A 57671-nucleotide genomic window follows, 5' to 3' on the forward strand; every position below is an offset into this window, starting at 1 on the left:
TGGCGGAATAATGCACAGCTAACACTCTACACTTACACCAATATCTTTCATTTCACTCAAGTGTTTACTGCTAAAGAGATACACACCCTCGTAAAGTACGTTTATTTAGCTACTATTATTAGAGTTAAAAAACACATAAAGTTAGAAGCTAAATAAACTCCCTTCAAATATCGCGAATTTTTGTGGCAGGATTACCAGCTACGACAGTATTATCCATTACATTTTTTGTAACCACAGCTCCTGCAGCAACAATACTGTTTTCTCCAATACTTACACCCGCTAAAATAATTGCACCAGCACCAATCCACACGTTATTACTTATGGCGATAGGTGCTGCAAAATTTTCTTTATTAAGCCTTTCAGTAGGATTAACTGCGTGTGATACCGCTAAAAGCTGAACGTTTGGACCTATTAAGCAGTCATCACCAATCATGATTGAGCAATTGGCTAACGGCGAGTCGAGGAGGGTGCAATTAATATTTATAAAAGTACGATCACCAATAACTATTTGATTGCCATAATCGCAATGAAAACCTGATTCTATAATTACACCATCACCTGACTTTAAAAATAACTCCTTGATACGTTTTAAGTTGCCTCTACTTGGACTCTTATTAAATAAACGGCAGGTTTCACCTGCTTGCTTTCGTTGTGCTAAATATTCTTTACTGATGCTATTAAATGACTGCATTGTATTTATCTTTATAACTTAATTGGTTATAGCTTACCGTACTTTTAGTTTTATTATTATTAGAATAAAACTGTGTTATTTTTGCTCGTTCACTTGCCATTTAGGTTGTTTCGTTTAAAATCTTATAACTTTCGAAACGAAACTTAATTCGCAATCTTTATGACAAAACGAAATACACAGCAGCGTCGCCATAACATCTTGGGTCAGGTTAATGAACTAGGTGAAGTAGTTGTTGAAAAATTAGCAGAACAGTTTCAAACATCTGAAGTAACCATTCGAAAAGATTTAACCTCGCTTGAAAAAAGTGGCTTATTACTTCGCCGCTACGGTGGTGCTATTGCACTACCTAAAGAAATTGTTAGCGATGAAATAGATTCAAAGCGCAAAGTGGCTATAGCAAAAGCTGCAGCAACGCTTATAAAAGATCATAACCGCATTATTATTGATAGCGGACGCACTACGGCAGCTATGATCCCTGAGCTTGCTGATAAGCGTGGGCTAGTTGTTATGACCAACGCAATTAAAGTAGCGAGTCGTTTATTAGCACTCGAGAACGAGCCGACACTTTTAATGACCGGCGGAACGTGGGATCCACATTCTGAGTCATTTCAGGGGCAAGTTGCTGAAAATGTATTATGCTCTTACGATTTTGATCAGCTATTTATTGGTGCGGATGGTATAGACGTAAAGCGCGGCACAACGACTTTTAATGAGTTAGTTGGTTTGAGCCAAGTAATGGCAAAAGCCGCTCGTGAAGTAATTGTAATGGTTGAATCAGATAAGATTGGCCGAAAAATACCAAATTTAGAATTACCGTGGAAAATAGTAACCACATTAATAACCGACAATGGCTTAGCAGACGAAAAACGCAAAGCAATTGAGGCGTGTGGTGTAAAACTAATTTGCGCAGAGATTATTGAATAGTAACTACAAAGTGAGTTACTAGAATTAAAAAATTAATGGAGACACTATGTGTGGAATAGTTGGGGCAGTTGCAGAACGTCCAGTAAACAAAATTTTAGTTGAAGGCCTTAAACGTCTTGAATACCGTGGTTATGACTCAGCAGGCGTAGCATTGCTTGATGGCAACACACTTAATACTGTTAAAGCAGTAGGTAAAGTAGTTAACGTAGAAGCAGCTCTAGAAAAAGCAGGCGTTAGCGGTCATACAGGTATTGCACATACGCGCTGGGCAACACATGGTAGCGTTACAGAAGCAAATGCACACCCACATGTATCAAACAACCAGTTAGCACTTGTGCACAACGGTATTATTGAAAACCACGCTAGCCTACGTACAGCACTTAAAGCAGATGGGTACGAATTCTTATCAGACACTGATACAGAAGTAATGGTGCATTTAATTCACCAACTTCGTAAACAACACACAACGTTACTTGCATCAGTACAAGCAGCTGTTAAACAGTTTGAAGGCGCTTTTGGTACTGTTGTATTTGATAAAGACAACGACAACGAAATCATTGTAGCGCGCTCAGGTAGTCCTCTTGTTATTGGTTTAGGCCTTGGCGAAAACTTTATTGCGTCTGATCAGTTAGCATTACTACCTGTTACTCGTAGCTTCATCTTCTTAGAAGAAGGCGACGTAGCACGTATTACACGTGACACAGTAGAAATTTTTGATGCAGACGGTAACGCAGTTGAGCGTGAAGTGATTGAATCAAATATTACGCAAGATGCATCAGGCAAAGGCGATTACCGTCACTACATGCTAAAAGAAATTTACGAGCAGCCACTTGCTGTACGTAATACTCTTGAAGGGCGTTTAAACGACGACCGTGTAGCAATTGATGCCTTTGGCGAAAGCGCTCAGCAAATATTTAAAGATGTAAAACATGTGCAAATTATTGCCTGTGGTACGTCTTACCATTCAGGTATGGTTGCACGTTACTGGCTTGAGCAGTTTGCGGGTGTTAGCTGTAATGTAGAAATAGCTTCTGAATTTAGATACCGTCAGTCGTTTGTTCATGAAAATAGCTTACTTGTTACTATTTCTCAATCTGGTGAAACTGCCGATACGCTAGCTGCATTACGCCTAGCTAAAGAGCAAGGTTACATGGCCTCAATGACTATTTGTAACGTACCTGGTTCATCGCTTGTACGCGAATCAGACCTTGCCTTTATGACTAAAGCAGGCGCTGAAATAGGCGTGGCATCTACTAAAGCATTTACTACGCAGTTAGTTGGTTTGTTAATGCTTACTGCGTCTATAGCGCAGGAAAAAGGCCTTGACCAAAGCGCAATTGTAAATGCAATTAAAGTACTTCCAGCTAAGTTAGAAGAAACATTATTACTCGCTGATGGTATTGCAGATCTTGCAGAAGAGTTTGCCGACAAACACCACTCATTGTTTTTAGGTCGTGGCTCGCAATACCCTATTGCAATGGAAGGCGCGCTTAAGCTTAAAGAGATTTCGTACATTCACGCAGAAGCCTACGCCGCTGGCGAGCTAAAACACGGCCCATTAGCACTTATTGATGCCGACATGCCAATTATTGTTGTAGCACCAAATAACGAATTGCTAGAAAAACTTAAATCAAACGTAGAAGAAGTACGCGCACGTGGCGGCATTATTTACGTATTCGCAGATAAAGATTCACACTTTGAGTCAGACGACACAATGCGTGTAATCAACGTAAACCACACTGACGATATTATTGCGCCAATTGTTTACACACTGCCATTGCAGCTACTGTCGTACTACGTAGCGGTAATTAAAGGCACTGACGTTGACCAACCACGTAACTTAGCTAAATCGGTTACGGTTGAGTAAAATCAAAAGGTTGGTAATTACCTGTTAAAGATAAAAAGGCGCTCAATGCGCCTTTTTTTGTACCTCAAAGCCTGTTAGATTAAATAACACACTACTTTCTAAAGGATTAGTCATGCGTTTATTAACCGCTGTTTTTATATATAGTTTATTTTCATTGTTTTCTAGTAGCACACTTGCAGAGCCTGATTTAAAACAGCAAACCATTGGCTATCCGCAACACACACATACATTTAAATCGGCTGTTTTAAACGAAGAACGCACAGTTGTCGTTCAGTTACCTAAGAGCTATCAATCTGAGCCAAACAAGGTATATCCTGTTATATATCGCTTAGATGGCGCGGGTAATATACCGCTTGCCAGTGCTGTAATGGATCGACTGCAAAATAATAATCGTGCGCCTGAGGTTATTATTGTCGCTATTGAAAACACTAATCGCTTAAGAGATTTATACCCCACAGTTAATAAAGAGCCACAAGGCCCGGTAGGTGAAGGCGGAGGCGCAGCAAAGTTTTTAGCATTTATTGAGCAAGAGCTTATGCCCTTGATTAATAAAAGCTATCGTACGCATAACTTTAATGTGATTGCTGGGGGCTCAGCAGCAGGCGTGTTTGCACTTTATACTATGCAAGCTAACCCTGAGCTTTTCCAAGCGCATATTGCTTACAGCCCTGCCGTTTGGTGGAACTATGGCGCACCGGTAAAAGCGACTAAGTCGTTTATTAATAAATCAAAAGACCTGAATAACTATGTTTATATAAATATTGGCGAAGAAGCTGGCTTAATGCGTGAGCGATATAATGAGCTGCAGCAAGCTTTACAATCTAATAGCTTGCCAAATTTACGCTTTTTCAGTGACGCATTTGAAAATGTATCGCATAACTTAACATCTGCCGCTGGGGCCTTTAATGCTTACCATCATTTATTTTTACCCAAACAAATGCCCATGAGTGCTTTAAGCGATGATATAGAATCTATTGATGTTTATTATAAAAAGTTATCTCAGCAATGGGGGGAGCAAATAACACCTCCAGAGGCGGCTGTTAGGCAACTTGGTTACAACCTAGTAAATATGCAGCAATATGAGCGGGCTGTGGCAGTATTTAAGCATAATGTTAAGCATCACTCACAATCTGTTGATGCACTATGGGGGTTAGGTTATGGCTATGAATTACAAGGTAATATACAACAGGCACTTATTAAAATAGAGGCCGCTTTAAATGTCGTAGATACCACATACCCCTATTTAGATACCTTAAAAGAGACTAAAAGTAGATTACAAGCACTGTTAAATAAAACCCAGTAATATAAAAGGACAATGCGCGGGGGTAGCCTGCGCTTACAGTTACCTTTACAACACGCCGCTGATATTTAAATCACTAATCTCTACTTAATAAGCGCTAAATACGCTAAAATTGCAGGCTAACTTTTTAGCAATGAGCCCGTAATATTCATGACCTCAGCCACAAGCCCTAGCACTTTTTCCGAACTTGGCCTTATTCCAGAGCTATTAGCTCGATTAACCGATTTGGAATATACCCAGCCTACGCCAATTCAAGCTAAGGCTATACCTAGTGTGCTTGCGGGCAGTGACCTAATTGCAGGGGCAAATACTGGCTCGGGTAAAACGGCAACGTTTGCATTACCTATTTTGCAAAAAGCTTTCCTTGAGCAGGGCGCTAAAAATACTGCCAGCAAAGGTAATTTTGTAACGGGGCTTATTTTAGTACCGACGCGTGAGCTTGCTACGCAAGTGGCCGATAGCGTTAAATCGTATTCTGCTAACTTTAATGGTGCAATCAAAACAGTTGCAGTGTTTGGTGGTGTGTCGGTTAATACACAAATGCAGGCTCTACGCGGCGGTGCTGATATTATAGTGGCAACACCAGGGCGCTTACTCGATTTAATCTCAAGCAATGCTATTAAGCTCGATAAACTAAATACGCTTGTACTTGATGAAGCCGACCGCATGCTAAGCCTTGGCTTTACTGAAGAGCTTGCTGAGTTATTAGCGCTTATGCCTGCTAAAAAACAAACTATGTTGTTTTCAGCAACCTTCCCTGAGCAAGTTAAGCTATTAACGCAAGAGCTTTTAAACGACCCAGTTGAAATACAAGTACAAAACAAAGATGAAAGCACCTTAGTACAGCGTGTTTTTACCGTAAACAAAGGTGAAAAAACCACAGTTTTAGCACATTTAATTAAAACGCATAAATGGCGCCAAGCGCTGATTTTTGTGAACGCTAAAAAAGACTGTGAGCACCTAGCGGCTAAGCTTGAAAAACGGGGTGTTAATGCACAAGTTTTCCATGGCGATAAAGGCCAAAGTGAGCGTACTCGTGTAATAGAAAAATTTAAAGCGGGCGAAATCGAAGTACTTATCGCAACCGATATTGCTGCACGTGGTTTGGATATTGAAAAGCTGCCAGTGGTAATAAACTTTAATCTACCACGCAGTCCTGCTGATTACATGCACCGTATTGGCCGAAGCGGCCGTGCTGGTGAAGTAGGCTTAGCGCTTTCATTGGTTGATTATGAAGATTTGCATCACTTTAAAATAATCGAGAAGAAAAACAAACTACGTCTTGAACGTGAGGAAATAGCTGGCTTTGCCGTTAACCAAGCTAATCTTGATGCTGCCGAGGCGCTTAAAAATGAAAAGCCAATGGCAAAACCAGAAGGCACAGGCAAGAAAAAGAAAAAAAATAAAGCCGATGATATAGATGATGTGTGGAGTGGCTGGCGCCGTAAGTAACAATAGAGCTAAATAAATAGCTGTAAAAACCCGTAATTAGTAAACCTAATTACGGGTTTTTTGTTTTGTGGCTTTAACTTAAAGCGTTAGTTTTAAATTAATGGTCGTGATCTTCATCTTCTGTTTCTTGTGCAATCCCTAACCAGGTAATGCTTGCAGGTGGAAAAGTTAACTCTAGCTCACTTTCAATTTCTAGATCTTCAAGGTGTACTTGCACTATGTGTTGAGCAATTGGATCGGCAATATAAGCAAACTGACCACTTTGCGCCACTATCATACTAAAGCTCATTCCTTCGGGCATTGTGGTTACGTCTGCTTGAGTAATATCTACTTGGCCTGCGAGTTCCCAGTGCATTTCACCGTCATGTTCATGCCCAGTAAGTACATTTAAAAAGCCTAGGCTGTCGAGTATTAAAAAGTGTTCACCACTGGCTGAAAAAGAATAAGAAACAGCACTTGCGCCATCAGCAAGTTGCCATTCTACTTCTTCCATTTCGGCATTTTCAGGATGAATGCTAAGCAATACTGAACCACTGCCATCATGCCCTGCGGCAATACCAAAAATTGTGTCATTGCTTTTATGGCCGTACAAAGCACCAATGCGCTGATCGCCTACGGCATCTATATTTACAACTTTTTGAGCGCTGTATACATCACCTTGCTGATGGGCAATCAATACACCATCACCACAACCAAATACAACATAATCGTGATTTTGTGCTGCGCCGTGTAAATCGGGGCAGGTTATTTCAAACGTTTGCTCTAGTTCGTAATTACCATCGTGAAGATGATAAACACCCACTTGATCGGGAAGTACTTTGGCATTAGATGTATTACTTGCATCGTCGCGGCGAATGGTTGAGAGTAAATGCTCGCCGCGAGGCTCAGCTACACCATGCATGTTAATGTCGTAGTTAATGCCCGTTAGTGTAGCTGTTGTATTGGTAATATCGTTATCGGTTAGCACTTCTACTGAGGCAGGCGTACCGGTTTCTGCATCGCCATCGTAAAATATTGCTAATTGCCCGTCGTGAGTTATTAAGTGTGTAGGGCGACTACCACTTGTTAGCTCGTAGCTGCTAAACGCAGGGCCTTGCTCATAATCATGCAAGTGCTCTGCGTGATCTTCGCGCCACATACCGCCGTCTATAAACCCTAGGTAATCTTGAGTACGATTAGCAATAACAGCATAACGAAAGCCTGGTGATGCAGATAACGTGTTTGAGTCATTGTTTAGTGTAAATGTATCAAGTAATTCGTTGTTATCTAAATCAAAAAAGCTAGCTTCGTTACTGTCACCTGCCAGAACGGCAAGTCTGCCAAGTGAGTCTATGGTATAGCCGTCGTCATGGTCGTGATCATCGTCATGATTGTGCTCGTCTTCTACAACAATAGGATCTTTTTCCACAATGTTGGTTTCTGCATCGCCACAGGCCGTAATAAATGTAGCGCTAATAGCGAGTGCAATAAGCTTTAATTGATATAGTTTTTTCATGTTTATTTCCTTTAATTATAATTTTTTAACGCTTAAAAATAACCGCGAATACCTAGCGCAAAACTACGTCCTGGACGTGGCGCTATATCCTTTACAAACGAGCTGTGCACGCGTGCTTCTGTATCTGTTAAGTTAGTGCCTCGTAGGTACACAGACATATCTTGGTTTAACATTGAAAGGTCGTAAGAGATGCTTGCATCAACCAATGTGTAGCCGTCTGTTGCTGTTTCTTGTGGGGCTGTGCGGTCTTGCTTTTGATAGCGAGTTACGTGAATATGCGCACTGAGTTTATCTGTTTGATAGCTTAGTTCGCTGCCAAAACGAAGCGGTGGTGTACGGGGTAAATTGCCGCCGTCTTTAAGGCGTGCACGAACGTAGTCAGAGAATACATCTAGCTTAAACTCGTTAGTTAGTTGCCACGCAATTTGCGCTTCAAAACCATGTAAAACTACATCATCTGTTTTAAATAAATAAACGGGTAGCTCTGATGAATGGTCGTGCTCGTCAACGCCTTCTTCTTCATCGCCATGGTCGTGTCCACTTTCGGCGAATAAACCGGTGTCTATTTGGTAATAGTAGTTATCTACTTGGTTGTAAAAGGCATTTAAAATAAAGCCAACATCGCCTTGAGTTTTACGTAGGGTTAAATCGATATTATTGGCTGTTTCCAGATCAATTGCTTGTTCAGATAAACCCAAATGGCCATCTTCATCTAAATCAAATAGTGCGCCTACTTCGTAAGTGCCAGTACCAATATGCGGCCCAAACGATAACAACTCAGAGGCAGAAGGTGCGCGTTCAGAGCGCGATATCGACAGCCCTAAGTTATAGTTAAATGTAAAATCCCATACTACCCCTGCCGATAAACTGACTGGCGTAAATTCATGCTCTACATCAAATACGCGGGTGGTTTCTGCGCTTTCTTCGTGGCCATGATCATGCTCGTCGGCTTCTTCTGCTTCATCGTGTGCGTGAGCGTCAATATTTGGCAGCAATACGTCGCCTGCTTCAATTGTTACACGCTCTATGCGCCCACCTAACTGCACTAAAAAATTCCCAAAGTGCCTTTCTTCCATTAACGCTACAGCAAAGCTTTCGGTCTCTGATGGAGGAGTAAAGGCCTCTTCACCTTGTGCTTCAACATCGCTTTGCTTGTAATGAAAGCTAATACCGCCATTCCATTCGTTAAATTGGTTATGCAGTAGGTCTATGCGTAATTCGTTGGTTTCGTTTTTAAAGGTAGTGCCAACAGCGCCGCTCTCAATTTCAGCGTGTTCGTAGTCGGTATGGCCAGCGCGGAGATTTATTTTGTTTAGCCATTTATTATCTAGGTTGTACTCACCTAATAATTGCACTTTAGTTTGCTCTAAATCAGCAAATACGCTTTCTTCTTCGTCGTTGTGTTCTTCCTCTTCTTCCTCGCCGTGCGTATGACCAGGAATACCGTATTGACGATTAAATTGCTCTACTGCTAAGCCAATAAAGCCGTTATCCATTAAATAGCTAGCGCCAACAGTAAAACCGTCAGACTCTTCATTACTGTTTTCAACTTTATAGTCACCACGATGCTCTTCACCGTCGCTATCTATATCGGCAGCTACAGGTACCCCGTAGTCATCGGCCTCACGCCAAAATGCATCGGCGTAAAAAGCCACCGAGTCTGTGCCTGTGGTGGCATTAAACGAGGCCACTTTTTGGTTATCTACCGAGTTATGTTCTAGGTTCCATTCACCACGCGTGGTGCTGTCGGTAGGTACGCGGTTATCTACTACATTAACCACACCACCAATTGCGCCACTGCCATAAAACAGCGTTGCAGGGCCGCGTAATACTTCAATTTGTTGTGCGGTAGACGCCTCCGATGCAACAGAGTGATCGGGGCCAACGCGCGAAACATCACTAACATCAAGGCCATTTTGAGTAATAAGTACGCGAGGGCCGCTTAAACCACGAATAATAGGTGTGCTGGCTACTTTACCGTGAAAATTTGTATTAACGCCTGGGAGTTTTTCAAGGCTGTCGCCAAGGGTTGCTGCTTGTTGTCGTCTTAGTTGTTCGCCAGATAAAACACTAACAGGCGATGCTGATTCCATTGCCGACATATGAATAGGGGTCGCTTCAATATCAATAACTTCAATAGGCGAGCGCTTTAAATTAAAAGTAACCGATTGGTTTTCATCATTAGTTATTGTTATATCGCGATGAAGATGCGCATAACCAGGGGCTACAACGTGAAGCTCTTTTAAGCCATTTTTTAGTTCTGTTATAACAAATTTACCGTTTTCATCGGTGGTTACTTTAAGATCTGAGCCTTCAACTTCTACCGTTGCATTGGTAACTACTTTACCTTTGTTGTTTAAAACAACGCCTTCTATTGTGGATGCAAGCACACTAGCCGGCAATAAAGCTGCTATGAGAACAGCTAATTGCGATCTACGTTTCATTTGACTACCTTGTTAGATGTTATATTATATCAATTATGCGAGTAATGTTATAATATATCAACAGTAATTAACTGATGTTATTAAAATGTCTCCTTAAAAGTAACGTTTTTGAGTGGAGACACTGATTTAGTAGAGGAAATAATGAAGTCGAGTCAAAGTGTTATGGATCGTATGGCAATAGGGTTATCGGTAATGTGCACAGTGCATTGTTTTGCAACCCCGGTTATTTTAGCGTTATTACCAAGCTTTGCTGTAATGCAAATAGATAGTGAGCAATTTCATTTATGGATTCTTGCGGCGGTAATGCCAACCAGTTTGTTGGCATTGAGTTTAGGCTGTAAAAAACATAAACGTACACGTTATATGGTGTCTGGTGTAACAGGCTTAGCTTTTATGATATTTGCCGTATTGCTAGGCCATGAAGTGCTCGAAAAAGCGCTAACCTTAATAGGCTCAGCGTTTATTGCTGTAGCCCATTGGTTTAATTATCAGCAATGTCTTAAACAGAATGACGACAACTGCCCATGTTCAGGCGGTGAGCCAGATCAAGTGATTTAATGCTATAAGTGCTGGTGGTTTAAACGAAAGCTACACTGGCACTTTATTTTTTATTTAAACTTTGTTTTTTTAGATAGCTTAAATATTCGCTAAAAGTACTTTAAAGTAGGTACTTAATTTATTTTTAGCTTAGGTTAACCAATACAGTGCCTCTTATTTTAAAATCTCTTTTGCTTTTAAGCGCCTTAATATGTTTTAAATTAAGCGCAAATACCCCTTATTCAATACCCCGAAGTAACGTGGTTGAGCTCATTGAGCCCGTTAGCGAGCGGGCGTATCCTGTGTATATTCAGCTTCCTAAATCATACCAAAAGCAGCCTAATAAAACGTATCCAGTTATTTATGTAATCGATGCACCGTATACCTTTCCCATCGTTGCTGGGGCTACACGATTCCCTATGAATAGTGGCAAAATGCAACAGGCTATTATTGTAGCAATTGGCTATGAAAAAGGGTCCGCTGGCTCTAACAGCCGAATTAGAGATTACACGCCTACCTTTGCAAAAGATTGGAAAAAGCAAACAGGTAATGCCAAAGGGCATATTCAGTTTTTACAAAGTACAGTTTTCCCTTTTATTGAAAAAAACTATCGGGCCAGTAACTTACAAAGAACCTACATGGGGCATTCGTTAGGCGGTTTATTTGGCGCGATTATTTTATTAACGACACCCGATTTATTTAGCAATTATATTATTGGCAGCCCATCGGTTTGGTTTGATAACAATGCACTATTAGCGTTAAAAGTGAATAAGCCAAAATTGCCTATAAGGGTATATATATCAGTTGGATCTATGGAAACGCCAGCTTTCGGCGAAGGGCAAAATATGGTTGAAGGTGCTAAGCAGCTAACGCAAAAAATTAATGCGCTTAAAAGTGACAATATAGAATTAAAAAGTGTTGTTATTGACGGCGCTAATCATGCAACCGCATTTCCAACAACAGCAATCCAAGGCTTAGATTGGGTGCTGGGTAAAGCGAAAATTAATATAATTAAATGATTTTTAACAAGCACAAAAAAAGCGACTACCCAATATGGTGTCGCTTTTTTAGTAAGTAGTATTAGCCTACTTATAAAAGGCTTCAACAGTGCCTTTTCTTGTAAGTAAAAGTGGTTGTCCGCGACGATCAAGGCCTTTTGGAGATGCAAACTTTATCCAACCTTCGCTGATGCAGTATTCTTCAACATCAAAACGCTCTTTGCCGTTGAACGTGATACCAATATCGTGTTCAAAAACTTCTTCCACATGATGTGGGCTACGTGGATTAATAGAAAGGCGATCTGGTAAAGCAGGTTTTGCGGTAGTGTCGTTCATGGTCATATTCTATATTGAATGAAGTATGCGCTATTGTAGGCAATACAACGCTTTCGCTCAAGAGAGATAGTAGTAAATGTGTTTAAAAATGTACTAATTAATGAGTTGTGTATACAAATGAGATTGCGCTTGGAAAATATTTACAGAGGAGGTTTTGAAGATATTCGACTAAATAATTATAAAGGTAAATATATTAATGGGTTATCTCTAACCCATTAAATTGTTTAGCAATTAGATGCTAACAATGTTCTCGGCTTGTGGACCTTTTTGACCTTGAGTAACAGTAAACTGTACACGTTGGCCTTCAGCTAAAGTTTTAAAACCGTCACCAGAGATTGCGCTAAAATGTGCGAACACGTCTGCGCCAGATTCTTGCTCGATAAAACCAAAACCTTTTGCTTCGTTAAACCATTTTACTGAACCAGTAGTTGTATTAGACATAATATGTATCCTAAAAAATTAATATAAGTGTGCCTGAAAAGAGGCGATTGAGCCGGAAAAAATAGTTAACTTGAGGATATCGCGTAGGATTATTACTAAAACAACGGGGTACTAACAAATAAAACAAAACTTCTTTCAAACTAGTATTCAAAATGGGTTATTGCTAACCCATTTTAACGAAAGCAATTAGATGCTAACGATGTTTTCAGCTTGTGGACCTTTTTGACCTTGAGTAACAGTAAACTGTACACGTTGGCCTTCAGCTAGAGTTTTGAAACCGTCGCCAGAGATTGCGCTGAAATGTGCGAAAACATCAGGACCAGATTCTTGCTCGATGAAACCAAAACCTTTTGCTTCGTTGAAAAATTTAACTGTACCAGTTGTAGTATTAGACATAATAGTATCCTAAGAATTAATAAAAGTGCGCCTTAAATTAGGCAATTTAACAGGAAGAAAACATACATTTAACTGAGGATAACGCGAAGGATTATTACTAAAACAACGTGGTACTTACAAATAAATAGGGTTTTCTGTCAACCCGATGCCAAGCAGGATAACAGTAAATTGAGCTATATACCAAGCCCTATTGTAAATTTATTTTAGAGTAAGTGCTTTATTAGTTTGTTTGTTTTTTAACTAACCAGTCATGATTTAGGTGATCTTTTTTGCGTCTGAATTTAAGTTAATTTTAATTTAATCAATGCTTTATGTTTGTATTAGCACGCGGTTCTAGAGTAGGCAAAATGCAAGTTTTAAGTGGTTAAAACATGACCTAATTACCTACTGATTTTTTTGATATATACCTTAAATAACTTGATTCATTAGCTCCAAATTACAAATCCAAGTATTAATAATGCAATCCAAAGTGTTTCAGCCACAATTAAAATAATGGGTTTCATACCTACTTCGGTAAGCTTTCTAAATTAGTTTTCATACCGTTTGTACACAATATTCTTACTCTAAGCTTAATAAATTGAACCCTACTGGAAGGAGGGTACTTAATTATTTCAATAGGCATTTATCTCGAAGACGCGTTATGTAATATGTGAATCATGCTGCGTTTACAGCAAAGCGGCAGATTAGTGAATGGAAAGCCAGCAGAAAGCCAGCAAGGTAAGGCTTGCTGTCTTTAAAAAATACGCGCTAAGATTGCTAATTAGTAGTTTAAGTACGTTTAACTAGTCGAGCTCAATTTGGTAATGATAGTGATCGCTACGGCATTTAGTTAGGCGGTATTCAATACGTTTACCTTCGATTGATTCGGTAATACGCGATACTAACAGCAATGGATCGCCTGCATTTATAGCAAGCATTTTTGCATCATCTATTGTAGCAAGTACGGCTTTAATACTGTCCTGGGTTTTGTGCACCGTTTGGTTAAATTTACTCTGATAGTAATGATATAAAGTGTGCGGTATATCACTACTTTTATGTATATCAGGAAAGTAGCTTTGCGGTAGGTATATAGTTTCGCTCATGCAAAACTCGTTATCGAGAATACGCCTACGAACTAGCTTAGTAACTTTGTCTTTTTTATTTAGCTGCAAAGCCTTTATAGCTTCAGCAGGCGCTACACAAAGCTCAACCGATAGCAGTTCCGCTTTTGGCGAGTTGTCACTTTCACCGTCGGCTTGTAACGGAAAAAACCTGAATAAGGCATCTTGCGAGGTATGCTCTGATACAAATGTACCAACGCCTTGGCGACGAGTTACTATTTTATTGTCGGTTAATAAATTAAGCGCTTTACGAACAGTACCTTGGCTTACGTTAAATTCTTCAGCAAGGCGAAATTCGCTAGGTAAAGCCTCGCCGGGCAACCAATGCCGTTTAACAATGAGTTGTTTTATACTATCAGCCACTTGTAAGTAGAGTGGTTGAAAATCCAAGCTTGGGCTACTTAATTTTTGATCAAACATAGAGTTACTCATTGTTATTTACCATTAAATTTAATCCACTTGTAGTTATATCATAGGTGAAGCCTTTTACGCATATTTGCGTTTCTTGATTAAACGTGAGCTACCGCAGTAATTTTTTATTGAGGCAAACTGCATATTATGTTTAAAAATCGTCCTTATTCATTTTAATCTCAGGTGGAGTAACCACATTACTTGATGGATTTTTTTCACTGGGTTTGCCACTCGTTTTTCAGTGTTATAAATACAATTACTCGATTAAATTTACCCGTAGTACCGGTGATACCACTTACACTAAAACTGAAGTTGACGAATTTAACTGTCCGGCAAAGGTAGTAGTGGTTTCATGTACAGGCGCTCTGGGTTAGATATAGCATTTTCGCCAGATTTTAAATAACTCCCTCAATAATTTCCCTTAAAAGCGCAACGTTTAACACGTTGCGCTTTTTTTGTGACTTATTTTTGTAATAGTTTAGTCATCTTACTTTCATCAAAATTACCTTTATCAGTCATATCTGTTTTCTATAGTGCAGCGGTTGATCTTTTTTGTGTTTACACATTTCAAAAAATAACCACTAAACAATGGGAATTACGGATGAAAATTAAAAAAGTCGCTGCGGCAATCGCGCTAACATTTGCGTTTAGCGCAGTTAGCCATGCTGATGTACTACCGCAAAGCCAAAAAGACAGCAGCTGGTATAGCGCTGCGCAAACTAAACTAACAACAAAAACAGCACAAGCGCAGGCTACACAAGCCACTAAAGCTAAAAACGTCATTTTATTTGTGGGCGATGGCATGGGTATTTCTACTCTTACCGCCGCGCGTATTTTACAAGGGCAGCGTAATAACCAATCTGGCGAAGAAGGTTATTTAAGCTTTGAAGAGTTCCCGTACTCTGCACAAGTTAAAACGTATAACGTAGATGCTCAAACTCCTGATTCAGCAGGCACGATGACGGCTATTATTTCGGGTGTAAAAACCGATGTGGGCGTTATTGGTGTAGACGAAGATATTGAACGCGGTGTGTGTTCAACAGTGGCAGGTAACGAGCTAATTACCGCGACCGAATTGGCTGAAATTAAAGGGCTATCTACCGGTATTATTTCTACAGCACGTATTACTCATGCAACCCCTGCTGCCACATATGCTAAATCGGCTGACCGTAACTGGGAAGACGTATCAGATATGCCAGAAGATGCCGTAACGGGTGGCTGTGAAGACATTGCATCGCAACTGGTTAACTTTGAAAAAAACCTAGAAGCACGATTTGTAGGGACCGACGTAGACGGTCTTGATTTTGTAATGGGTGGCGGTCGTCGTCACTTTTTACCAAAAGACGAAACGGCTAACTCAACAGATGCAGTAAGCGCTATAGAAGGCGACCGTACTGACGAGCGCAACTTAGTAACTGAGTGGCAAACACAATACCCAGATGCTACGTACGTAATGGATCAAACAGGCTTTGATGCAATAGCAGACGACGCCACTAAAGTATTTGGTTTATTTAACGAATCCCACATGCAGTACGAAGCTGACCGCGCAAACGATGTAGCGGGCGAGCCTTCACTTACCGATATGACCACTAAAGCAATTGAAGTGCTTGGTAAAAACGATAATGGATTTTTCTTAACGGTTGAGTCGGGTCGAATTGACCACGCGCACCACGCGGGTAATGCATACAACGCGCTTAACGACACCATTGAGTTTGCTAAAGCCGTGCAAGCAGCAGTAGATAACACCAACCCAGAAGAAACCCTTATTTTAGTAACCGCCGATCACAGCCATGTATTTACTATTGCAGGCTACCCTAAGCGTGGTAATCCAATTTTAGGTCAAGTAGTTGCAGTAGGTGCTACAACACCAAGCCTAGCCGCCGACGATATGCCGTACACCACAGTAGGTTACGCAAATGGCTTAGGTTTTAGAAATCTAGGCGACGAGACTGATGCTGATGCAAGTTACACAAGTGCTGCTGTAGCAGGGCGTGTTGAGCTAAATGGCGTAGATACAACAACCCCAGGTTTTCACCAAGAAGCAACTGTACCAATGGGCTCAGAAACACACGCAGGTGAAGACATATCTTTACATGCAAAAGGTCCTGGTGCTCAGCTAGCACAAGGCGTAATTGAACAAAACGTAGTGTTTCATCTAATTAATCAAGCTCTTGAACTAACTCAGCAATAATGGCGGCTAACATGAACAAATTAACGGTACTTTCTTTGGCAGTAATGGTTGCGCTTGCAGGTTGCTCGAGTGACGATAACAAAAATGAAAACAATATTATCGCAGTAGATAACGCTATTGCAGTGGGCTCTGAGCAGTGTATTAATGGCGGTGTAGAGACGCAAGTAGGCGCAGATACCAATAATAACGACGTGCTAGATAGCGACGAAGTTAACTCAACTAATTTAGTGTGTAATGCACCTGCAACGTCGTTAACAAGCGAGCAGTTAGCCTCGCTCACTAGCAATACTTGGTTTAGTGAAGCACAAACAAAATTAGGTGCTGCACAAACAGCCAGTAGCAACATTGTTACTGAATCAGGCAAAGCTAAAAACGTTATTTTATTTGTGGGCGATGGTATGGGTATTTCTACCATAACCGCAGCACGTATTTTAGCGGGTCAGTTAGAGGGCGAAATGGGTGAAGATCACCAGTTAAGCTTTGAAACTATGCCTTTTTCAGGCTTTGTAAAAACATACAACGTAGATGCGCAAACGCCAGATTCGGCAGGAACTATGACCGCAATGGCATCGGGTGTTAAAACCGATGCAGGCGTTATTGGTATTGATGAAGCAGTTGAACGTGGTAATTGTGCATCAGGCAAAGGGCACGAACTTGTTACCTCGTTAGAGCTTGCTGAAATTGCAGGTAAAGCAACAGGGATTATTTCTACAGCGCGTATTACTCACGCAACACCAGCTGCAACGTATGCTAAATCGGCAGAGCGTAACTGGGAAGATATCTCCGATATGCCAGAAAGTGCGGCAACATGTGAAGACATTGCATCGCAACTGGTTAACTTTGAAGCCAACCTAGAAGCACGCTTTAGTGGTGTTGATGTAGACGGTATTGACGTAGTAATGGGCGGCGGTCGTCGTCACTTTTTACCAAAAGATGCCGCGTTTAATTCAGCCGATGCAGTAAGTGCTGTTGAAGGGGATCGTACAGATAACCGCGACTTAACCGCAGAGTGGAAAACGCAATATCCAAATGGCACGTACGTAATGGATCAAACCGGTTTTGATGCAATAAGTGACGACGCCACTAAAGTGTTTGGGTTGTTTAACGAGTCCCACATGCAGTACGAAGCTGACCGCGCAAACGATGTTGCAGGCGAACCTTCGCTTTCGCAAATGACCGAAAAAGCAATAAACGTGCTTGATAACAACGAGCAAGGTTTTTTCTTAACGGTTGAGTCGGGTCGAATTGACCACGCGCATCATGCGGGTAATGCTTATAACGCGTTAAACGACACTATTGAGCTTGCCAAAGCCGTTAAAGTGGCGATGGAAAACACCAACCCAGAAGAAACATTAATAGTTGTAACCGCCGATCACAGCCATGTATTTACCATTGCTGGTTACCCTAAACGCGGTAACCCAATTTTAGGTAAAGTGGTTGCAGTAGGCGCAACTGAGCCAAGTTTAGCTGCCGACGATATGCCTTATACAACGGTTGGTTACACCAATGGTGGTGGCTTTAGAAACCTAGGAAGCGAGACCGATGCCGATGCAGGTTACGCGTTTGCACCAGTTACAGGGCGTGTTGATTTAACAGATGTTGATACAACCACACCTGGTTTTCATCAAGAAGCACTGGTACCAATGGGCTCTGAAACACATGCCGGTGAAGACGTAGGCGTTTATGCAATGGGACCAGGTGCACACTTGGTAACAGGCACAAACGAGCAAAGCTTTTTATTCCATGTAATGGACTTTGCCGCTGACTTTGTAAAAACAGCAGACGAAAAACTAGCGCAATAAATACCGGCTAGTTATAAATTTAGTTAAATATATCTAAATAAAAAACCCCGCATACTGTGCGGGGTTTTTGTCATTAAACTGACATTTATAATCGTTATGTTATTGCCATAAACTTGAAATATAAATAAGAGATAGCTAAATGAAAAAAGCGTTATTAATAATTGCCACGCTTGTAAGTACAAGTAGCTTTGCCTCGCAATGTGATATTGATGCCAAGCATTTAAAAGCCGATTATAAAATTACCAACAGCCATAAAGCGCAGCAAAGTAGCGAGTCACTTACCCTTTGGCGAAACAACCAGCAAGTAGCGCATCAAAGTGAAGTAATAACCGAGCTTTGGCAGCACTTAGCCAATAATCAAATACGACCAATACGTTACTTTAACGCCCAGCAACGCGGTATTGAATACCAACCATCTGAGGTACGCGGCGTACAAAGCTGGAGTGCTAAAAGTCAGCTGGTGGATAACCACCTAATCGAAAAAATGACCCTAGTAAGCACACAAGGCAAAGGCTGCGGTGAAGTAAAAAACTATACACTGAGCGAAAATGGCAACGACTTTAACCTCGCCTTTTTTACGCATTCAAAATTAGTTAAAACATTTAGTATTAGTAATAAAAAAAGCCAAACAACTACCTTGCTTAGCCTTAATAATGTAAGCACTGATGAGCCATTAATTACCGCTCAATTTGCACAATGGGATCGTTTTCAAACCACAGATTACGCCGACATTGGCGATAACGAAAGCGACCCATTTTTAGCTAAAATGATAAACCTAGGTTTTATTGAGCACGGCGCAACTGGCTTTTATAACCAGCAGGGCGAGGCTATTCAAGGCGGACATCACCACTAGGTTTTTAAATGTTGTAGTTCATAGTTGGCGGCTATGAGCTACAAGTAGGTATTCAACAAGTTAGTTAATGGAAGCTACAACCATCAAAGTCCTATCATCAAGCTACTTTTCTCTTATTTCCCAAGCAGATCATCGTTTGTATAACATTTATAGTTGGTAAAAATTTATACTATTTGTTATTAATAGAAGTTCACACTATCGGGACGTTTTAGTGAAAATAAGGAAATGTCCTTTGGTAGAGCGGTTATATGCACAAGGAGTATTAGCATTGTTTAATAAATTAATTCCAATTTCACTAATCGTTTTATTATCAGCATGTGGTGCAACTCACCCACCCTCATACCAAAAAGACAGAGCACCCGAAAATAGAGATCAATATAGCGGTGCGGAAGGTATGACTCAGTATCAAAAAGACCAAAGTCACCTTATGAGTAAAGAATTATCTGATAAATGCAAAAAAGCTAAAATTGATCTGGTTATCGCAAAAACTAATGAAGACTCTAAAGAAATTCATAAACAAAATTCATTAATTAAGAGTACATGCGTATAACGGTTTTATTCCGAGTAGGGCAAAGTCATTCAAGAAAACTAAGTCTAACAAATAATAGGCGGCTACCTTGTAGCCGCCTATTATTTGGATCTTACCACTAAGAATTCAAACTCAACCGCCTAACACTACTCAAAATGAGCATCATCAGGCTTTTTAGGTTTACTCGCTACTTCTGTTAAGCCGTCTTCGCAATCGCCGCTGTCGCAGGTATTTAAATCGCTTTGTGCTTGTTTATCTTGTTGCAGCACTTGTTTTAAATCTTCCATGCGTTGGCGCACGGCTACGCCGTAGCTGGCGTCGTCTCCCCATAATGCAGCAAGTTGCAGTACTGCAGCGCGGTCGTGGTCTCTAAATAGCTTACCGGCGCGTTCTGCATCTTGCTTAGTGTTACCTAGTAACTCGAGTGCTTCTACGGCAAGGTTAATAGCCGAGTCGACTGTTTCGCGGTTAAACGCATCTACTTTTAAATTAAGTAACTGATACGCATGGCGGCGGTCGATTGCGCGAGCAACAATTTTTAACTGTGGGTAGTTTTTATGCGCGAGCTTAATTATCTCAATAGTTTTATCGGGGTTATCAATTGCAATTACCAGCATTTGCGCGGTGTGCGCGCCTGCGGCTTCAAGGAGTTCTTGGCGTGCGGCATCGCCATAAAATACGGTATTGCCAAAACGGCGTAGTAATTCTATTTGGCTAGGGCTGTGATCAAGTACGGTAATTTCGTAGCCTTGCGCGTGCAGTAAACGCCCCATAATTTGACCAAAACGTCCGTAGCCCGCAATAATTACGTGCTTAGCGGTGCTAATTTGCTCTGGCTTATCAAACTCAGGTAAAGCACTGCTGCTGCGTTTTTGTATTTGCTCATAAACCATAAGTAGTAACGGCGCTATTAGCATTGATACCGCCACAACTAAGGTAACAAGGCTGGTTTGCTCGGGCGTTAAAATACTTAAGGTGGTGGTTACGCTTAGCAGTACAAATGCAAACTCACCCCCTTGGGCAAGCGCTAAGGCAAATAATAACTGCTGTTTACTGTTAATTTTAAAGGTAACGGCAAGGGCAAATAAAATGCAGGCTTTAACTACAATAAGTAAAACTACTAAGCCAATAACAGTACTAAACTCGTTAAATAGCAGCTCAAAGTTAATTGATGCGCCAACCGTTATAAAAAACAATCCTAAAAGTAAGCCTTTAAAGGGTTCTATATCGGCTTCTAATTCGTGTCTAAATTCGCTCTCGGCAAGTACAACGCCTGCTAAAAAAGTCCCCAAAGCAGGCGATAAACCAATACTTTGCATAACTAGCGCAATAGCGACCACTAAAAACAGTGCAAAAATAGTAAATATTTCACGCATGTGCGTTTGGGCAATGTATCTAAATAACGGGGCCGATACATATTTACCACCGGCAATAATAGCGGCAATAACCGCAACCGAAACACATACTTGTTGCCATACAGGCCAGCTTGCAATAATCGAATCGCTGATTTCTTTTGTACTAGTTTGCGGGGCAAATGCGAGCAGTGGTAATAGGGCTAAAATAGGAATAATTGCGATGTCTTGAAACAGCAATACCGAAAAAGCGTTTTGTCCGGCTTCTTGCTTTAGCCAGCCTTTTTCTTCAAGGCTTTGCAGCACAATAGCGGTAGAGGAGAGCGCCAGCATTAAACCAATGGCGAGTGCGGTTTGCCAATGCATGGCAAAAAACCAATAACAAAATGCAAAAATTGCCGCTGCCGTTAACACAACTTGCAAGCCGCCAAGCCCTAAAATAGAGTGGCGTAATGTCCATAAACGCGAAGGTTGTAGTTCAAGTCCTACTAAAAACAGCATCATTACTACGCCAAATTCAGCGAAGTGCATTACATCTGTTTGATCGCCCACAACACCCAGCGCATAAGGGCCAATGAGTATTCCGGCGATTAAATAACCTAATACTGAGCCAAGTCCGACTCGTTTTGCAATAGGGACAGCTACTATGGCTGCTGCTAAATAAATTAAAGCAATTTCTAACACGCGTTTATCCTAGGTCTATTTATGCTCAAGGTATTTGAGCATAAATAGAATGACTTAGGTTCTTATAAAATACAATAATTCATGTGGCTGAAAATACGTTATTTTTAGCTCATACTGTTAGGGCGTGTTGATCATTGGTGAGTGAATTTGCAGCAGTATGTTTGGTTTTTAGGCAAGGCGGAGCCTATGTAGTGTGGTTATTCCCCATGAATAGGCGATAACGCAGCATAAATACCAAACATGCGCTGCCCTTTGGGTTCTTTCTAGGGACGATTAACTCTTTGTTGCTCAGTTTTTACTTAGCCCACTAGGTTACAAACCTCGCGCCGCGATTTAATCGCCCCTAGATTGAACAAATTTCTATCCACAAAGATCAACAGGCCCTAGTCAGCTACTTTTACTGAACCGCTAATATTATCGATACTTACATCGCCCGAGCCCGACTCAGTAATAGTCAGCCCCTTTGCATGATTAACGCGAATATCACCCGAACCGTCTTCAATTGTTACGCTTGAACCAATATGCTCAATAAGCAGGTCGCCAGAGTTATCATCAACATTAACGGCACCGCTAATATGGCTTATTACTATCTCACCCGATCCATCCTCAACGTTTAGCAAACCGGTTATGTTGCTCACGTGCATTTCGCCAGAACCATCGTCAATAGTTGCATTGCCGCTTACGTTGTTTATATGAATACTGCCAGAGCCGTCGGTTAATTCTAAATTACCTGCGATGTTTTCAAAGTTTACTTCACCTGAGCCATCGTCAACAGTTAGGTTTTTAGCACCGCTTATAGTTAAGTCCCCCGAGCCGTCTTTTACATCAATATTGCTTTGCATAGCATTTATAAAAATGTCGCCAGAGCCATCATCAATATCTAAATTTAGATTACTTGGCACAGTAACCACTAAATTAATACTTGGAGATTGACCACTGTAGAAGCTAATACCATTACGGCTTTTATTTTGGGCAACAAGCTTTGCCTGTTTACCGTCTTGCTCGAGCGTTAGCTCGTATTCGTCTTCAATGTCGGCTGTGTAAATAGTGGCATCAACACTAATGCTGGTGGCCGTTTTTGAGCCTTTTATTTCAAGGCTACCTGCGCCGCTTAACACATTTAAATATTCAAGATTATTGCTTGGCAGTGATAGCTGTTGAGTTTGCTTTACTGAGGCAACGCTTGGCGATATGTGAAATACACAGCCACTTAATAATAAAATTCCGCCAATAAGTGAAAGTGGTTTTGCAATGCTTAATTGTGTTGATGAGCTCATGTTTAGTCCTTTGGTATTTATTGTTTGTATTTATATAAACAATATAGAGCAAAAATGAGGCCGAAATGTAAGCTGTTGTTTTATATAGCGTGGTGGTTTTTTATGAAAGTTGAAATACTAATAAGTGGTTAAATACACTAAAAAATAATTAAAAAAGGATGCACATGGCATCCTTTTTAGGTTACGGCTTTACAGTTAATTAAAAGCTGTAAGTAATATTACCGTATAAGAAACGTCCGTCTAATCCGTAAGGCGCATACGGTGTGTACGGGAATATTTGGCCAAAGTCAGAGTAACCAATGTTATCCACGGTGGCTTGTGGGTACTGATCGAACAAGTTGTTTGCACCAACGGCAAATTTCCAATATTCGTCTGGACGGTATGCCACTTCTAAGTCGGTGATCCATTTAGGGTCTAGGTATTCATCGCGATCAGCTGTAGTTGATATATCAGCGACTTCACCATAACGTGTGGCACGAAGCGTTGTTTGCCATTCGTTAAAGTTCCACACTGCTGATAGGTTCCATTTGCTATCTGGCGTGCCTTCTTCAAAGCGACCTACTTCACGACGTGCAAACACTACGTAGTCGTCACCTAGTGAGTTAAGCTGCGCTGGGTTGTCGTTTACGTGTGTTACTTCGGTATCGTTAAAGTTAGCTGCTACGTTTAAACGTAAATCACCTAAGTTGTCTAAATCTAGGTTATAAGTGGCAACTATATCTACACCTTGCGTGCGTGAGTCGATAGCGTTGGTAAAGTAACGTACGCTTTCGGTATTTAGCTCACCGGCATTTTGTAGTATTTCAACAACTGCATCGCCTTCTAAGTTTTCAGACAATACAATACGGTCATCAATATCAATACGGTACGCATCAACAGTTAAGCTAAAGCTGCCTTGAGTGTAAATAAAGCCCGCAGTAACGTTTACTGACTCTTCAGCATCTAACGGCTGTGCACCTAGCGCTTGCGCTGCTGCAGAATCGGTTGGGAATAAACCAACTTCAAATGGTTGGTTGTTTTCAAGTACGGTTGATATTTGGCGGTACGAGCTTTGCGCTAAAGATGGCGCACGGAAACCTGTGCTAATTGCACCGCGCAGCGATAGATTTTCAGTAATGCTGTAACGCGAGGCAAGTTTGGAGGTAAATGTGTCGCCAAAGTCGCTGTAATCTTCATAACGACCCGCTAAAACGACGTTCCACTTTTCTGTTAAGTAGGTATCAAACTCAACAAATAAAGCGATGTTATGACGGCTTTCGTCAGTCGCACTTTCTGGTCCAAAACCAGCAAGTACTTGCGCGCCACCGGCTGCAATTGGGTTACCATCGCTATCAAGTGCGGTGATGTAAGACGCTTCTTCGCCTTCTTCTATTTTGTAGCTTTCGTGGCGGTATTCAGTACCTACGGTAAAAAATACGTCATCAGGTAAGCCTAAATCGAGAGTGGTATTGGCAGTTGCGTTTACTAAAAACTGATCGTAAACCAGTGCACCGTTATCAAATTCAGTTGGGCTGTCGGCACCTAGTGATGTGTTAATACTATTTACAACACCTAAACCAAAGTCGTTACGGCCGTAGTTGGTACTTACATCCCATGTCCAGTCGTTAGTTTCGCCTTGTAAGCCCAGTGCAAATGAGTAGTCTTGTACGTCTGTTTCAATTTGCGGCAAAAAGCCATCTGGGTACACTTCTAAAACGTTACGGCTGTCTTTTGCTCGGCGGTAAAAACCACCTGAATTACCTTCACGCTTTGAGTAGCTACCAAATGAATAAAGGTTTAAGCCGTTATCTAAATCGTAACCCATGTTGTAAAACAACGCGTAATCTTCAAGGTCTGCTTTACCAAAGCGGTGGTTGTAACGATCGATAGTAAATTCGCGTGGGTCTAGGCTGCCATCATCAAGGCGGCTGTATTGTTCGCGAGGGTCAAAACCTGAGCGCTGAGTTGAGTCGTTATCACGGTACTCAATGGATACGTTTACAAAACCGTTATCAGATAACGCAAAACCAGAGTTTGCGCTAACAGTGCGTGTTGCACCGTCGTTTACTTCTCTGTCGCCACCGGTATTAAAGGCTAAGTCGCCGTTTGCATCTGCGTAGGTGCTTTCTAGCTGAGGTACGCCAGCCATTTGAGTATCGTATTTACCGTACGTTACGCTTACGCTACCGCCTTCTGAGGCATCTTTAAGTACAATGTTAATTACCCCAGCAATTGCATCAGAACCGTACTGTGCGGCTGCGCCATCACGTAGTACTTCAACACGTTTAATTGCAGAGGTTGGGATCATGTTCAAATCAACAGCGGTAGAGCCTCGACCAACAACACCTGCTAAGTTTAATAGCGCACCGGCATGGCGGCGTTTACCGTTTATAAGTACTAATGTGTGATCGGGTGCTAATCCACGTAAAACAGCTGGTTTTGCATGGTCAGTACCATCACCCATAGTGGCACTTGGGTAGTTAAAGCTAGGTACTTGGTTTGCTAGTATTTGGCTTATTTCTAGCTGACCCGTACTTTGCATATCACCGCTGGTAATAATGTCTACGGGTACCGTACTTTCGGCAATACTGCGTAAGCTTCTGCGAGTACCGGTAACCGAAATTACTTCGATATTCTTTTCTGCTTGATTATCTTGCTCTGCGGCAACGGCCATAGAGTAAGGTGTGCTAAGTGCAGTGGTAACGGCCAAGCTAAGTGCTAGTTTATTTGCAGATAAACGCTTAAAAGTCATTAATTGTTCCCCAAGAGCTGCTAGTCGAAAAGGAGCGCATCATATAGAAGCGACTACCCTAGTGCAAAGATAAAAACTATCTAAGATATTCTAAGTTGTTAACATATAAGGTCACTGTTTACGCGCGATATAGGCGTTTGGATCGTTGTAGTTGCAATCTTGTGTCGAATGGTTGCGAATTCAAGGGAATTTTAGATAAAAGTTAGTAAGACGTAAAAAGGCCAAGCAAATGCTTGGCCTTTCAATTTTTTAAATTTAGTGATTTAAATTATTCAGGGGCAACTTCAAGCGTTGTAAATAATGCATAACGTCCTGCATCTACGCCTTCTTCATTTACGGTAACCTTGTTAGAAGTTTCGATTAGGTATAGGCCTGGTTCTTTCCATGTAATTGTAAACATACCTTCTTTATCGGTCGTTACTTTTACTTCGCCACGGTCGTTACGGTAGCGTGTGTCGCCTTTTAAAATACTTACTTCAATGCCTTCACCAGCAGATTTACCATCTTGTAGTAATTGAAAACGTGCTTGCTCACCTACAAATAAATCGTTTGGATGCGTTGGACCGCTAAGCTCTAAGCCTAAACCTAACTGTGCAGGCTTTGAGGTGCCATTTCGGCTAACAAATGTATCTACTGTTGAAACAACCTTCGTTGTAGTTACATCTTTTGCATTGCTAGGTAACTCGGCTTCTGTTTTTTTACCAAATACGCGTTTGCGCTTACCTTCTTCGTTTTTATAGAAGGTCATGTACATTGGCTTTTGGGTCATTGCAATGTGGTAAGTACCTTGCTCTGTTAAGCTTACCGCAGCTGAGCTTTTACGTTTTAAGTAATAAGCACGAATGGTTTCAGATACTGGCTCACCATTAGGCGCAAGTGCCATTAATAATGTGTCGTCGTACTCTGCGCCTTTTTCTTTAGGTTTAAAGGCTTTGTCTGGTGCAAAAATTTCGTTTGAAATGCTCGCGTCAATCATTACGTAATGCGCTTTATCGCCTGATAAAGATGTATGCGAAGGTAGTAACCAACGTCCGTGTGCACTTGCTGAAGTTGACACTAAAGCAGATAAGCTCAATGCGCCGATTAATGCAGTTTTTAATAAATTAATTTTCATTATTTTTCCTTTGCTTAAATTCTAGTAATAAATAGGTGCTACTTAGTGCTTACAGTGACGAAACTTTGTGAAAACTCGTTTTTACCATCAATTGTAATTTTTCCCGACTTTGTTAAATCAAGCTCAACACGGGCGTAATCTCTACCGCCTTCTTCGCGTACAACTTCAATATTTAGTAAGTATTTACCTGGTTTTACTGGGTTACCGTCTAAATCGTTACCTTGCCAATTTATAGTGTAAGTACCCGCGCGTTTTGTTGCGCCGCTAATGCCGTCAAAGTTGGCATCGCTTTTACCGGCTTTACGCCACCATTGGCGTAAGTCTTTAAACCATTCTGCTTTTTGTACCCAAAGTGCAAGCGTTGTAACGTGTTTGCGCTCTGGTGTTTCAAGCCAAACTGCAACGTATGGACGGTGATACGGTTGTACTTCTAAGTCGGGAAGCGTTAATTCAACCTCTAGCTGTGGTGTTTGTGCATGCGCTGTTGTTTGAAAAAATGCAGCTACTAGCAGTAATGCGGCGCTTATAAATAATTTAAATTTAACCATTAAGACACTCCTTTTATTTGTGGAACCCAACATAAATAAATAACCAGTGGAGTTGCGACTCCTAGTAAGGTTATCCATATTCCTGCTAAGCGTTTTTTTCTATTTTGAAACAAAATAATCATGCCGGTGATGGCAAATAAAATCATTAGTACGGCAGATATATCAATTACCCAACTCCATACTTCACCGCTGTGGCGGCCTTTATGTAAGTCGCCAATGAGGCTTAAAAAACCACCTGTTTGGTAATCAAGATTTAGCTCGCCAGTTGTAAAATCAAGCTCTGCGTAGGCAAACCCTGCAGGCAGTGGGTAGTCGAGCATGACGAGCGCGTCTTCTTTTTCCCACTCAATGCTTTTTACTTTTGTAAGTGCATATTGCTCGGCTAAGTAAGCTTCTATTTCTGGGTAAAGCGTTGGCAACGTATTTAACTGCTCATTCGCTTTGGTAACTAGCTCAGCTGGAATTACCGCCGTTACTTGGCCGTTATTTTTATCGTTTTTAAGCCAATCAATATGGTTGAGCACAATGCCGCTAACGCAAAATAAAATAAGCAAAAAAAACAAAGCTGTAGAAATATAAATATGTAGAGCACGGCTTGTACTATACAAAGCCCGCTTATTAATAAACGACATAAAAACAGTAAATAAATTAAATTTACAACATGATAATGATTTGCATTAGCTATTACAAATTTACTTACTTATCTTTACATAAAAACTTTAAAACAGAGGTGGTATGCAGGTAAAAAATGAATATTTAATGCTTAGGGGGGCTGGAAGGTCTTAAAATAAGGTAAATCATTACCGATACTTCTATTACTGCAACGAGATAAATAACCCAAATAGGGGCGGCTGAATACAGTAAAAATATAAATCCAATTAACATGCCAATGGCGGCGTAGCATTTGGCTTTAACAGGCACTACTTTATGGGCTTGCCATTGCTGCAAAGTTACACCGTAACGAGGGTGGTTTAACAGCCATTGTTCAAGCGCGGGTGATGAGCGAGTAAAGCAGGTGAGCGCTAAAATAAAAAATATAGTGGTAGGCATGACCGGTAACACAATGCCAATAATGCCCAAGGCTACAAGTATTAAGCCAAGCGCTTTAAACCATAAGTTTTTATAACAAATAAACACTGCTTTTATATTCACTTAGGCTCTTTTTAGGCGTGTTATGGTATCTCTAATTGTAGGCTAAATAGCTATTAATTCGAAGCTTAAAATCAATAAAAAAGGGCAAACTAAGTTTGCCCTTTTAAAAAATAAATGCGGTTAACAGTTTAGAAGTAGTAACCAATATTTATGTTGAAGCGACGTTCTGTATCGCCATCACCAATAATTGTTCCGCCAATAAATGGCTGGTTACGTGCTTGAATAAAGTCGAAGTAACTAAAGAAACCACCTGCAGCAACACTCATACCCGTTACGTTCATCCATGTATCTGCGCTATCGTCAGACTTGTCATAAATAATGCCGTAATCGTTGTAAAATTGAATGTCGGTAACTGGGCCCCAATCAAGCGAGTAATTATAAGCAACGTTAAAGTTAGTCATAGTTGCTTCGCTAGATACAGTGTCATAATACGCATACGCACCAACAACAAAGCGGTCGCTGCTGTCGTCTAGATCGTAGTCGTATTCACCGTGTTGAAATTGGATATTCCAGTTGTTAATTGTGCTATCAACATGAAATGCCCATGCGCCGTAGTTACCTGCACGATCGTTACCGTCATGTAAGCCACCACTTAATAGTGATACACCCACATCGGTAGTTATATTTTTGCTGTGTTCAATTTGGTATGTTGCACGCCCGGCAAACGTATTGTATTCGCCTATGCGAGAGCCAGGTGCATCGTATGTACCTTCCTCTGCTGAGCGACTACCAATAATGTCGTAAGAGTAACGATGGTTAATATCTGAAGAGCCACCGTCTATACCACCTAGCTCATCATTTTTGAAAAAGCCTAGGTCTAGTTTCCAGTTATCTTTAAGTTTACGTTTTACTACTACACCTAAATCAAAATCGTCTTCTAGACCTACGTAATAATTAGTACTGAAAAAGTAGCTGTGTGAGTTGTATGGGCCATTACCAAAAGGCACGGGTGCAATACCTGCTTGTCCTTCCCAGCCATCTGCAAACTCGTAACCTAAGTAAGCATACTTAACAACGGTCATGTAATCGTAAAAACGTATTTCGCCGTTAAGTGAAATATCGTTAATCTCACCAGATACATTTATACGGAAAATATCAAAATCAAAATCGCCACCGCGATCTTGGGTATCTTCATCGTATGTGTTGGTGCTGTAATTAAAGCGTATTGCTCCACCAACTTTAATGCCTTCATCTTTTTTCTCAGGTTCAGCTGCGGCAACTTCAACTACTTTTTGATCAGATTTTTTACTGATGTTTGCAACTTGTTGTTCGTGCTGCTTATTAATTTGCTGTTGTTTTGTTTTTTCATCAGCTAACTTATTTTCAAGCAATTGCATTTGTTGCTTTAGCTGTTTAAGTTGGCTTTGTAGTGTGTCTAGATCATCAGACGCATAAGAAGTGCTTGTAACACCACCTAGGACTAGTGCTAGTGTTAATTTTGAGAGTTTAGTCATAATAGCCGCTCTACTTGTGATTAAAAAATAAAAAATTCAAGACGTCAAAAAACGCCTTACGTTTAGAGTAAGTACAAAACTATGTATTTTTTTTATTGTTTATTCTTTAGGAGCTTGAGTAAGTGCACCAACTTCTAGAAGGGGCGATGCATCTAATTTATCTGCATCCATCATCGCGGCTACACGCTGCATTGATGAGAGTAAAAGGCTCTGTTCCCACTCAGCAAGCGCAGAAAACTTTTCAATAAAGTGTTCTTGCAGTGGCTGAGGTGCTTTATCAAGTAACTCTTTTCCTTTATCGGTGAGGTATAAGCTCACTCTGCGTTTATCCATTTGACTGCGTACGCGTGTTACTAAGTTTCTGCTTTCTATTCTGTCGAGAATATTGGTGACCGTTGCTGGGCTTAAATTTACGTTTTGAGCAATACGGCTCGCCGTTATTCCATCGGTTTTTTTAACTTCTTGCATTATAAGCAATTGTGGGCCAGTTAAACCCGAAGTTTTATTTAGCTGCTTAGAATGTAAGTCAATCGCGCGGATCACTTTACGTAAAGAAACCAATAACTCGTCATATTTTTGCATTTGCTTATCTCATCGATGGGGCGGTAGTTTGCCGTAATCGCGAAATGTTACACATCAAATAAATTGAATTCAAACAATATATTGCACATTAGGCCGATTTTGTTGGTTTTTAATAGTTAGAGCAGTAACTAATGTAAAATTATATTGTTCAAATTATAGTAAATTTTCTTAGCATCTTGTGTGCATTAAGTTGCGCACAGTACGTATGTTGTGAATAATTGGCAAGTCTTATTGTATAGACTTTAGTATTATTCATTTACAGCTGTTAGTACAAAGTAATTGTTTGTGAGTTTACTGTATATGTATTAATCGGCAATGAACAAATTCAGCAATCAATATTTAATATCAATAGCGTATACTTTAAGCATGCATTATTGTTTCTGCACAAATATTAAAAATCTTTAGTATCAGTATTATAGGGGAAGGTATGAAATTATCGCCATCAGTTAGCATTGAGCAAAGCGAAACCGGTCTTGAGTTTATTAAAATAGCTAGCTCAAAGTGCGATGCAAAAATATTTTTGCAAGGTGGGCAAATTACCGAGTTTATCCCTAAAAATAACAAGCCACTTATATGGGTATCACAAGACGAAACTTATCAAGAAGGGGCAAGTATTCGAGGTGGTATTCCTATTTGTTGGCCGTGGTTTGGTACACACGCTAATGATGGCTGGCCTGCCCATGGTTTTGCGCGCACAAGTGTGTGGCAAGCTGATGAAGTACACGAATCTGATGAGCAAATTACAGTTAGTTTAAAGCTACCCATGAAGCTTGTTAATACGACGTATTGGCCACATCAGTCAGCATTAAAAGTTGAGTTTGTATTAAGCGATAAATTACAGGTTCGCTTAACGACCGCTAACTTAGGGAGTGCGCCATTTAGCTTTACTCAAGCGCTACATACCTATTTTCCTACATCAGACATTACAAATACCCATGTAGATGGTTTGCAAGGCGCGCAATATATTGAGTTTAGTGAAGGGCCATTTGTACAAAATGATGTTGTAAGCTTTAATCGCGAAACCGATATGGTTTATACACAAGCAAGTACAGTGCAAACCATTAATACGCCAGAAGGTGTTATTAATGTGAGCCGCGAAAACTCAAGTTCGTGTGTACTGTGGAACCCATGGATAGAAAAATCAAAACGCTTATCTAACTTTGCTGATGATGAATATAAAACAATGCTCTGCTTAGAGGCTGCTAATGTACTGACAGATAAAGTAACGCTTGAGCCAAAACAAAGCCACACCTTAATAACCACCATTAGTTGGTAAGCTAGCCATAATTAAAAGCAGGAATAGGGACAAATAGTGTTTAACAATCAACAAATAATGGATTTACCAAAGCATAGTGATATTAGCTTTAAGCCATTGGCTGATAAAGCCTTATTACATACACAGCTTAGCTCGCTTCTGTTTTATATACCGCTAATTGGAGCGCTTATTGCTGTTTGTTATTTTAATGAAGCCTTTGCTAATAATGCACAAACGTATTTGCTAATTGGTATGCCTATTTTGGTGGCCGTATCTATGGCGTACAACATGATAAGTGTGAGGTTACGAGGTTTTGCAGTGCGAAATCATGACATTGCTTTTAAAAAAGGCGTTATTTGGCAACAAGTGACGGTATTACCTTTAGCGCGTGTACAGCATATGGAAATACACCAAGGACCAATAGAGCGAAAACTTAGCCTTGCGAGTATTAAATTATTTAGCGCTGGCGGTGTAAGTGCCGATTTACAAATTAGTGGGCTAACCCATGATGATTGTAAAAATATGCGCCAATTTGTACAAAACTACCGTCAAGACGACGCAACTACTCAGGCAACTTTAGTCGATGAGTAATGCAACTATCGAAGATAAAGCGAGCCCTATTTACTGGCAAAAAGTATCGCCCTGGGCGCTTTTATACTTTGTTGTGCACTTTAGTGTGCGCTTTGTAAAAGATGGCCTTTTAAACTTACTGCCTATGCTTGTCGTGTTTGTTACTCAAGTAGAAAATAAGTTGTTTTGGGCGCAGGTTGCAGGTGGGATTGCGCTAATTTCGTTGCTTATTTACTCATTTTTATATTATTTAAATTTTAAGTTTTGTATTAGTAGCGACAACGAAATATTGCTTAACAAAGGTGTATTTAAAAAAGAGCGACTTACGCTTAAATTTGGCCGTGTGCAAAACGTTAATATTGCCGAGCCATTTTATTTTACCCCCGTAAACTTAGTTAATTGTATTTTTGATGCAGCTGGCAGTGTGTCGCAAGAAGTTGTTTTACCTGGCGTCACTAAAGATTACGCACAGCAAATGCGTAAACAAATATTTGATTTTAAAGCGCAGCAACAGCAAGAAATACAAAATACTGAACAAAGCGAAACAGACACTATCGAAAACAGCCTAAGCATTAGCAATAAAGAAATAGCCAAATTTGGTTTGATGTCGAATATGGCTATTTTAGCAATCGCTGCTTTGGCCCCTTTTATAAACCTGATTGTTGATTTTTTAGAGAAGCAAATTATTGCGAAAGTAGAAGGCTTTTACCAACAAGAGCTTGGTATGCTGGCCAGCGCTGCTACTTTTGCGATGATCACCTTAATTGTTTTGTTAGTTTTGGTGGCTGTAATGCTATCGGTGACTATGTCGCTTATTCGTTTTTATAACTTTGAGCTTTATTTTAAAGGTCAAAAATTTAAACGTATTGCTGGCTTATTAGAGCGCCATCAGCTTTCGATGAGCATGGATAAAGTGCAATCTATTGTTATTAAGCAAAACCTAATGGGGCGATTACTAAAGCGATTTACCGTTGAGTGCTTGCAAGCAAGTAGCGGCGGAATAGCAGCCGGTGTTGCGGCTAAAAAAAATAAACAAACCTTAGTATTACCTGTATTAAATAGCGAACAAGTTGATAGTGTATGCCAATGGATTTACCCGTGGTTTAATAGTAAAAAACTCGCTTTTAAGCGCGCAGAGCGAGCGCTTTTGTATAAAAATTTAGGCTTTTATTCATTGTTACCCAGTGCATTAGTGTTTGGCTTTTGTTTTATTGCTGATATTAATACTTTGATTAGCCTTGGTGTTTTGGTGGTGTTTTCTGGCTTGGTAACTTTATCGTATCAGCGTTATGGTTATTACATGCATGAGGATAATGGCCGATTTTATATGGTTGTACGCAAAGGTATGATTGGCGTTCATTACCGTGTTTTTGAGCTTTATAAAGCGCAAAGTGCACGCAGTATAAGTACATACTTAATGAGAAAATCAGGCTTAAAAAGCCTGTATATACAACTTGCTTCAGGGTTTGCATTTATGCCCTACATAAAGCAGCAAGATGCTGACTTTATTATTGATTTTACAATTAAGCAGATTGAGTCAGATACTCGCAGCTGGATGTAAACTCCCCTAGTAAAACATGTGTAAATACACATTTGCACATGCTTTATTACACTTTCTTACTGCCCATGAAAGACATTTAATAATACCCTAGATGGTATTAAGGAATTCTTTTAGGGACGCTCATGAAAAAAACACTTATCGCATCAGCTTTATTACTAGCAGCACCAAGCTTTGCAGCCGATTGGCAAACTATTCATACCGAACACTTTAATATTCACTACAGTATTGAGCATGCTGATTTTGCTAAATCAACTGCAACAGAGCTTGAAATAGTTCGCACCAAAGTGCTTGAGCAGCAAAACAGAGCACTTGATAAAACAGTTGATGTAGTGGTGTTTGATCCCCTAAATGCAGCAAACGGCTTTGCGTTACCTACCTCAAGTAACCCTGTAATGGCACTTTTTACAACCCCACCACAATCCGACACAGTTATATCAAACAGCTCTGGCTGGCAGCAGTTGCTTGTGTTGCATGAATATATTCACTTAGTGCACTTAGCACAGCCTACACGCAATCACTGGCAGCAGAAAGTACGTGGTATATGGGATTTATACGACTTAACCTACAGTGATACGCCGCGCTGGGTAGCCGAAGGTTATGCCACATTGATTGAGTCTAAAATGACGGGGCGTGGACGTTTGTTTGATAACTACTCAGAGTCAATACTGCGAGAATTTGCTCAACAGGGCGCACTGCCAACCTATGGGCAGTTAAATGGCGAGCAGGGCTTTATGGGCGGCTCAATGGCGTATTTAATGGGTAGTCGCTTTTTAAATTGGTTAGAGAAAAACTATTCAGAACAAACACTCGATAGTGTTTGGACGCGAATGCAAGGCGTAAAAACGCGGAATTTTGATGAGGCATTTAGCGGTGTGTTTGGGCAAAGTGCAGCCAAGCTATATCGCCGATTTATAGCTGAATATACCTATAAAGCAATGCAAATAGAGCAAGGGGAGCCGTTACTTAATAGTGAACTTTGGCTTGAGCTTAACTTATATGCAAGTAACCCAGTACTTTCAAAAGATGGTAGTAAAATTGCGATTGTTGAGCGAGATAAAGAGAGTAATACCAAGCTTATAATTTATAGCACGGATGACAACATTAAAGCGCAAGAAGAGTTTACTAAAGCGCAAAAAGAGCTGCTCGAAAACGATGCACAAGATATTCCCGATACAGCGCCCAGTGTGTTTAAGCGCGAACAAAAACAAGTGCTTAATCAAATTAACCGAGCCGGTATTGCAAATCCTCAATGGGTAAATAGCACAACTTTATATTTCAATGCGTACAGCAATGAAGAGTCGGGTATTTATAACAAAGTGTCTGACATATTTAGCTATAACACTGACACTGGAAATATTACACAACTTACCGAACTTGCTGGTATACGACGATTTAGCGTAACCAGTAACGGCGAAACCTTGTATGGCGAGCAAATAAGAGATGGCTACTCTGAATTAGTAAAGGTTGATCTCAATACGCAAACCATCACACAATTATTTACAAAAAGCCTTGAGACAACTTACGATTACCCAATACTCAGTCCTGATGAAACTAAATTAGTTTATTTATCAACATCATTAAATGAAAATTGGCAATTGTATATACAAGGTATAAACGGCGAACAACAGCTATCAGTACCTATGCCAGACGGGTATCAATATTTAAGTCAGCCAAGCTTTAGCCATAATGGCGAGTCACTTTATTTTGTTGCAGGTTTAAATAGCGCCACCGATATTTATAACTACAACATAGAGAGTAAAACACTCACCAAGTTAACCCAAGGGCAAGAGGCCGTTGCCCACCCAATTGAAATGGCTGATGGCTTGTTACTCTATTTTTCGATAACTGCAGATGGGCCAAATGTAAAAACACTGCCAAAAGCTATAAAAAGCACTGTAGTTACTGAGTTTGCAGCTAACAAAAAAGCACCGCTGCTAATAGTAAACGAACATACACTTCCAAAAGCTAAAATATATAAGCACGAAACTACAGAGCAAACAAATTACAACGTGCTCGACCAGCACGCTACCTTTGCGCTTGGCTCTCAGTATTATTCGGCTTCTACCAGTTTGTTAGATTTAAGCATTAAAAGTAGCGACTTATTAAAGCAGCTCGACTTACAAGCGGGTTATAGCACTGATTTACACGATGGGGCATTGCACGGTGGTTATGTGCAGGCAAAATATAATGCGCTTGATGTAAAACTGAAACTTGCACTGTTTGACTACAATTTAGATACATCGCGCCAGTATCAGCAAAGTCTAAGTGCAGACATGGATGCCCGTGGTGGTTTTGCCGCAATAAGTTATCCCGTTAAATTTGGACAGTTAAGTTTAACGCCAGAGCTTGCCTACAATTACACTGATTATAAGCAAAGCCATAAAAATTGGACGCGTTTAGGCGTTGCTCAAAATTGGCAATATGATCGTCAAGATTTTGCAATAGGCCAAAGTATTTATGCGAGTTGGTACGATGGCAGTGGCAAAAGTAATAATTGGCAAGGTTACGATTTAGCCGCCAAAATTTTTGGTAAGGCGTTTGGTATTCCTCTTTATGCAAACTTTGATCAAAAGCGACGTGACGACAGCAGCCTTGCATTAGGTGGCTTTAGCTCAAATCTTATTAATCAGCAGCAAAATAGTGAATATGTACTTTCATCTGAGCTGCCTTTTTACAGCGCAACTGCAAAGCGCTATCAAGGTTACGGTGGCGGCTTTAGCTTTAAAGAAGGCATGCCGTGGCTTTATTATAAGCAACATCAACTCGACGACACCGTATACGCACAAAGCTACGGCTTAAAATACCAAGGTGACTTTAGTTTTGGAATGGGGCCAGCAGGTGTAAACGATTTAACGTTTAATATGGGACTGTCGCGAGTAGAAGGCGACAGTTTTGAAGATGAAATGCGAGCGTGGCTGAGCTTTTATTATTCGTTATAAATATTAATTGGCTAAGTTACTTATCCATCTGCAAGGATAGTAACTTAGCTTGATATACATCGAGTTTTTGATTATCACGTTCTAGTTCAATTGCTTTCTCAAGTAAGGTTTGTGTTTGTTTAATATTACCTTGTTGATAGCGAACTTTTGCGAGTTCCAAGTATAGCTCAGCAATGTAAGGCGCTTTAGTAATCGCTTGCTCAAGGTGTGCTTTAGCCTGATGAGCGTGGCCAGCTTGTAAGTTGTTTTTAGCGATCACTAGTAATTCGTATGGGTCTTTTTCTTTATTAACTAATTGTGAGGTGAGCTCTTTAACAAGCTCTTTGTCGCCTAACTTTTTAGCTAAAAGCTGATAGTTGCTGATTAAATTAATGCTTATTTCGTTATTACTAAGTGCTGTTTGATAGATGTTTTTAGCGCTTTGTAAATCACCAGCTCGGCGATGTAAAATGCCCGCTATGTTAAATAGCTCTGCATCATTTGGTGTAAATTTATTCGCTTGTAAAATAAGAGAGTAAGCAATATCCAGTTGTTTGTCTGCCAATGCTATGGCAGCTAAATTACTATAAAACTTAGAAACTAAATCGTTATAGTCTGCGCTGCTTGAATAAAAACTGCGACGGGTAGGGAAGTAGTCGATTAATGTGCCTGCTCTGAAAAACTCAATAATATTATCATCTTTTTTCTCTACTTTTGGAGCATATACTTTTGTTCTAAAGTGATTAGCGACATAAACAACATTATTTTCTTTTGCGTATATGGGCTTACTTGTAACTTCTTGAAAGCTTGTTTCTAACCCAAGAGCTTGTGCGTAGCTTTGCGTTAAAATGGCTAAACTAATGCAATTACCTTGCGAACGCTTTAAGGTTTGAGCTGAAGTAAGTGTATCGCCATGGTATTTAAAGTTAGCTATCTGGCTTTCGAGGTAGTTGTAAATTATACGGTCATCACGGATTTGGGATAGCTTTTGGTTTTCGGCGTAAGCTAAAAACATTTCTTTTTCAGCATCCGGTAACTCAAAAATACTGTGCTCAGAAGGTGTGTCGAGTTTATTAAACAAAGAATGGTTTAATAGTTGTTCAAGCCCTACTTGTTGTTCTACTTGCTGAACCTTGGTTGTGTTACATCCAACTAAAAATAAAAAGGTAATACTAATAACTATTTTGATAAATATCATAACCCACTCCTTTGTTAATTTTTACATTACAATGTGGTGGGTTTTTAATCAATGTTATAGATGTTTTTTCTAAAAATTTTATAAATGGACTAATGCTAAATTTACGATGTATAAAATTTTGGCTTAAATACTAATGTGACCATAGTTCTATAATGAAACACTAATAAACTATGCCCTCAGCCCTAATACAGAGCTGTAGGCAAAATAACGGTAGTAGCTTTGGGTATGCGCTAAGTAGAGTTTTATTATTCACTTTAAATGACTGTTAAGTAAATGTTATATTCTGAGCTGTTTTAATAAAATAAGTATTTTGACAATGTCATTTAAGCATCAGAAAGTTCCCAAGAGCGTTGTACTTCCAAGCGTCCCCTCCGACGCACCTGGTTTAAGGTATGAAAAGCCAGAACTAGGTAGTAACTATTGGGTTGTTGATGAGTTTTTTAAACATGAAGAAGCAATGGCTATTCGTTCTTCATGTTTAAAAAAAGAGGTTTGGAAGTACGGTAAGCCGTATACCAAAGAACTTTGGCCTGGAATGCGCACTCCTAATGCTCTAAATAGTAAACAGCTTAAAAAAATAGAAAAATATGTTAAGTCAGTTATCAAAAAAAATAAATTATGGGTTGCTGATTCCAATAAGGTTGTAGTTGATACCAATACTGCAATTTTAGTGGGGGCTGAAGAAGGGGCTTCTAGGCCTCATGTAGATAATCGTTATTTATGTAGATACGCTGCTGTTTTGTATTTAAATCCTGATCCAATTACCTCTGCCGGTACCTCTTTTTATCGTTTAAAGTATGCAAATGAAGCGGCAGGAGGAAATATTGTCGATCCTCCTTATGCTAACCTTGTTGATGCACTTAATGTAAGTAGCCTTCCATATAGCGCATGGTATAAAGACATAGATATTGAGAATCGCTTTAATCGTTTAATTATATTTAAAGGTAGTATTGTTCACAGTGCATCTGAGTATTTTGGAGATGATTTAAATACTAAAAGGCTGGCGATAACATTTTTTTGGATGTGCGAAGATTAATTAATAATTCTTTTTAGGCAGAAAAATCTTGTCGATAGTAAGGCAAAAATTTAGTTACTTAGTTGTTCTAAATGAGACGTTTTTAATGCAACTAGCGTTAGGTTTACTCCCTCAAAATGACTAAGTATTATTGCGCACTCTCTTCTATAAATAATATGTAGAGTGCTGTTTTTATAATTTATAAATAGCTTATTATTAAATGAATCATAAGCTATTATTTTTAAACGTTAGTGACTTGGCGTTTACTTAAACGGTTTTTTTGTGATTGTTTTTTACGTTTTCGGCGAGTAAACCATAAGTAAAAACCAGTACCTGCTAGCCACACTGGGCTTAAACCAATTACGCACCACAGTATTTTACTTATTAGCCCTGCAAAGTAGCCAAAATGAAGTTTTCTAAAACTATCAATTACCTGCCAGCCAACGCCTACTTCGCGAATATCCCAGTTAGCTATGTGCTCGCCTGTTAGCTTGTTATAGCTAACCGTATTGGCATACTCACTAGCAAGTGGGTTGGCGGTATCGACTTCGCCGAATAAGGTAATGTTTTCGTCAGGCTCGAGTGGTATAACTAAAAACGTACCGTTAAAAGTGGGGATTTGCTTTTTACTGTCATCAAGTATGCGTTGAAACGAAATATCGCTACTGTGTAGGTTTTTGGTTAGTACAAAGTGTTCTTCCTCTGCGTGTTCAATAACTTCGTGATACCACACCGCCCAGTTAAAGTAGCCACCTGTGATAGCTAAAATAATAATGATGGGAGATCCTATAACCCCCGTCATTTTATGAATGTCGCTAAGTACAATTTGCAGTGTTGCACGCCAGCGCACACTAAATAGACGCTGCCAAAATTTACGATAAATAATAAGCCCAGTAATACCTAATACCAATAAAAACAGAGCAAAAAAGAAGCCTAGTACAGTGCCTGTTTGCCCTGGCAGGTTTTTAAAGTCGTTCAGTAAAAAAGTGTAATGTAGTTCTAAAAACCAATCGGTAAAATAATGGCTGGTACCAACAGGTTCAGACAAAATGTCACCCGTATACTGGTTTAAATGAAACTTATACCATTGCTCTGTGCCGCGTTTGACTAAGTAAACCCGATCAGCTGTATCATTGTTAAATATTTCCCAACTACCTACTACATATTCAGGGTAAGCATGCTCTGTTTTTGCAATTAACGTGTCGATTGGCATGCGCTCTGGCAGTGCATTTACAACAAAGTGGCTGCTTGGCATAAGTAAGCCATCTATTTCACTTTTAAAAACTAATACGCTCCCTGTAATACTAATAACAATCAATGGAATGATAGCTATTAGAGCGATCCAACTGTGAATTTTAAAAAGAGTTTTTCTCATAGGTAGTTTTATATACAGCAGTTAATGACTTGCGCATGATAACAACTATCATTTTTATTTAATAGATTAGCGGTGAGGCTTTCTATTAAACCGGTAAACCGTGAACTTAATTCTACGGTTTTTGTATACCTAGCTTGCCAGTACCTAAAACAAGAATTTCTTATTTAGTTGAGTTAAATTTACGCGGCTCTACAATGCCGCGCTCATAGTAAAAGCCTTTTAAAGCAAATGTTTATTAAATGTTTTTATTTCTGCTTTTAATTAACATTTATGTAACGAGCGAGGTTGCTTTGGCGCATTATTTGCCTATATTGTCTTCATTTATTTTGGTTTTTAGTTTTTTACCATTACTAAACAAAATTCGAAAAAATCGTAGTGTCTCAGGTTTATCACTATTGATGATGACGTTTGGGTTAGCACAAAGCCTTTATTTTATAACCTACAATATTTATTTTGAGCGTTTTTATATTGCGTTACCATTTATTGTAACTGGTGCGTTAAGCGGACTTATTTTGTATTTTTTTGCACGTTTCAACGCAGCTAAACGAGAACGGGTACAGTTGTTTACTATGCTAGGTTTTTCGTTACTGCCTTTTTCACTGCTTTTGAATTCAAGCCTCGATACTGCAACGGTATTAAGCGCTTTAACGTATGTTGGCCTTGTGATGAGTTCGGTACGTGTTATGCCGCAAACTTATAAAACATTGCGTACGGGTAATGTAAGTAATTTAAGCGCGCGCTACTTTAGCTTGCAGTTTATTGCTGGTATTTGCGGCTTAGTTGTTGAGCTTACAACAGCGGCTCCAAGCACGGCGCACTTACTTATGTTTATTATGCTGTTGCTTACCAATGCTGTGCAATTTGGTTGTATGCAATATTATAGAATGCGGCCTGTAATGGCTTAAAGCCAAAATAAAAGTGCTAATTTAGTTTAGGTATGGCAGTTTTAAGCTATTAATCATTACAAAGTTTAAACAATGCAATTAGCTATTCATCAAATTGATGCGTTTACGAATGAGTTATTCAAAGGTAACTATGCGGCAGTGATCCCACTAGAATCGTGGTTAAGTGACGATTTATTGCTAAAGATTGGCGCTGAGAATAACGTATCTGAAACTGCTTTTACCTGCCTGCAAGACGATGGAAGTTTTGTTATTCGTTGGTTTTCGCCGTTAATGGAAATCGATTTTTGTGGTCACGCCACACTTGCGGCTGCCTATGTTTTATGTGAAGAGCATAACATATCGCAAATTCGCTTTATTGCTGATGCGGTGGGCGAGCTAATCGTTAATAAAAACGCTGATGGTAGCTTTGCAATGACCTTTCCAATACAAGCACCGGTTGAAGTGCAAAATGTGCCTCAGCAACTGCTTGATGGCCTGTCTATACAACCGAGTAAAGTGCTTAAAAATCGCCAAGCCTACTTTGTTATTTATGAAAACGCCGATCAAATACTTGAATTAAAAACTAGCTCAGAGCTTTTAAAAACGCTTTATCCACTTGATGTAGTGGCCACTGCTCCAAGTGCTGAATATGATTTTATATCTCGTTATTTTTGGCCTGCAAGCGGTGGCGACGAAGATTATGTAACAGGCTCTATTCATACTGGCTTGGCACCTTACTGGGCGCAGCAATTGGGTAAAACTACGTTAAGCGCTTATCAGGCTTCAAGCAGAGGCGGGTATTTACTATGTGAAGTGGGTGATACAACCGTCACCTTAACGGGGCATGCTGTAAGGTATTTAAAAGGCACTATCTATATTTGATCTGTGAATTAAGTGATAAAAAAGGCCACGTTAAACGTGGCCTTGGTTTACTCAATTAGTAGAGATATTTTACGCTTCTAGTGCTTTTGCAATTAAGCGATCAATATATTTTTTATGCGCTTTAGTTGCTGTATCTGCACCCCAAGCAGTGCTGGTATCGGCTATTTGAGTTAGCTGATATAACGCAGCTGTTTTAGCTAAGTTATCGTACTTACTTGCTTTGCCAAGACCTGCAATTGCGATTAGCTGATTAACATACTCAATTTGTAAGTTGTGACTAATAGAATTTGCGTCTTTGCTTTTCACAAAAATATTAGCGGTTAAATCTTGCATAAACTGAGTTAGGCTATATTCATTGCCGTACAAAGCAGTATCAGAAATACGCAGTAATACGGCTGGGTGTAATAGCTGCGCAAGTACAGACTTTTGCATCCCTAAAATCATTTTGTGTGCTTTAGGGTCTTCATTTTTACCAAAGTGATTAAAGCCACGACGTTGCAGTTGCAAGTAGCTATATAGAGGTTGCATGTTTTGTAGTACGTCTGGTGCAAATACAAACTTTGCGAGTATATCCATCGCTTGTGTTTGACGTTCAAGAGATACCGGTGTAAATGGTTTATCTGCGTTTGCATCACCCACTACAGCACGCTCAACGTACACACCACCAATTTGGCGAGAAACAACACCTGCTTGAGCTCGGTATTGACCAAATAAGCTATTAGCAGAGGTAACAAGCTGTTGGTAAGACTCACCTTTAACCGTTGCTTTATCTTTTAGCTCAGTAAATAATTTATTAATTAACGCCATACGATCTGCGCCATAGGCCGCAGGATTTGACGACAAATCACCAATCATGACACGTGGATCGATATGGCGACCTGGTGCGCGCATATCGTCTGCATCGTTACCAAAGGCAAGGGCATGTTCACTTGAACGAGCAAGTATTTTTTCAAGTCTAGCTTGCTCAGCAGTTTCATCTGCAAGTGCTTCGCTGTAGCCATAGTTAATAGCCCAATCATCATAAGGGCCTGGTTTTGTTTGAAAAATATCACCTTGCTGCATACCAATTGGGGCAATGTTAGCGGGTGCATAATCCATAACAGAACCGGTTACTATGCCTTGGGTTTTGTTTTTGTCGTGTACTTCTTTTTCATCCCACAAAATAGATGATTTCATATTGTGGTTAAGACCTAAAGTATGGCCAACTTCGTGAAGTACCAATTGCGTTAGACCTTGGCGAAGCATTTCTTTATCTTCAATTTTGTCGCCGCTAGCAAGACCTTTGGCAAGCATTAGATTTTGTTGAATCTCATGCCCTAGCGAGCAATTTAGCTCACCGGTATTTGTTGCTTCACCGTGGCTCATTGTTCCTTGAGTGAAAAGTGTGTCGTAAATCCAACGGTTTTTCATAAATACAAACTCAAGCATAATGTCTGAGCCCAGTATTTCGCCTGTTAATGGGTTAGCAAGTGCTGGTCCGTATCCGCCAAATGGAGGCTTAGGTGACGAAGTCCAACGCAGTACGTTGTAATTAATATCGCCCGCATCCCAGTCTGCATCATCTGGTTGTACTTTTACCTCTAAGGCATTTTTAAAACCGGCTTTTTCAAAAGAAGTATTCCACGTTAAAACAGCGTCACGAATAGTATCGCGCCATTCAATGGGTGTGGTGTTTTCTATCCACCAAGTAATTGGTTTTACTGGCTCTGAAAGTGCTGCACTAGGGTCTTTCTTTTGTAGATCCCAACGTTTTATAACATCTTCATAAGGTGCCCAATCGGCAGATGTCATTTGATCAAATTGATTTGTAAAATAACCAATGCGCGCATCATCCATACGTGGTGCGTAGTTATTGCTAGGTAAAGCAACAAACGAGTGCTGAACTTTTACCGATACGCTACGTGGGTCGCTTACTGCATTTGAGCCACGTACCGTTGGGCTTGGGTTAGTAAATACGTAATCAACAACCACGTCTAGATTATTAGGGTATGGACGCTGTTTAATAATGCGTGATTTTTTATCGTCTAATTTGCCTACTTTAAAGCGCTTTTTGGCGTTTTTATCAGCTGGATTTGGCGTAGGTGATACTTTATGAAGTGCTTCGCTTAAAAATAACTTATTTACGTTAAATGCTATTTTACCGTCTTCTTCTTTTTCTATTTTAATGCTCGCAAGTACCGCTTCACTAATATTGGCATCACTCGCTTTTGAAATTGCACTGTTTTCGTCAAATTTGTAGCGAGGTGTTTTGCTAATGATATCGATACGATCAAAGTATTTTCTAAATTCAATTAACTTAGTTTCACGGTACGAACCACGATAATGGCCTGCATCTGTAACGCCATCGACAGTGTGCGCAAAATATACAAACGGCGTATTAAGTTGGGACTCGTTAATCACCATAAGGTGCTTACCGGTTTTTTCGTCTTGATAAAGGCTAAATATACCGGCAAATTCGGTTTGTCCTTTGATCATTTCGCTAAGTGTTTTTGACTCTTTTTCGTCTTTTTTATCGGCTGCAAATGCATGGCTGCTAAACGCTAAGCTAAGCGCAAGGGTGATGGTCGTTAATTTCATTTTGAGACTTTTAATATTTGTTAATTTAATTGGACTGTACGTAAATTAATTTAATTTCGCACATCTTCGCGATGAAATTTAAGTGTTTAACGCTAATTAACTGATATTAATGAATAAAAGTTTGTAACAAAATATAACGAATGAGATGAGCTGCATGTAAAGTTATATTCTATAGCCCTAAATAGCAGCGGTTTATATGTATTTGCAACAGTTGCTTACAAATGTCACCTTAATGTTTCATATGGCTCTGGTATTATGACGTTAATAGAATTTTGGGGATAATAGGATATGCAAACAAATTCACTTAGATGGGTTTTTCCATTTGTAGCGCTAATTGTTGGTGTTGTTGGCTTTATGGGAATAAATGCCATTGCACAAGAGCCAGAAAAAAAAGAAGTAATTGATACTCGTCCAACAGTGCAAGTTGAGCCAGTGGCTGCAAACGATCATCAAGTTATTATTAATAGCTACGGTGAAGTAAAGCCTCTTGAAAGTACACAGCTTTCAGCGCAGGTGTCGGGTGAAGTGTTAAGTTGGCATCCTAATTTTGTAGCCGGTGGCATCGTTGCTCGCGGTGAAACGTTATTCACTATCGAAAAAGACAACTACGAAGCAGCAGTACTTGTTGCAGAGGCAGAAATTGCTCGTGCACAAGCAGGCTTAATTGAAGAGCAGGCCCAAGCTCAAGTAGCCGCAGATGAAGCAAAGCGTTTTCCAAGTAAAGCGCGTACCGACTTATTTTTACGTAAGCCTCAAGTGTTAAGTGCGCAGGCATCTGTAAAGTCGGCGCAAGCTGCATTAAAACGTGCACAACGTGACTTAGATAATTGTGAAGTAACAGCCCCTTACGATGCATTGGTTATTAGCCGAAATGTAGGTGTTGGTCAATTTGTCACTATGGGTTCGCAAGTTGCTGAGCTCAATAATATTGAAACTGCTGAAGTGATTATTCCTATAGCAGGGTTCGATAGCGTTTTTTTACCAGAGCGTATTAAAGGTATTACCGCAACGATTATTCAAAAAGGCCTAAACAGCTTTACCCGAGAAGGTGTAATTGACCGCGACCTAGGGATTGTTGATAACGCTACGCGTATGAGCAGTCTAGTCGTGCGTATAGAAGACCCATACGGTCTTAAAAACATACAACCAGCCATTAAGTTTGGCAGCTACGTACAGGTAAATTTTGCAGGTGCAATGCTTAATAATATTTACCGTTTACCGCAAGCTTTGGTTAACAATCAGACTGTGTGGGTAGTAAACGAAAATCAAGAACTAGAGCCTCGCAAAGTAACGGTTATTCGTGAAGAGGGTGAGTATTTTTATATTAGCAGTGGTTTAAATGCCGATGACAAACTTGTTATTACTTTACCTGAATACCCGCAAAAAGGAATGCAGGTTAAAATTGCAGGTGTAGCTGCAAAACCTGAAAGCTCAGAAACGAGCACTTCAAACACGCAACAGCTGTAGGGTGTAATAGTTATGAGCGAGTCAACACAACAAAAACAAACAGGGCTAATTGCCTACTTTGCTAATAATTCAGTAGCCGCTAATTTAATGATGTTTTTTATCATTATTATGGGGGCTATAAGTTACTTTACGATTCAGCGTCAAATGTTTCCTAATGTAGAGATTAACTACATTAATATTGAGGCTAATTACCCAGGTGCCTCTCCTCAGGAAATAGAAGAAAGTATTCTTATAAAAGTGGAAGAGTCACTTAAAGATATAACCGAAATTAAAAAAGGCGTGTATCGCGCATTTAGAAATGGCGGTACAGCAAGCCTGGAAATAAACACCGATGCAAAACTTACCGATGTGCTTGATAAAGTAAAGTTGCGTGTTGATGGTATTGCGACTTTTCCGGCGGGTATGGAACCGGTCACCATAAGTCAGGTTGAGTTTAGGCAAGACGTTATAGGTATGACGCTCGTTGCTGACTTACCACTTACAGAGCTTAAGCCTATAGCAAACCAAATAGAGGATGAGTTACTACAGTTATCTAACGTGTCGTTAGTGGTAAACGATGTTCCTCTTGATGAAATAGCAATTGAAATAGAGCCCGATACGCTGCGCCAATATAATCTAACCCTTAGTGATGTGATGAATGCGGTACGCCGTTACTCAGCTAACTTTTCGGCGGGGCAGCTAAAAACAGACGCAGGTGTTATTTCTGTTCGCGTCGAGAATCAGTTTTACTCAGGTGAAGAGTTTAGGCAAATTCCGGTAAAAATTGGCGAGTATGGCGCTAAAGTTTTACTGCAAGATATTGCAGTTATTAAAGATCAATTTACCGAAGGTGAGCGCTACTTTAAGTTTAATGGCGAAAACGCGGTGTATTTATCGGTAAAAGCAACGCAAGAGCAAAACATGATTCCCGTTGCGGATTCGGTTAAAGCGTTTATTGATCAAAAAAATAAGCAGCTACCGCCCGGTATTCGATTAGAGCCATTAATGGATATGACCTACTACCTAAATGCTCGCCTTGATATGATGAAAGCTAACCTGTTTCAAGGTGCCATTTTGGTGGCAATTATGTTGTCGTTATTCTTGCGTTTTAAACTAGCGCTTTGGGTAATGATTGGCTTACCTGTTTGTTTTTTAGGGGCCATGATGATGATGCCACTATTTGGCATTAGCATTAATATTATTTCGTTATTCGCTTTTATAATGGTGCTCGGCATAGTGGTGGATGATGCCATAGTGATAGGGGAAGCTGCCTACACCGAAGTTGAAAAAAGCGGCGGTGGTGTAGAAAATGTTGTGCGTGGCGCTAACCGAGTCGCGACCCCTGCAACCTTTGGTGTGTTAACAACAATTGCTGTATTTGCACCATTCACAATGTCGAGCGGGCCAGAAAGTGCCTTCTTTTATGGTATAGCCGTTGTAGTAATGCTGTGTTTAGTATTTAGTTTGATTGAATCAAAGCTGATACTGCCAGCTCACATTGCTCATACGCACTTTTCGCCGATTAAAAAGGGTGGTTGGCGCGATCGCTTCAATACACGCTTTTTTGGTTTCGTAAATGGCCCATACAAACGTTTTATTGCTAAGTGTGTTGATTGGCGCTGGACTGTTTTGTTTGCTTTTATTGCAATGTTTATAATCAGTATTGCACTTATTACGTCTAATAAAGTACGTACAGTTCCAACTCCTAAAGTGCCGCACGACTTTCCACAAATTCAAGTAGAAATGAACGACAACGTTTCTGACTTACAAACCATTGCTGCTATTCGTGAAATAGAAGCTATGGTACTTAGAGTCGATGAAGAGACTGAACGTGAATTTGGTCAAAAAATTATTCGTGATGTATTGGTATTTAATCAAGGCAGAACCGAGTCGCAGTTACTAGCTCCATTAGTTGACGAAGATTCACGTCCATACAATGCATTTGAGCTTTCTCGCCGGTGGCGTGAGGCTATGCCGACTATTGCTGGTATTAAGTCGTTAACTATTCAAGACGATGTTGGTGGCGGCGGTGGTAATGGCGGCGGCGAGTTTGGCTATTTACTGTATGGCTCAGACATAGATACTTTAAATCAAGCGGGTCGTCGTTTTATTCAATTACTTCAACAGCAAAAAGGGTTGTTTGATATTAGCTCAACCATAGATCCTGCGAGCAAAGAAGTGCAAATGAGCCTTAAACCTGTTGCTTACGATTTAGGCTTAGATTTGGCAGGTATTGCAAATCAAGTGGGAGCTAGTTTTTATGGTGGCGAGGCACAGCGTGTAATCCGAAACGGCGAAGAAGTACGCGTAATGGTACGTTACCCTAAGCTGACTCGTGAGGCATTTTCATCGCTTAAACACACCGTTGTTACTACTCCACAAGGGCGAGAAGTACTTCTTGGTGATGTAGTAGAGCTAACAGAAACGCCAGGTATTAGCTATATACGCCGCGAAGGTGGTTACCGTACCGTGTATGTTTATGGCAATATTGATGAAGAGCAAATTGAGCCAGGCGAAGTGGTTAAGCAAGTAAAAGAAAATCTACTGCCACAGCTAATAGAAGAATTCCCAAGTGTTAAATCAGAGCTTGGTGGCGCAATAGAAGAGCAGCAAGCTCAAGCTAATGAGCAAATAATGTTTTTTATTGGCGGAATGATTTTAGTATACATACTGCTAGCTGTGCCGCTTAAAAGCTATTCACAACCGCTTATTGTAATGTCGGTTATTCCGTTTAGTTTAACCGGGGCTATTTGGGGTCATTACTGGTTTGATTTAGATATGAGCTTAATGTCGGGATTTGGCTTAATTGCCGCAGCAGGTGTTGTTATAAATGATTCACTTGTAATGACAGATTATGTAAACCAAGTTCGCCGCGAAGGTGTTAGCGTTAAAAATGCAGTAATAGAAGCTGGTTGTGCCCGCTTTAGAGCAATACTATTAACGTCTATAACAACCTTTGCTGGTGTATTACCTATTATGTTTGAAACAAGCCTGCAGGCTAAGTTTGTAATACCTATGGCAGTAGCACTTGGCTTTGCAGTGATGTTTGCAACGTTAATAACGCTTATATTAGTACCGTGTTTATATATTATTCTAGGCGATATTGGTGCGTTATTTAAGCGCCCTTTTAAAAGCCGAGCTGTGAAAGTCTCGTAGATAAAAAACATAAAAAAAGCACTGACCGTTATTAACGCTCAGTGCTTTTTTATTATCTATTTATTGTTGTTAAACTGGCTACAACAATAATTAATCTTTAAATTGCTTATGGCAATCTTTACAGCCTTTAGCCCATGCGCCAAAAGCTTTACCAATTACGGCTTTATCGCCCGATTGGGCTGCTAACGCTAGCTTATCTGCATTTGCTGCAAAAGCATTCGCTTTTTCAACAAAGGTTGCATTTTCGGCCCAAACAGCAGCAAGTGCAGCTGTGTCGCCTTTATCTGTTCCTTCGTAAAACGCTTCCCATGGCATTTTTGAAAGTGCAGCAGCGTTGTTAGCACGCATTTTAAATTGCTCTGCGTCAAAAGGTACTTTACCTTTTAGCATTGCGCCCATGTCACCAATTTGCACTGAAATCATTGAAAACGCAGCTTGGCGGTATTCAATCGCGTCACTTGGTTCTTTAAATGCAGAATTTGCCGATACGCTAAATGCACACGTTGCCAGTGCTATTGTTGCTAATACTTTTTTTAATTTCATGTTTGCCCCTGTTGAAAATTGTAATTCTTAATTCGGTATCTTGTATCTAACATCGTATTTATTCAAGTGAATACGATAGATTTAACTAAAACTTAATCGTTTATATCAATATCTGCAAATATCATCCCGCGACGCATGCTTCTAGTTGCTAAGAATACCTCACCAAGTAACGACATAAATGCACATATAAGTAATGCCATTGCTGCTACAAAACAACAGGCAATTGTAACGCCTAAGTTTATAGATTGAATATGCGATAAAAATAACAACATAACCACAGCGCATACAAGTAGTGCGCTTAATACACTCAAACTAAAAGCAATATGTATACATCGAGAACGCTTTAAAAGGGCGCGCAGCTCTGTAGCGAGTGATTTATTAAAGTCCTCGTCAGTACTTACTTTTAGTCTGCGTTCTAGCTGACGTGCCCTATCGGTAATTCGTGCTAAACGATTAGATAAAACACCTAAAGTAGCAGCAATACCCGTGATTAAGAATACAGGGGCAACGGCCGTTTGAATTACTTTAGCCATGGTTAAAATGTTAATTACTTCGTTATTCATTCATTTCTCAAGAAAAAGTTAGAGTTGTTTACATTAGTTCACAAATATGATTTTTTAACTTTATTGTTTTAAATCAATTTGCTGGGGTGATGTTTTCTTGTTTTTTGGATTTGATGTCATGTGTTTGTAACCAAGGTGTTGCTTGGGTTGTACCGAAAGTTTTATATTCAGTACAACAATACAATCATTTTGATTAATACAAATACAATAATACATAACCTATCCAAGGGGAACTCATGGCTAAAAATATAATAAAAAAAACTGCTATAGCTACGGCAGTCTCAAGTGCATTTCTTGCTACTTTTGTTAATGCGGCAACTTTACCTAATGCAACGATTGCACCTCAAGCTGCTGAACAGGTGAAAGAGTTAGCATCTGAGCAAAAACAGCCTTCAGCACATATGATTGTTTTACGTGCAGCAACTTCTGTTGATGCTGTGGCTTCTGGCACTTATGAAGCATCAAGCAGTCGTGAAATGATTGCTAACGTTGAGTTGCTTCAAAACACGATGGCCAACGAGCTTAGTAGCTTAGACTTTGATGCAAAAATAATTGGTAAAACAAAAATATTAGCACCAACATTAATTGTGCAGGCGACACCAGAAGCCTTAGCTAAAATAGCTAAAGATTCACGAGTGGCTAAAGTATTACCGATGTTTGACTACGAATTACATGTAGCTGCAACGTCTGACTATATTAATGCTAAGCCTTTAATTGTTGATGGTATTGTAACTGGTAAAGGTCAGCGTGTGGCTGTTCTAGATACTGGTATTGACTATACCCACAAAGCATTTGGTGGTGAGGGTACTGTAGAAGCATACGAGGCTGCTCAAGCTGATCCTACAACGGTTGATTGGCCACAAGGTATTGTACAAGGCGGTTACGATTTTATTCGTGACGATGCTGATCCAATTGAAAATGATGCTGCAAATTCTCCTTCTACAGGTGATGCAACGAATCATGGTACGTCTTCTTCAAACTCAGTAAATGGTATTGCACCAGATGTTGAATTATATGTTTACTCTGTTTGTGGTGGTGGCTGTCCAAGTGCCGCTCAAGCTGCGGCATTAGAAGCTGCAATGGATCCAAATGGCGATGGTGATATTTCAGACCGCGTAGATGTTATGAACATGTCATTAGGTGGCGAGTTTGGCGATACATATACAGGTGGTGGTGCGCAATACCTAATTCAACGTGCTGTTGATTTAGGTGTGAATATGGTTATTTCAGCTGGTAATGATGGTGATCATCCATTCCGTATTGGTGGCCCAAGCACGACACCAAATGCGTTATCAGTAGGCGCAATGACTCATCCTACAACTGAAGTTGGTACTGCTACAGGTACTATTGCTGGTATCGAAGGTAATATTCAAGCATCAGGCTTTGGTCCGCAAACTGACTTTGTAATTACAGGTGCAGATATCGATTTAGTGTACCCTGACACAAACCAAGATGGTTGTGTTGATTTTGCTGATGATGTTGATTTTACTGGTAAAGCGGTTTTAATTGACCGTGGTGCATGTGCATTTACAGTTAAAGTACTTAGTGCACAGAAGAAAGGTGCTGAATTTGTACTGATTGCAAATAACACAGATGATGGCACTCCTGCACCAATGGGTGGCAGTGATGACAATGTAACTATTAAAAGTGTAGGTATTAATTTTGCTGCAGGTGCTGCTTTAAAAGCTCAATTAGCTGCAGGCGATACGGCAACATTTGATATTGATGTAAAAATTAAAACTACAGCAGGTGCAGTAGCTACGTTCTCTTCTCGTGGCCCTTCGATGGATGGTTTATTAAAACCAGAAATTACTGCTCCTGGTACTAGTATATTAGTTGCAGCAGCAGGCACGCAAGATCAGCTAGCTCCTGTATCTGGAACATCTTTTTCAGGCCCTATTACAGCCGGCGCTGTTGCAATGGTACGTGAAGCTCATCCTGAGCGTAATGCATTTGAGATTAAAGCTACAATAATGAATGCAGCTGACTTAAATGTAACAAATGAGCCTTTAGCAAGCAGTCCTGACTCAGAACTGGCTCCAATTAGTATGATTGGTTCAGGCTTGGTTGATGTAACTAAAGCAGTCAACTTACCAGTTGCTGCATGGGTTAATAATACACAGTTTAATACTAAACAAGCGGCTCTTTCATTCGGCCTTGTGTCAATGGCTGGAACAGAGTCTCTAACTAAAACAGTGACTGTTAAGAACTTCTCATCAGATGCTAAAACGTATGCGCTGCGTACTGAAGCTCGCTACCAAAATGATGACGATACAGCTGCAATTAGCTGGGATTTCCCTGAGTCGGTAACAATCCCTGCAGGTCAGTCAATTAACTTTGATGTGACGCTAACTGTTGATCCAACAAAACTACCAGCGTGGGAATTAGAAAACCCATTTAGTGCAGACGACATTGCTGCAAGAAGCGCTGCTCTTACTTCAGTAGAGTTTGATGGTGCATTGGTATTTAATGACGCAAGCACTGATACAGACCACGATTTACACGTTGTATATCATGCAATGCCAAAAGCTGCGACAGAATTAAGCGTTTCGTCTCAAATCATTGATAACGAAATGGCACTTATTGTTGAAAATAGCGGCCAAACAGACATTACTCCTTTTGCAGAAAGCATTGTTGCAACAGGCACAGAGAAAACACGAGAAGAAGCTGAGTTTAATATTTTAGCGACTACTTTCTCTGCATTTGCAGATAGCTCTTGTGACTCTGGTATTTTTGTAACGTCGTCTATCCAATTGCGCGACCCATTAACGCATGTATTCCAAGCAGGCTACAGATTAGAAGTTGATACTGATAATGACGGTGTTTATGATCAAGTTATGCAAAACTATAACGACCGCGGTCGTGAAACAGCATTCCCTGGCCGTAGCCGTACAGTAATTGGTGAAACTGATGGCGCTGGTAACGATTCGTTGGCATGGGTTACTCCGCTTTATCACTCAGCCGGTGAAGATACTATTACCTTCTCAACTTGTAGTGAGCTACTAAACGTTGATGGTTCATTACTTGGTGAAAACATGAACTTTAAAGCATCTGTAGGTTACCCTTCATATGTTACAGGTGTATTCACTCAGACCGATAGTATTGAAGGCTCAACTACATTTGGAGCATCTCCAAGTGTAACGCTTACTTCTATGGAAACTGGCGAAGCAGTTACTTCACTTAAACCGGGTGAAAAAGCAATTGTTGAAGCAAGCGGTCCATTTGCATTATCACAAACATCTGGTTTGGATATTGTTAAAGTGATGAGTAGTACTGAGTTAGAGCTTCCTGCAATCGACGCCCCAATGCTAGTTGGTGGTGAGTTTAGTGTTTCAGAAGATGCTGCTAACGGAACGGTTGTTGGTGCACTAACTATCACTGAGTCTGAGCAAGACTTAGATGTGTCAGAGTACTATGTGCAATCAAGTACTCACCAAGGTTTTGGTATTGATGCGGATGGACAAGTGGTTGTAACTAATACTGAATTGTTAACTGGTGATTCATCAGCTGAACTTCAAGTTGTTGCAATTGATGTACGCGGTAATGTATCTGCTCCTGCTGTAGTTACTGTAAGTATTACTAAAGTTGTACCACCAGTAGTAGAGACTGTAGCACCAGAAAGCAAAAAGAGCTCATCTGGTTCACTTGCATGGTTAACATTACTAGTAGCGCCGTTTGCATTCATACGTCGTCGTAAACAAAAGTAATTTTATAACTAAATAGTGATATAAAGGGAGCTTCGGCTCCCTTTTTACATAGCTTCACAAACTAAATCACAACATAGGTTGTTTTTAGGTATATTTAATTACTTAATAAAAAATAAAAATACAACAAGGACTTTGACTGATGAAACGCAACCCATTCGCACTCGCAGCACTATCGCTCGCTATTTTAAGTGGCTGTAATCAAGCCCCTGAAGAAACCAAAAAAAGTAATACACAAGTTAAAACGGTTCAAGTTGCACAAGCTGTTGCGCCGGTTGCTAAAAAAGTGCCACATGAAATGACTATTCATGGTGATACACGTATAGATGATTACTATTGGCTGCGTGATGATGAACGTAAAGCACCTGAGGTAATTAACTACTTAGAAGCTGAAAATACGTATACTGATGCAATGCTCGCACATACTAAAACGCTGCAAAGTGAGTTGTTTGAAGAGCTAAAAGGGCGTATTCAAAAAGACGATGATTCAGTCCCAGTTAAAAATGGTGATTATTTTTACTCAACACAAACACGTGGCGATAACGAGTACACTACTTACTTACGCAGCAGCGATTTTGCAGGTACCGATCAGCAAGTTATTTTAGATGTAAATGAGCTTGCTAAAGGTCATGATTATTATGCAGTAAGTGGTTTAGATGTAAGCCCAAATGGCAATTTAATGGCTTATGGCGAAGATACTGTTAGCCGTCGTATTTATAGCGTAAAAATAAAAGATTTAACTACCGGTAAATTACTCGAAGACACACTTGAAGGCACCAACGGTGGCATTGTGTGGGCAAACGATAATAAAACGGTTTACTACATTAAAAAAGATTTACAAACTCTACTAGGTTACCAAGTGTATCGTCATACATTAGGTACATCGCAAGCTGATGATGAGCTAATTTATGAAGAAACTGATACCAGTTACTACATGGGTATGAGTAAAAGCAAAGATGAGTCAGAAATTTATATTTGGCACAGCAGCACGGCTGCATCAGGCGTATCTGTATTAAGTGCTGATGATACTAAGGCAATGCCTAAACGCTTAATTGAGCGCGAAGCAGGGCTTGAATATGATATTTCGAAGCTAGGGAATACTTACTACATTGTAACTAACTTAAATGCTGTAAATTTTCAGCTGATGAAAGTTGATATTGATAAAGCAGGCGACAAGGCTAATTGGCAAAGTGTGATCCCAGCGCGCGATGATATTAAACTCGAAGGCATTGATTTATTTAATGACTACTTAGTTTACCAAGAACGTGAAATGGGCCAATCAAAGTTGATTGCGCGTAATTTAAAAACAGGCAAAGAGTTACCACTGAGCTTTAACGATAGCGCTTATACAATTGGTACTTATGGCAATAACGATATAGATAGCAGCACGTTACGTGTTTACTACACAAGCATGACCACTCCGGGCTCATCATACGATGTAAATTTAGCGACTGGCGATAAAACGCTTCTTAAGCAACAGGTTGTGTTAGGTGATTTTGATGCTGACAATTACGCTTCAGAGCGTATTTTTGTAACAGCACGCGATGGCATAAAAGTACCGGTAAGTTTAGTTTACCGTAAAGATGCGTTTAAAAAAGATGGCACTAACCCGCTACTGCAATATGGTTACGGTTCTTATGGCGCAACCATGGATCCAACGTTCTCAAGCTCACGCTTGAGCTTGTTAGACCGTGGTTTTGTATTTGCAATTGCCCATGTACGTGGTTCGCAAATGCTAGGTCGTCCTTGGTACGAAGACGGCAAGCTACTAACTAAAAAGAATACGTTTAATGACTTTGTTGACGTAACCAAAGCATTGGTTTCTCAAAAGTATGGCGCAAAAGATGAAATATTTGCGTTAGGTGGCAGTGCTGGTGGCTTATTAATGGGCGCAGTAGCAAACCAAGCGCCTGAGCTTTATAAAGGCATGGTTGCTGCGGTACCGTTTGTAGATGTAGTAACAACGATGCTTGATGCGAGTATTCCGCTTACAACAAATGAATACGGCGAATGGGGTAATCCGAACGAAAAAGCGTATTACGATTACATGCTGTCTTACTCGCCATACGACCAAGTAACTAAGCAAGCATATCCTAATATGCTAGTTACGACTGGTTTGCACGATTCACAAGTTCAATACTTTGAGCCTGCAAAATGGGTTGCTAAGCTGCGTGACTATAAAACTGATGACAATAAGTTACTGTTTAAAATAGATATGGAAGCAGGGCACGGTGGTGCATCAGGTCGCTTTAAACGCTTAGAAGATACCGCGCTAAACTATGCATTTATGCTTGATTTAGCGGGTATTAAAAAGTAATTAATATTTAAATAGATTTAACTCAATAAGGTGCTTTTTAAGAAAGCACCTTTTTTTGTGGCAAGTTAAAGCTAAACATAGTGCCTTTACCAATTTCACTTTGTACGTAAATTTCGCTATCCATCAGTTTTAATAACCCTCTGCAAATAGCCAATCCTAAACCACCTTGCTGGCGCCCTTCTTTATTAGAATTACTTGCTTGGTAGTGCGGATCAAAAATAGCATTCAGCTCATCTTCTTTTATGCCTACGCCCGTGTCTGATACATGCACAAATAGTTGATTATCGTCACTGCGTTTTACATGTACTGCAATGCTGCCGCCGCGAGGGGTATGCCTAATTGCATTATCAATTAAGTTACTTAACACGCGCTCTAATTTAGCTATATCGGCAACCACAGGAAAATCACAAATCGCAGGTTCTACCGACAAACTAATGCCTTTTTTATCAACGGCTAAACTAAATTTTGCCATGCAATCGTAAATAAGCTCACCTAAATTAAAGGTTTCTTTATTTATACTTATTTCGCCATTTTCTAAGTGAGCAAGCTCAAATATTTGCTCTATGAGTAGCTTTAATTGCCCACAATTATTAAGCGATACCTGCAAGTATTCTTGCTGCTCTTTTTTACTTAGCTGCTCGCCTGACTGATTTAATACTTCTAAAAACCCCTGCAGTGAAGCAAGTGGTGTACGTAGGTCGTGCGATAAGTGAGTTAGTAACTCTTTGCGTTGTTTATCGCCTTGTTCAAGCGCTTTAAACTGCTCATTAATACGCGTTAGCATGGCTTGAATACTTCGCCCTAAACTATGCACTTCGTTACTTTTTTGCGTTGAATAGTTACTTAGCTTGGTGTCGGTAAGGCTGTAGTTAGCGGCTTCAATATTACTAACATCGCGTGCTAAGCGCTGAATTGGGTTGGTAAAAAAACGTAGTAAAATTAGCATCGCAATAAATAAAAATGCGAGTGCAGAGCCAAGCCATAAAGCAGCTAGCCATAACTTATCATTATTTTTTACAGTGCTTAGTGAGGTATCGTAAGCCTCA

43 protein-coding genes and 1 pseudogene (1 of these 44 running past the window's edge) are annotated in these 57671 nt (G+C 40.1%); 21 read left to right on the forward strand and 23 right to left on the reverse strand.

What is annotated here, in order from left to right; genetic code table 11:
- Positions 1–163 precede the first annotated feature (163 nt).
- On the reverse strand, positions 164–691 hold the full coding sequence (locus P20429_RS17235) for a sugar O-acetyltransferase (RefSeq protein WP_007580407.1): 528 nt from the start codon (positions 689–691) through the stop codon (positions 164–166).
- Positions 692–850: 159 nt separating this feature from the next.
- Here P20429_RS17235 and P20429_RS17230 point away from each other — a divergent pair, with 159 nt between their 5' ends.
- The 4 genes from P20429_RS17230 (at position 851) to P20429_RS17215 (ending at position 6234) form a co-directional block, all read left to right on the forward strand.
- Entirely contained in the window at positions 851–1615 is a 765-nt protein-coding gene (locus P20429_RS17230; protein WP_007580412.1) for a DeoR/GlpR family DNA-binding transcription regulator, read from the forward strand.
- A gap of 46 nt (positions 1616–1661) precedes the next feature.
- Positions 1662–3482 (forward strand): glutamine--fructose-6-phosphate transaminase (isomerizing), encoded by a 1821-nt coding sequence (gene glmS, locus P20429_RS17225; protein ID WP_007580413.1) that lies wholly within the window; start codon positions 1662–1664, stop codon positions 3480–3482.
- Between the two features lie 112 nt (positions 3483–3594).
- Positions 3595–4785 carry an alpha/beta hydrolase-fold protein gene (locus P20429_RS17220; RefSeq protein ID WP_007580415.1) on the forward strand — a complete coding sequence of 397 codons (1191 nt, stop codon included), beginning with the start codon at positions 3595–3597 and terminating at the stop codon, positions 4783–4785.
- A 147-nt stretch (positions 4786–4932) separates the two neighbouring features.
- Positions 4933–6234, forward strand: coding sequence for a DEAD/DEAH box helicase (locus P20429_RS17215; RefSeq protein ID WP_007580418.1), 1302 nt, complete (start codon positions 4933–4935; stop codon positions 6232–6234).
- A 97-nt stretch (positions 6235–6331) separates the two neighbouring features.
- Here the strand turns inward: P20429_RS17215 and P20429_RS17210 are convergent, their stop codons facing one another.
- Positions 6332–7729, reverse strand: a complete 1398-nt coding sequence (locus P20429_RS17210; protein ID WP_007580420.1) for a hypothetical protein — start codon at positions 7727–7729, stop codon at positions 6332–6334.
- A 32-nt stretch (positions 7730–7761) separates the two neighbouring features.
- A complete protein-coding gene (locus P20429_RS17205) occupies positions 7762–10173 on the reverse strand; it encodes a TonB-dependent receptor (protein ID WP_007580422.1) in 2412 nt (803 codons plus the stop codon).
- Positions 10174–10314: 141 nt separating this feature from the next.
- Between P20429_RS17205 and P20429_RS17200 the strand changes: the two genes are divergently transcribed.
- Both P20429_RS17200 and P20429_RS17195 read left to right on the forward strand, forming a co-directional pair.
- Positions 10315–10731, forward strand: coding sequence for a MerC domain-containing protein (locus tag P20429_RS17200; protein ID WP_007580425.1), 417 nt, complete (start codon positions 10315–10317; stop codon positions 10729–10731).
- Between the two features lie 146 nt (positions 10732–10877).
- Entirely contained in the window at positions 10878–11729 is an 852-nt protein-coding gene (locus P20429_RS17195) for an alpha/beta hydrolase (RefSeq protein ID WP_007580426.1), read from the forward strand.
- Positions 11730–11795: 66 nt separating this feature from the next.
- On the opposite strand, the gene P20429_RS17190 is transcribed toward P20429_RS17195, so the two are convergent.
- The 5 genes and pseudogenes from P20429_RS17190 to P20429_RS17175 form a co-directional block, all read right to left on the reverse strand.
- Positions 11796–12044, reverse strand: a complete 249-nt coding sequence (locus tag P20429_RS17190; protein ID WP_002963088.1) for a DUF3297 family protein — start codon at positions 12042–12044, stop codon at positions 11796–11798.
- Positions 12045–12275: 231 nt separating this feature from the next.
- Positions 12276–12485 (reverse strand): cold-shock protein, encoded by a 210-nt coding sequence (locus tag P20429_RS17185; RefSeq protein ID WP_007580429.1) that lies wholly within the window; start codon positions 12483–12485, stop codon positions 12276–12278.
- Between the two features lie 186 nt (positions 12486–12671).
- A complete protein-coding gene (locus tag P20429_RS17180) occupies positions 12672–12881 on the reverse strand; it encodes a cold-shock protein (protein ID WP_006792548.1) in 210 nt (69 codons plus the stop codon).
- Between the two features lie 425 nt (positions 12882–13306).
- Positions 13307–13422, reverse strand: a pseudogene (locus P20429_RS21015) (putative sulfate exporter family transporter); the annotation flags it as partial.
- Positions 13423–13663: 241 nt separating this feature from the next.
- The gene (locus tag P20429_RS17175; RefSeq protein WP_007580431.1) at positions 13664–14413 is read right to left on the reverse strand and encodes a GntR family transcriptional regulator; all 750 of its coding nucleotides are present in this window, start codon (positions 14411–14413) and stop codon (positions 13664–13666) included.
- A 580-nt stretch (positions 14414–14993) separates the two neighbouring features.
- On the opposite strand from P20429_RS17175, the gene P20429_RS17170 reads away from it, so the two are divergent.
- The 4 genes from P20429_RS17170 (at position 14994) to P20429_RS17155 (ending at position 19788) form a co-directional block, all read left to right on the forward strand.
- On the forward strand, positions 14994–16583 hold the full coding sequence (locus P20429_RS17170; protein WP_007580433.1) for an alkaline phosphatase: 1590 nt from the start codon (positions 14994–14996) through the stop codon (positions 16581–16583).
- A gap of 11 nt (positions 16584–16594) precedes the next feature.
- Positions 16595–18385, forward strand: a complete 1791-nt coding sequence (locus P20429_RS17165) for an alkaline phosphatase (RefSeq protein WP_007580435.1) — start codon at positions 16595–16597, stop codon at positions 18383–18385.
- Positions 18386–18524: 139 nt separating this feature from the next.
- Positions 18525–19238 carry a hypothetical protein gene (locus P20429_RS17160; protein ID WP_007580437.1) on the forward strand — a complete coding sequence of 238 codons (714 nt, stop codon included), beginning with the start codon at positions 18525–18527 and terminating at the stop codon, positions 19236–19238.
- Positions 19239–19506: 268 nt separating this feature from the next.
- On the forward strand, positions 19507–19788 hold the full coding sequence (locus tag P20429_RS17155) for a hypothetical protein (protein ID WP_033026271.1): 282 nt from the start codon (positions 19507–19509) through the stop codon (positions 19786–19788).
- 125 nt (positions 19789–19913) lie between these two features.
- Here P20429_RS17155 and P20429_RS17150 read toward each other — a convergent pair whose 3' ends face one another.
- The 9 genes from P20429_RS17150 to P20429_RS17110 form a co-directional block, all read right to left on the reverse strand.
- Positions 19914–21803 (reverse strand): monovalent cation:proton antiporter-2 (CPA2) family protein, encoded by a 1890-nt coding sequence (locus P20429_RS17150; RefSeq protein ID WP_007580440.1) that lies wholly within the window; start codon positions 21801–21803, stop codon positions 19914–19916.
- Between the two features lie 383 nt (positions 21804–22186).
- Entirely contained in the window at positions 22187–23080 is an 894-nt protein-coding gene (locus P20429_RS17145; protein WP_007580442.1) for a hypothetical protein, read from the reverse strand.
- A gap of 199 nt (positions 23081–23279) precedes the next feature.
- On the reverse strand, positions 23280–25811 hold the full coding sequence (locus P20429_RS17140) for a TonB-dependent siderophore receptor (RefSeq protein WP_007580445.1): 2532 nt from the start codon (positions 25809–25811) through the stop codon (positions 23280–23282).
- Between the two features lie 268 nt (positions 25812–26079).
- Positions 26080–26925, reverse strand: a complete 846-nt coding sequence (locus P20429_RS17135; RefSeq protein ID WP_007580446.1) for a DUF4198 domain-containing protein — start codon at positions 26923–26925, stop codon at positions 26080–26082.
- Between the two features lie 38 nt (positions 26926–26963).
- The gene (locus P20429_RS17130) at positions 26964–27473 is read right to left on the reverse strand and encodes a DUF2271 domain-containing protein (protein WP_007580449.1); all 510 of its coding nucleotides are present in this window, start codon (positions 27471–27473) and stop codon (positions 26964–26966) included.
- The gene (locus P20429_RS17125; protein ID WP_007580451.1) at positions 27473–28105 is read right to left on the reverse strand and encodes a PepSY-associated TM helix domain-containing protein; all 633 of its coding nucleotides are present in this window, start codon (positions 28103–28105) and stop codon (positions 27473–27475) included. The genes P20429_RS17130 and P20429_RS17125 overlap by 1 nt, the downstream gene beginning before the upstream one ends.
- Positions 28106–28229: 124 nt before the next feature.
- A complete protein-coding gene (locus P20429_RS17120; RefSeq protein ID WP_007580453.1) occupies positions 28230–28625 on the reverse strand; it encodes a YbaN family protein in 396 nt (131 codons plus the stop codon).
- A 128-nt stretch (positions 28626–28753) separates the two neighbouring features.
- Positions 28754–30079 carry a hypothetical protein gene (locus tag P20429_RS17115; protein WP_007580455.1) on the reverse strand — a complete coding sequence of 442 codons (1326 nt, stop codon included), beginning with the start codon at positions 30077–30079 and terminating at the stop codon, positions 28754–28756.
- Positions 30080–30178: 99 nt separating this feature from the next.
- A complete protein-coding gene (locus P20429_RS17110) occupies positions 30179–30661 on the reverse strand; it encodes a MarR family winged helix-turn-helix transcriptional regulator (RefSeq protein WP_007580457.1) in 483 nt (160 codons plus the stop codon).
- Between the two features lie 427 nt (positions 30662–31088).
- Between P20429_RS17110 and P20429_RS17105 the strand changes: the two genes are divergently transcribed.
- The 4 genes from P20429_RS17105 (at position 31089) to P20429_RS17090 (ending at position 36986) form a co-directional block, all read left to right on the forward strand.
- A complete protein-coding gene (locus P20429_RS17105; RefSeq protein WP_007580460.1) occupies positions 31089–31937 on the forward strand; it encodes a D-hexose-6-phosphate mutarotase in 849 nt (282 codons plus the stop codon).
- A 36-nt stretch (positions 31938–31973) separates the two neighbouring features.
- Entirely contained in the window at positions 31974–32507 is a 534-nt protein-coding gene (locus tag P20429_RS17100; protein ID WP_007580462.1) for a PH domain-containing protein, read from the forward strand.
- Positions 32500–34047, forward strand: a complete 1548-nt coding sequence (locus P20429_RS17095; protein ID WP_007580464.1) for a PH domain-containing protein — start codon at positions 32500–32502, stop codon at positions 34045–34047. Before P20429_RS17100 ends, P20429_RS17095 begins: the two co-directional genes overlap by 8 nt.
- A 122-nt stretch (positions 34048–34169) precedes the next feature.
- Positions 34170–36986, forward strand: a complete 2817-nt coding sequence (locus tag P20429_RS17090) for a hypothetical protein (RefSeq protein ID WP_007580466.1) — start codon at positions 34170–34172, stop codon at positions 36984–36986.
- Between the two features lie 16 nt (positions 36987–37002).
- Here P20429_RS17090 and P20429_RS17085 read toward each other — a convergent pair whose 3' ends face one another.
- Positions 37003–38163: a lipopolysaccharide assembly protein LapB gene (locus P20429_RS17085; RefSeq protein WP_007580472.1), complete on the reverse strand. Its 1161-nt coding sequence runs from the start codon at positions 38161–38163 to the stop codon at positions 37003–37005.
- Positions 38164–38479: 316 nt separating this feature from the next.
- Between P20429_RS17085 and P20429_RS17080 the strand changes: the two genes are divergently transcribed.
- A complete protein-coding gene (locus tag P20429_RS17080) occupies positions 38480–39199 on the forward strand; it encodes a DUF6445 family protein (RefSeq protein WP_007580474.1) in 720 nt (239 codons plus the stop codon).
- Positions 39200–39419: 220 nt separating this feature from the next.
- Here the strand turns inward: P20429_RS17080 and P20429_RS17075 are convergent, their stop codons facing one another.
- Positions 39420–40553, reverse strand: coding sequence for a PepSY domain-containing protein (locus P20429_RS17075; protein WP_033026267.1), 1134 nt, complete (start codon positions 40551–40553; stop codon positions 39420–39422).
- 290 nt (positions 40554–40843) lie between these two features.
- Between P20429_RS17075 and P20429_RS17070 the strand changes: the two genes are divergently transcribed.
- On the forward strand, positions 40844–41458 hold the full coding sequence (locus P20429_RS17070; RefSeq protein WP_033026273.1) for a PQ-loop repeat-containing protein: 615 nt from the start codon (positions 40844–40846) through the stop codon (positions 41456–41458).
- A 72-nt stretch (positions 41459–41530) separates the two neighbouring features.
- On the forward strand, positions 41531–42319 hold the full coding sequence (locus P20429_RS17065; RefSeq protein ID WP_007580479.1) for a PhzF family phenazine biosynthesis protein: 789 nt from the start codon (positions 41531–41533) through the stop codon (positions 42317–42319).
- Between the two features lie 69 nt (positions 42320–42388).
- Here P20429_RS17065 and P20429_RS17060 read toward each other — a convergent pair whose 3' ends face one another.
- Positions 42389–44896, reverse strand: coding sequence for a zinc-dependent metalloprotease (locus P20429_RS17060; protein ID WP_007580480.1), 2508 nt, complete (start codon positions 44894–44896; stop codon positions 42389–42391).
- 288 nt (positions 44897–45184) lie between these two features.
- Here P20429_RS17060 and P20429_RS17055 point away from each other — a divergent pair, with 288 nt between their 5' ends.
- Positions 45185–46363, forward strand: a complete 1179-nt coding sequence (locus P20429_RS17055; RefSeq protein ID WP_007580481.1) for an efflux RND transporter periplasmic adaptor subunit — start codon at positions 45185–45187, stop codon at positions 46361–46363.
- A gap of 12 nt (positions 46364–46375) precedes the next feature.
- A complete protein-coding gene (locus P20429_RS17050; RefSeq protein ID WP_007580482.1) occupies positions 46376–49498 on the forward strand; it encodes an efflux RND transporter permease subunit in 3123 nt (1040 codons plus the stop codon).
- Between the two features lie 90 nt (positions 49499–49588).
- Here the strand turns inward: P20429_RS17050 and P20429_RS17045 are convergent, their stop codons facing one another.
- The gene (locus P20429_RS17045) at positions 49589–50041 is read right to left on the reverse strand and encodes a cytochrome c (RefSeq protein ID WP_007580483.1); all 453 of its coding nucleotides are present in this window, start codon (positions 50039–50041) and stop codon (positions 49589–49591) included.
- Between the two features lie 92 nt (positions 50042–50133).
- A complete protein-coding gene (locus P20429_RS17040; RefSeq protein WP_007377300.1) occupies positions 50134–50604 on the reverse strand; it encodes a DUF2721 domain-containing protein in 471 nt (156 codons plus the stop codon).
- Between the two features lie 236 nt (positions 50605–50840).
- Between P20429_RS17040 and P20429_RS17035 the strand changes: the two genes are divergently transcribed.
- Entirely contained in the window at positions 50841–54311 is a 3471-nt protein-coding gene (locus tag P20429_RS17035; RefSeq protein WP_007580485.1) for a S8 family serine peptidase, read from the forward strand.
- A gap of 139 nt (positions 54312–54450) precedes the next feature.
- Positions 54451–56625, forward strand: a complete 2175-nt coding sequence (locus tag P20429_RS17030) for a S9 family peptidase (RefSeq protein ID WP_007580486.1) — start codon at positions 54451–54453, stop codon at positions 56623–56625.
- Between the two features lie 37 nt (positions 56626–56662).
- On the opposite strand, the gene P20429_RS17025 is transcribed toward P20429_RS17030, so the two are convergent.
- Positions 56663–57671, reverse strand: partial view of a cell wall metabolism sensor histidine kinase WalK gene (locus P20429_RS17025; protein WP_007580487.1) — the 3' portion only. The gene runs 479 nt beyond the window's last position; the window shows 1009 of its 1488 coding nt (coding positions 480–1488); its start codon lies off the right edge, out of view; its stop codon occupies positions 56663–56665.

The organism is Pseudoalteromonas sp. BSi20429, from assembly GCF_000238895.1.
GTDB lineage: Bacteria > Pseudomonadota > Gammaproteobacteria > Enterobacterales > Alteromonadaceae > Pseudoalteromonas > Pseudoalteromonas arctica.

What these genes read in the sequence shown, in the direction of transcription:
- P20429_RS17235 (WP_007580407.1), bottom strand. Translation starts at nt 691, where the DNA reads ATGCAGTCATTTAATAGCATCAGTAAAGAATATTTAGCACAACGAAAG.
- P20429_RS17230 (WP_007580412.1), top strand. Translation starts at nt 851, where the DNA reads ATGACAAAACGAAATACACAGCAGCGTCGCCATAACATCTTGGGTCAG.
- glmS (WP_007580413.1), top strand. Translation starts at nt 1,662, where the DNA reads ATGTGTGGAATAGTTGGGGCAGTTGCAGAACGTCCAGTAAACAAAATT.
- P20429_RS17220 (WP_007580415.1), top strand. Translation starts at nt 3,595, where the DNA reads ATGCGTTTATTAACCGCTGTTTTTATATATAGTTTATTTTCATTGTTT.
- P20429_RS17215 (WP_007580418.1), top strand. Translation starts at nt 4,933, where the DNA reads ATGACCTCAGCCACAAGCCCTAGCACTTTTTCCGAACTTGGCCTTATT.
- P20429_RS17210 (WP_007580420.1), bottom strand. Translation starts at nt 7,729, where the DNA reads ATGAAAAAACTATATCAATTAAAGCTTATTGCACTCGCTATTAGCGCT.
- P20429_RS17205 (WP_007580422.1), bottom strand. Translation starts at nt 10,173, where the DNA reads ATGAAACGTAGATCGCAATTAGCTGTTCTCATAGCAGCTTTATTGCCG.
- P20429_RS17200 (WP_007580425.1), top strand. Translation starts at nt 10,315, where the DNA reads ATGAAGTCGAGTCAAAGTGTTATGGATCGTATGGCAATAGGGTTATCG.
- P20429_RS17190 (WP_002963088.1), bottom strand. Translation starts at nt 12,044, where the DNA reads ATGAACGACACTACCGCAAAACCTGCTTTACCAGATCGCCTTTCTATT.
- P20429_RS17185 (WP_007580429.1), bottom strand. Translation starts at nt 12,485, where the DNA reads ATGTCTAATACAACTACTGGTTCAGTAAAATGGTTTAACGAAGCAAAA.
- P20429_RS17180 (WP_006792548.1), bottom strand. Translation starts at nt 12,881, where the DNA reads ATGTCTAATACTACAACTGGTACAGTTAAATTTTTCAACGAAGCAAAA.
- P20429_RS17175 (WP_007580431.1), bottom strand. Translation starts at nt 14,413, where the DNA reads ATGAGTAACTCTATGTTTGATCAAAAATTAAGTAGCCCAAGCTTGGAT.
- P20429_RS17170 (WP_007580433.1), top strand. Translation starts at nt 14,994, where the DNA reads ATGAAAATTAAAAAAGTCGCTGCGGCAATCGCGCTAACATTTGCGTTT.
- P20429_RS17165 (WP_007580435.1), top strand. Translation starts at nt 16,595, where the DNA reads ATGAACAAATTAACGGTACTTTCTTTGGCAGTAATGGTTGCGCTTGCA.
- P20429_RS17160 (WP_007580437.1), top strand. Translation starts at nt 18,525, where the DNA reads ATGAAAAAAGCGTTATTAATAATTGCCACGCTTGTAAGTACAAGTAGC.
- P20429_RS17145 (WP_007580442.1), bottom strand. Translation starts at nt 23,080, where the DNA reads ATGAGCTCATCAACACAATTAAGCATTGCAAAACCACTTTCACTTATT.
- P20429_RS17140 (WP_007580445.1), bottom strand. Translation starts at nt 25,811, where the DNA reads ATGACTTTTAAGCGTTTATCTGCAAATAAACTAGCACTTAGCTTGGCC.
- P20429_RS17135 (WP_007580446.1), bottom strand. Translation starts at nt 26,925, where the DNA reads ATGAAAATTAATTTATTAAAAACTGCATTAATCGGCGCATTGAGCTTA.
- P20429_RS17130 (WP_007580449.1), bottom strand. Translation starts at nt 27,473, where the DNA reads ATGGTTAAATTTAAATTATTTATAAGCGCCGCATTACTGCTAGTAGCT.
- P20429_RS17125 (WP_007580451.1), bottom strand. Translation starts at nt 28,105, where the DNA reads ATGTCGTTTATTAATAAGCGGGCTTTGTATAGTACAAGCCGTGCTCTA.
- P20429_RS17115 (WP_007580455.1), bottom strand. Translation starts at nt 30,079, where the DNA reads ATGACTAAACTCTCAAAATTAACACTAGCACTAGTCCTAGGTGGTGTT.
- P20429_RS17110 (WP_007580457.1), bottom strand. Translation starts at nt 30,661, where the DNA reads ATGCAAAAATATGACGAGTTATTGGTTTCTTTACGTAAAGTGATCCGC.
- P20429_RS17105 (WP_007580460.1), top strand. Translation starts at nt 31,089, where the DNA reads ATGAAATTATCGCCATCAGTTAGCATTGAGCAAAGCGAAACCGGTCTT.
- P20429_RS17095 (WP_007580464.1), top strand. Translation starts at nt 32,500, where the DNA reads ATGAGTAATGCAACTATCGAAGATAAAGCGAGCCCTATTTACTGGCAA.
- P20429_RS17090 (WP_007580466.1), top strand. Translation starts at nt 34,170, where the DNA reads ATGAAAAAAACACTTATCGCATCAGCTTTATTACTAGCAGCACCAAGC.
- P20429_RS17085 (WP_007580472.1), bottom strand. Translation starts at nt 38,163, where the DNA reads ATGATATTTATCAAAATAGTTATTAGTATTACCTTTTTATTTTTAGTT.
- P20429_RS17080 (WP_007580474.1), top strand. Translation starts at nt 38,480, where the DNA reads ATGTCATTTAAGCATCAGAAAGTTCCCAAGAGCGTTGTACTTCCAAGC.
- P20429_RS17075 (WP_033026267.1), bottom strand. Translation starts at nt 40,553, where the DNA reads ATGAGAAAAACTCTTTTTAAAATTCACAGTTGGATCGCTCTAATAGCT.
- P20429_RS17065 (WP_007580479.1), top strand. Translation starts at nt 41,531, where the DNA reads ATGCAATTAGCTATTCATCAAATTGATGCGTTTACGAATGAGTTATTC.
- P20429_RS17060 (WP_007580480.1), bottom strand. Translation starts at nt 44,896, where the DNA reads ATGAAATTAACGACCATCACCCTTGCGCTTAGCTTAGCGTTTAGCAGC.
- P20429_RS17055 (WP_007580481.1), top strand. Translation starts at nt 45,185, where the DNA reads ATGCAAACAAATTCACTTAGATGGGTTTTTCCATTTGTAGCGCTAATT.
- P20429_RS17050 (WP_007580482.1), top strand. Translation starts at nt 46,376, where the DNA reads ATGAGCGAGTCAACACAACAAAAACAAACAGGGCTAATTGCCTACTTT.
- P20429_RS17045 (WP_007580483.1), bottom strand. Translation starts at nt 50,041, where the DNA reads ATGAAATTAAAAAAAGTATTAGCAACAATAGCACTGGCAACGTGTGCA.
- P20429_RS17040 (WP_007377300.1), bottom strand. Translation starts at nt 50,604, where the DNA reads ATGAATAACGAAGTAATTAACATTTTAACCATGGCTAAAGTAATTCAA.
- P20429_RS17035 (WP_007580485.1), top strand. Translation starts at nt 50,841, where the DNA reads ATGGCTAAAAATATAATAAAAAAAACTGCTATAGCTACGGCAGTCTCA.
- P20429_RS17030 (WP_007580486.1), top strand. Translation starts at nt 54,451, where the DNA reads ATGAAACGCAACCCATTCGCACTCGCAGCACTATCGCTCGCTATTTTA.